The following is a 57,671-nucleotide window of genomic DNA, read 5'->3' on the forward strand; positions in this document are numbered from 1 at the left end:
TCGGCGGCCTGGGGGCACCCTGCGCGCCCCCCGGTGGGGGGGGGGCGGGCGGCGGGCACGGCGACCTGCCGTGCCCGACGACGGTTGGTCACTTCTGCAGGTCGAAGCGGTCGAGCTCCATGACCTTGACCCAGGCGGAGACGAAGTCGGCGCCGAACTTCTCCTTGGCGTCGTCCGAGGCGTACACCTCCGCGAGGGCGCGCAGCTCGGAGTTCGAGCCGAGCACGAGGTCGACGCGAGATGCGGTCCAGCGGCCGTCCGTCGTGGTGAACGTCTGCTCGTCGGCGGCAGGCTTCCACTCGAGGCCGAGCTCGAGCAGGTTGACGAAGTAGTCGTTCGTCAGGACGCCGGGGGTCTCCGTGAAGACACCCAGGCTCGAGCCGTCCCAGTTGTTGCCGAGCACCCGCAGACCGCCGACCAGCACCGTCATCTCCGGGGCGGTGAGGCCCAGCAGGTTGGCGCGGTCGACGAGCAGGTACTCGCTCGGCAGCTTGAGGAAGCCGCTGTCGTAGTTGCGGAAGCCGTCGGCGACCGGCTCGAGCCAGGCGAACTGCTCCGGGTCGGTCTGCTCCTGCGTGGCGTCCACGCGGCCCGGGGTGAACGGGACCGTGACGTCGAGGCCGCCGGCCCTCGCCGCCTGCTCCACGCCCACGCCGCCGGCGAGGACGAGCACATCCGCGAACGACACCTCGACGGCGCTCGTCGCGTTGAAGGCCTCGACGATGCCCTCGAGCGTCGCGATGACCGGCTCGAGCTCCTCCGGACGGTTGACCTTCCACGAGCGCTGCGGCTCGAGGCGGATACGGCCGCCGTTGGCGCCGCCGCGCTTGTCGGAGGTGCGGTGGGACGCCGCGGCCTTCCATGCGGTCGACACGAGCTGGGTGGCGGTCAGACCGGAGCCCGCGATCATCTGCTTGAGGAGCGCGATCTCGGCGTCGCCGACCACCTGCTCGGGCGCGGCGGGCAGCGGGTCCTGCCAGACGAGGTCCTCGGCCGGGACCTCCGGGCCGAGGTAGCGGGTCTTCGGGCCCATGTCGCGGTGCGTCAGCTTGAACCAGGCGCGGGCGAACGCGTCGGCGAACTGGTCCGGGTTCTCCAGGAACCGGCGCGAGATCTGCTCGTACGCCGGGTCGAGCCGCAGCGACAGGTCGGTCGTGAGCATGGTGGGACGACGCAGCGCGCCGCCCTCGTCCGGGGCGGGGATGACCGCCTCGGCGTCCTTCGCGACCCACTGCTTCGCGCCGGCCGGGGACCGCTCCAGCTCCCACTCGTGCGCGAACAGGTTCTCGAAGAAGGCGTTGCTCCATCGGACCGGCGTCTGGGTCCAGGTCACCTCGAGGCCGGACGTGAGCGCATCGGCGCCGACGCCGGTGCCGTAGCCGTTCTTCCAGCCGAAGCCCTGCGCCTCGAGCGGCGCGGCCTCCGGGTCCGGGCCGAGCTGGTCGTCCGGGTGCGCGCCGTGGGTCTTGCCGAACGAGTGGCCACCGGCGATCAGCGCGACGGTCTCCTCGTCGTTCATGCCCATGCGGCGGAACGTCTCGCGGATGTCGTGCGCCGCGGCGACCGGGTCTCCCGCGCCGTCGATGCCCTCGGGGTTGACGTAGATCAGGCCCATCTGGACCGCGGCGAGCGGCGCCTCCAGCTCACGGTCGCCCTTGTACCGCTCGGCGTCCAGCCACACCTTCTCCGGGCCCCAGTAGACGTCGTCGTCGGCCTCCCACACGTCGGGGCGGCCGCCGGCGAAGCCGAACGTCTTGAAGCCCATGGTCTCGAGTGCGACGTTGCCGGCGAGGATCATCAGGTCGGCCCAGGAGATCTTCTGGCCGTACTTCTTCTTGACCGGCCAGAGCAGGCGGCGGGCCTTGTCGAGGTTGCCGTTGTCGGGCCAGGAGTTGAGCGGCGCGAAGCGCTGCATGCCCGCGCCGCCCCCGCCGCGGCCGTCGTGCGAGCGGTACGTGCCTGCGGAGTGCCACGCCATGCGGACCATGAGGCCGCCGTAGTGGCCGAAGTCTGCGGGCCACCAGTCCTGCGAGTCCGTCATGACGGCCGCCAGGTCCGCCTTGACCCCGTCGAGGTCGAGCGAGGCGAACGCCTCGGCGTAGTCGAAGTCCCGGCCGAGCGGGTCGCGCTCCGCCGTGTTCTTCGCCAGGATCTTCAGGTTCAGGCGGTTCGGCCACCACTCGCTGTTGGCGGAACCCTGGGTCGGGTGCTTGCGGGCGCCGTGCCCGAACGGGCAGCCGCCCGTCGTGGCGGTCGCCTCCGTCGGGGCGACGGTCTCCGGCGCTTGCGTCTCAGACATGCAGTACCTCCATTGTTGGGGTCGGTGTTACGTGGTGGCTCGTGTCGACCGGGCGGCGGCGCAGCGGGGGCACAGGCCCCAGTACGTGACCTCCGCCTCGTCGATGGTGAAGCCGTGGTCGTCGGAGGCGGTCAGGCAGGCGGCCTCGCCGACCGCGCAGTCGACGTCGGCGATGTCCCCGCACTCGCGGCAGACGACGTGGTGGTGGTTGTCCCCGATCCGGGTCTCGTAGCGGGCCGTGGCGCCGGAGGGCTGGATGCAGCGCACCACGCCGGCGGCGGTCAGCGCGTGCAGCGAGTCGTACACGGCCTGGTGGGAGACATCGGGCAGGTCCTCGCGGACGACGGCGAGCACGGCGCCCGCGTCGGCGTGCGGGTGGGCGGTCAGGGCAGTCAGCACCGCGACGCGCGGGCGGGTCACCCGGAGCCCGGCCGCGCGCAGCGTCCGCTCGATCTGCTCGGCCGTGGTCACGCCCCAAGCGTCGCCGGTTTTCTTGAATGAGTCAAGACAAGCGGGCGGTGGGGGGTCCGAGGGTTCCCGCGTGGGACCCGGCCTCAAGGCCGTGGAAGGATAGGCCTATGAGCACCACCAGCGAGAACGCCGCACCCGAGGGCTTCGAGGCCGACGTCGTCGACGCGACGCGCGACATCGCCGACGTCGCCGCCGTCGAGGTCATCACGACCGCCGCCGTGCACCTGATGAGCGCCGCGGCCGTGAAGTGCGGCCTCGCCGAGGACGCCGACGAGCGGGGCGACCTGGACCTCGACGAGGCGCGCAAGCTGATCAACGCGCTCGCCGCGCTGGTCACGGCCAGCGCCCCCGACATCGGCAGCCAGCACGCACGGTCGCTGCGCGACGGGCTGCGCTCCCTGCAGCTCGCTTTCCGCGAGGCGTCCGTGATCCCGGACGCCCCGGGCGAGGGCCCGGGCGAGAAGTACACCGGCTCCGTCGTCTGAGTCTGATCCCAGCTTCCCGAAGGCCTCATGTCCACGAACCCAGCGTCGCCGTTGCCGCCCTCCGTCCCGCCGGCCGCCGCCCCCACGCCCCCAGGGGCCGACCAGGGGGTGGGCTCCGCGTACGGAGCTGCCCAGGTGTACGAGCCGGTCTCCGGCGTCGGACAGGAGCGCCGCCGCGGGCGGGCTACCCCCGTGCTCGCCGTGCTGCTGGCCGCCGCCGTCGCGTTGGGCACCTACCTGTGGGTGACCACGGAGCGCTGGCGGGACACGAGCGCGGAGTGGGAGGCCGAGGCCGGCGGGTACGCCCGCGAGGTCGCGGACCTTCGGCTGCAGCTCGACGGCGTGAACGCCGAGCTGACGTCGGCACGGGAACAGCTCGCGACCGCCACCGACCGGATCACGGACCTGGCGAACGAGAAGGCACAGCTCGGTGACGAGAACGTCGCGTCGCAGCAGTACCTCGAGTACCAGCGGCGCGTGAGCGAGGCCGCAGGTGTCGTGGCCACCGCGCTGGGCCAGTGCACGGACGGGCAGCAGGAGCTCATCGGCTACCTCAAGGACGCCGACTCGTACGACCCCGCCGACCTCGAACGCTTCGAGACCCAGGTCGCGGACCTGTGCACGCAGGCGAAGGACGCGAACACGGCGCTGCAGCAGGAGCTTCAGCAGTGAGACACCGGCTCGCCGCGGCCTGCGGGGCCGCCGTCGTCGTCGCGGTCACGACCGCCGGCTGCGGCGTGCTGCCGCCGTTGCCGGAGCCGGTGCCGGTCGACATCGTGCCCACCGTCGCGCCGTCGCTGGCGCCCGAAGGCGCCGAGAACCTCTCCCCCGACGGCTTCGACGCCGTCGAGCGGATGGCGGTGCGGATCCGGAACGTCGGCTGCAGCGCCCTGTCCACCGGGTCCGGGTTCGCGATCGACGAGCACACGCTCATCACGAACAAGCACGTCGTCGCGGACTCGGCGGAGCTCGAGGTCAGCACGTACGACGGCCGCGACATCGCCGTCGACACCGCGAGCACGGCCGCTCTGGCCGACCTGGCCGTGGTCCGCACGGAGGACCCGCTGCCCTCCTATCCCGACCTCGCCGAGGGCGACCCGGTCGCGGGCGACCCCGTCACGGTCGTGGGCTACCCGGAGGGCGGCGCGCTCACCGTGACGACGGGCACCGTCATCGGCACCGCGCACGACCCGCTCAACGCCAACCTGGGCGAGGTGCTGGTCACGGACGCGCCGGTCGAGCCCGGTTCGTCGGGGTCCGCCGCGCTCGACGAGGAGGGACACGTCATCGGGGTCGTCTACGCGAAGACGGCGGACGGGCAGAGCCTGCTCGTGCCGCTGTCGACGCTGCAGCAGATGCTCGACGACGACGCCTCGTTCACACCGGCCGCGACCTGCAACTGACGGCATCCGGCCGGTGATCGTCTACCGCGCGGCGCCGATCCGCAGCTCGAGCGAGTCCACGCGCTCGGAGATCACGTCCGACGCCCCGAGGCGCGCGTTGACCTGAGCGAGCACCGCGTCCAGACCGGCGCGGTCGAGGCCGGGGTCCAGCGCCAGCACCACCGCGACCTCGGCCTTGCGGCCGGGCTCGGCGTGCGCCCGCACGACGTGCTGAACGGGCGCGGCGGCCACCGTCACGGCGGAGGCCACCTCGGGATCCACGGTGGGCCCGTCGGCCCCTGGCACGAGCGCGGGGCGCCACTCGCGACCCTGCGCCAGCGCCCAGACGGCCGGGCGCGGGACGAGGACGGTGACGGGTCCGCCCGGGTCGACGACGAGCAGCGCCCAGTCCTCGCTGACGGCGGACAGCGCGGCGCGCGGCGCCTCGACGGGGACGGGCCGGGCGTCGGCGCGCCACGCGGCCATGGACGCGACCGACGTGAACACCGGCAGCGCGCGGCGGCCGTCGGGCGCCTCGAGCGCGACGACGCCGGCCGCCGCCTCCTTGTCGACGTGCAGCCCGTCCGGCGTCTCCTCGACGGCGCCGAGCTCGGCGAGCACCGGCACCAGCACGCGCGTCGCGGCGAGCCGCGCCACGACGTCGCGCAGGGGCGTGGTGCCGGCCGCGTGGCCGGCCATCAGGGCGGCGAGCTCGGGGTCGGCGGACCCGTCGTCACCGGCGAAGCTGGAGGTCGGCTGGATCGACTTCCCGCCGCCCTTGGCGAACGGGGCCGCACTCACGGCCGGCCTGCCACGTCGAGCGCCTCGGGGAGCGTGAACGCGCGCGCGTACAGGGCCTTGCCGACGACGGCGCCCTCGATCCGCGGCGTGAGGGAGCGCAGCGCCCGCAGGTCGTCGAGCGAGGAGATCCCGCCGGACGCGACCACCGCGGCGGAGGTGCGCGAGGCGACCTCGCTCAGCAGCTCGAGGTTCGGCCCGCGCAGCGTGCCGTCCTTCGTCACGTCGGTGACCACGTAGCGGGAGCAGCCCGCCTCGTCGAGACGCGCGAGCACCTCCCAGAGGTCCCCGCCCTCTTGCGTCCAGCCGCGCGCGGCCAGCGTGGTGCCCCGCACATCGAGGCCGACGGCGACGCGGTCGCCGTACTCGGCGATGACCTTCGCGGTCCATGCCGGGTCCTCGAGGGCGGCCGTGCCGATGTTGACCCGGCGGGCGCCGGTGGCCAGCGCGCGCTCGAGCGAGGCATCGTCGCGGATCCCGCCGGAGAGCTCGACCTGCACGTCGAGCCGCGTCACGACGTCGGCGAGCAGCTCCGCGTTGGAGCCCCTCCCGAACGCGGCGTCGAGGTCGACGAGGTGGATCCACTCGGCCCCGCCGGCCTGCCAGTCGAGGGCGGCGGCCAGCGGGTCGCCGTACGAGGTCTCGGAGCCGGCCTCGCCCTGGACCAGGCGTACGGCCTGGCCGTCGGCGACGTCGACGGCGGGCAGCAGCACGAGTCGGTCGGTCATGTCTCTCCTTCGTTCGGTGGTGCCCGACGCCGTCCGGGCGGCGGGGACCGGCGCCCTGAAGCTCTGGTCCGCCTGCGGACGGGACGCGTCCGCAGGGGCGACCCGTCCGCCGTCGGGCACCTGTGAAACGGTGCGCTCAGGCGAGCGAGCGCACCCAGTTCTCGAGCAGGGTGGCGCCGGCGTCGCCGGACTTCTCCGGGTGGAACTGCGTAGCGGCGAGCGGGCCGTCCTCGACGGCCGCCACGAACCGCGCGCCGTGCTCCGCCGTCCCGTGGTGCGCCCAGGTGACGAGGGGCGGCGTGAAGCGGGGGCTCGCGAGGTCGTCGTGACCCTGCGTGAACTCCTGCGCGGCGTAGGAGTGCACGAAGTAGAACCGCTCGTCGCGCACGCCCTCGAACAGGACGGAACCCTCGGGTGCCTCGACCCTGGACCAGCCCATGTTCGGCACCACGGGCGCGTCGAGCCGGGTCACGGTCCCGGCCCACTCCCCCAGCCCGGCGGCGTGCTGACCGTGCTCGACGCCCTCCGTGAACATGATCTGCATGCCCACGCAGATGCCGAGGACGGGCCGCCCGCCGGCGAGGCGGCGATCCACCACCTCGTCGCCGCGCACGGCGCGCAGGCCCTCCATGCAGGCCGCGAACGCGCCGACGCCCGGCACGAGGAGGCCGTCCGCCTCCTGGGCCGCCGAACGGTCGGCCGTGAGCTCGACCTCCGCACCGACGCGCTCGAGCGCACGGACGGCGGAGCGGACGTTGCCGAAGCCGTAGTCGAGGACGACGACGCTCGGAGAGCCCATCACTGCTTCTTCCGGGCGCGCCGCGCCGCCGAGGTGAGGAGGCGCATCGCCTTGAACCGGCTGATGTCCTTCGATGCCATGACGCCCGGCAGGTCCGCGACCGCGCGGAAGCCGGTCAGCAGGTCCTCGAGCTCCTCGGGCGCGCCGCCCAGGACGAGGCCCGGGGAAAGCTCGTCACCGCGCTCGCCGTCCGTGAACCGGATCGCGGTGAGCTGCTCACCGCGGCGCGTCACGAGGATCAGCGGCACGCCGCGGACGAGCTGCGAGATCGCGGCGGCGGCTCGCTCGGAGGCGTCCCCCGCGCGGTCGCGCAGCACGGCGAGGGCGCCGACCGCGGTCGGGACGGCGTCGACGTCGAGACCCGCGAGCGAGCAGGCCGCGGCGAGCGGCTCGGCTCCCGCGATCTGCGTGATCAGGATCGCGAGGTCGGGGTCGGTCGTGGGTTCGGTGAGCGCCGAGAGGTCATCGGGGATCTCGAACTCGAGGTCTCCGAGGTCACCCAGGTCGTCGGGGATCTCCGGCGTGCCAGGCTTCTCGTTCGGGGTGTCGGTCATGCGGTTACAGCGCACCCTTCGTGGACGGGATGCCCTCGACGCGCGGGTCGAGGGCGACGGCGGCGCGCAGCGCGCGGGCCAGCGCCTTGAACTGGGCCTCGACGATGTGGTGCGGGTCGCGGCCGGCCAGCACGCGCACGTGGAGGCAGATGCTGGCGTGGTGCGCGAGCGACTCCAGGACGTGCCGGGTCAGCGATCCCGTGAAGTGCCCGCCGATGAGGTGGTACTCCTGCCCGGCCGGCTCCCCCTCGTGCACCAGGTAGGGGCGGCCGGACACGTCCACGACCGCGAGCGCCAGCGCCTCGTCGAGCGGCACGGTCGCGTCGCCGAAGCGGGCGATCCCGGCCTTGTCGCCGAGCGCCTCGCGCAGGGCCTGGCCGATGCAGATGGCGACGTCCTCGACGGTGTGGTGGGCGTCGATGTGGGTGTCGCCCGTCGCGTGGACGGTCAGGTCGATGAGGGAGTGCTTGCCGAGCGCGGTGAGCATGTGGTCGTAGAACGGCACGCCTGTGCTGATGTCCGTGCGGCCCGTGCCGTCGAGGTCGAGCTCGACGAGGACCTTGGACTCCGACGTGGCGCGTTCGACGCGGGCCGTCCTGCTCATGCTTCCTCGCTGTCCGGTTCGATGACCTGGGTGAGGGCGTCCTTGAACGCCTGCGTCTCGGCGGGGGTGCCGACGGACACGCGCAGCCAGCCCTCCGGGCCGACCTCGCGGATGAGCACGCCCCGGTCGAGCAGGCCCTGCCAGACGGCGTGCCGGTCGCCGAACGTGCCGAAGAGCACGAAGTTCGCGTCGGACTCCGCGACCACGAACGGACGGCCGTCGGGGTGGCGCCGGGCGCGCAGCCACGCGACGAGGGCGTCGCGCTCGCCTCGCAGGGCGTCGACCTGGGCGAGCAGGGACTCGCGGTGGCGCAGCGCGGCGCGGGCCGTCGCCTGCGTGACGGCGCTCAGGTGGTACGGGAGCCGGACGACCCGCAGCGCGTCGACGAGCTCGCGGGACGCGGCGAGGTAGCCGACGCGGGCGCCGGCGAGCGCGAACGCCTTCGACATGGTGCGCGTCACCGCGAGGTGCGGGTAGCGCGCGAGCAGCTCCAGGGCCGAGGGCGTGCCGGCGCGGCGGAACTCCGCGTACGCCTCGTCGACCACGACGACGGCGGGGGCGCCCGTGCCGTCGACGTCCACCGTGAGCGCCGCCTCGCAGACGGCCTCGATCGTGGCGGTGGGCAGGGCGGTGCCCGTCGGGTTGTTGGGGCTGGCCAGCAGGATCACGGACGGACGGACCTCACGGACCGCGGCGGCGGCGGCCTGCGGGTCGAGCGTGAAGTCCGCCTCGCGCCGCCCGGCGACCCACGCGGTGTGGGTGTCGCGCGCGTACTCCGGGTACATGGAGTAGGTGGGCGCGAAGGACAGGGCGGTGCGGCCGGGGCCGCCGAAGGCCTGCAGGACGTGCAGCATGATCTCGTTCGACCCGTTCGCGGCCCAGATCTGCTCGTGCGTGAGGCGGACGCCCGACTCGAGCTCGAGGAAGTCGGCGAGATCCTGGCGCAGGGCCGGGAAGTCGCGGTCGGGGTACCGGTTCAGGCCGCGGGCAGCGCGCGTCACCTCGTCCGCGATGGTCGCCACCACGTCGTCGCCGGGCGGGTACGGGTTCTCGTTGACGTTGAGCAGCACCGGCACGTCGAGCTGCGGGGCGCCGTACGGCTCCTCGCCGGCGAGCTCGGGGCGGATCGGCAGGACGGTCCGCCGTTCCGTGCTGGGGGTGGTGGTCACGGGCCCAGTCTACGGAGGGTCCGACGGCGGGCTCACCCGGGTCCGCACAGCGAGCAGTCCCCGCCGGCCCCTCCCGGGGTTGTCCACAGGCCGCGCGCGGAGGGCGACGCGGTGTGGGTGGTCGCCCCTACGATCGAGGCGTGACCACTTCCGACCCGTTCGCCGACCTCCCTTTCGCCATGGAGGAGCCCCAGGACGAGCCCGGCTTCGAGCCGGTGCCCGAAGGAGCGCGCCTGCCGCAGCTCGTCGCGCCCGGCGCGCCGGCCGGGTCCGATGCCCCGGCCGGCGCCGGCCGGGATCCGCGGGCCGCGAAGCTCGCGATGCTGCGCGGGCTGCTCGACGGCGCGGGACACGGCGGGGCGACGCTGCGGGACGAGGCCGAGGTCGCACTGCGGGAGCTGGTGGGGCGGGACACCGCCGTCCTGCGCGAGGACCAGTGGCGCGCCATCGAGGCGCTCACCGCGTTCCGCCGCCGTGCGCTCGTGGTGCAGCGCACCGGGTGGGGCAAGTCCGCCGTGTACTTCGTGGCCACGCGGCTCCTTCGGGCACGCGGCGCGGGGCCCACGGTGATCGTGTCCCCGCTGCTGGCCCTCATGCGGGACCAGATCTCGGCCGCCGCGCGGGCCGGGATCCGCGCCGTGACGATCAACTCGGCGAACGTCACCGAGTGGGCCGAGGTGCACGCCGCGATCGCGCGCGGCGAGGTCGACGTGCTGTTGTGCTCGCCGGAGAGGCTCAACAACCCGGGCTTCCGCGACGAGGTGCTGCCGCGACTCGCGGCGGACGCCGGCCTGGTCGTCATCGACGAGGCGCACTGCATCTCGGACTGGGGGCACGACTTCCGGCCCGACTACCGTCGCATCCGGACCCTCCTCGCCGACCTGCCGCCGGGCATCCCGGTGCTGGCGACGACCGCGACGGCGAACGCACGGGTGACGGCGGACGTCGCCGAGCAGCTCGGCGTCTCCGGCGGAGCAACTGCCGAGGACGTGCTCGTGCTGCGCGGCGGGCTGGACCGGGAGTCGCTGCACCTGGCGGTGCTGGACCTGGGCGACCAGCCCACGCGCGTCGCCTGGCTGGCGGAGACGCTGCAGGACGTGGAGGGGTCGGGCATCGTCTACTGCCTCACGGTCTCCGCGGCGGAGCAGGTGGCCGAGCAGCTCCGCGGGCACGGGCTCGCCGTCTCCGCGTACACGGGCCGCACGGAGCCTGCCGAGCGCGAGCAGCTCGAGGCGGACCTGAAGGAGAACCGGGTCAAGGCCTTGGTGGCGACGTCCGCGCTCGGAATGGGCTTTGACAAGCCCGACCTCGCGTTCGTGGTGCACCTCGGGGCGCCCTCGTCCCCGATCGCGTACTACCAGCAGGTGGGCCGTGCGGGCCGTGGCGTCGACCGGGCCGTCGTGGTGCTGCTGCCGGGTCACGAGGACAAGGCGATCTGGGACTGGTTCGGCGAGCAGGCGTTCCCCGCCGAGGGGCAGGTGCGGGCCACGCTCGCCGCGCTGACCGAGGTCGGCAAGCCGTTGTCGACCGCGGCGCTCGAGACGCACGTGGACCTGCGCCGCTCCCGCCTCGAGACGATGCTCAAGGTGCTCGACGTCGACGGGGCGGTCCGCCGCGTGCAGGGCGGCTGGGAAGCCACGGGCCGGCCGTGGTCCTACGACGCCGACCGGTATGCCCGCGTCGCCGAGACCCGCGCGGCCGAGCAGCAGGCGATGGTGAACTACGTCGCCGATCCGGGCTGCCGCATGGCCTTCCTGCGCGCTCAGCTCGACGACCCGGAGCTGGAGCCCGGCTGGGAGTGCGGGCGCTGCGACCGCTGCGGCGGCGTCGACCTGCCCGAGGCGCCCGACGCCGAGGCGATCGCCGAGGCCCGGGCCGAGATGGACCGGCCGGGCGTCGAGATCGAGGCGCGACGCATGTGGCCCACGGGGCTCGCCACGCTCGGCCTCGACCTGCGCGGGCGTATCCCGGCCGAGGAGCAGGCCGAGCCCGGCCGGGCCGTGGCGCGTCTTGACGGGCTCGGCTGGTCCGGCCCGCTGCGCGACCTGTTCGCCCCCACCACGCCCGACGGTGAGCTGCCCGTGCCGTTGCGCCGCGCCGCTGCGCGCGTGCTCGACGAGTGGGCGGCGCTGCGGGAGGCTCCCGAGATCCCGGCGGTCGTGGACGGCGGGGGCGGTGCCGATGCGGACGGTGGGGCGCCCGAGCCCGGGCGGCTGCTGGTTCAGGGCGTCGTGGCCGTGCGCTCTGTGACGCGGCCGCAGCTCACGTTCCACCTGGCGTCCGGCCTGGCGAGGTACCTGGGCGTGCCGCTGATCGGCGCGATCGGACCGGTGCCGGGCCAGGAGCAGCCAGGGCGGCACGACGTGAACTCCGCGATGCGGCTCGCGGGCGTGACCCGCCGGCTGCAGCTGGAGCTCGGCGAGGGCGCGCTGCGCGGGCTGCCGGGACGGGCCGTGCTGCTCGTGGACGACTACACCGACTCCGGCTGGACCGTTACGGTCGCGTCCCGCCTGCTGCGCCAGGCCGGTGCGACTGCGGTGCACCCGTTCGTGCTGGGGGTGCGGTAGCGGGCGGAGCAGCGGTCGTCGTCACCGACCGGGCGGGCGTCGCCGACGGCGTGCCTCGCGGCCGGTGGGCGCACCGACCGGCAAGCGTCGCAGCCAGCGACGCGAGCGACGCGAGCGACGCCCCCGGTGGATTCACTCTCGCTTATATACGCGCATAGCGATACAGTCGCTTCCGTGAGCCTCTCCGCCGCCCGCACGCTCGACGCGCTCGGCGACCCCGTCCGGCGCCGGGTCGTCGAGCTCCTCGCCGACGGCCCCCGGCCCGCGGGCGAGATCGTGGAGGCGCTCCGGGACGAGCGGGGGCTCTCCCAGCCCGGCACCTCCCGCCACCTGCGGGTGCTGCGGGAGGCCGGTCTCGTCACGAGCACGGCCGACGCGCAGCGGCGCGTCTACTCCCTCGCGCCCGGCGCCCTGCGCGACGCCCAGGACTGGCTCGATCAGGTGTCGGCCTTCTGGACGCAGCGGCTCGACGCCCTCGGCACGGAGGTCGCCCGCGGCAGGCGCGGGCGGCAGGACATCCAGGAGGCACCATGACCGGCACACCGAACCTCGGCGTCCTGCGCCGCCTCGGAGTCACCCCGGCCGGAGCGCCGGCCGGAGCATCCGACGGTGGCACCGCGCCGCGCGGGGCGTCCGACGGTGGCGCTGCGCCGCACGCCGTGCGCTTCGAGCGCACGTACCCCACCTCGGCGGCCGACCTCTGGGACGCCCTCACGACCCCCGAGCGGGTCGGCCGCTGGCTCGGCACGCTCACCGGCGACCTGCGCGCCGGCGGCGACTTCCACCTCGACATGTCGGACGCGAGCAACGGCTCCGAGGGCGACGCAGCCGGCACCTCAGCCGGCCCCTCGGCGGCCGACCAGACCGCGGACGAGGACGCACGCAACTGGGGCCGCGTCCTGGAGTGCGAACCGGGGCGGCGGCTTCTGCTGACCTGGGAGGCCACGGGGCAGGCGACGTCGCAGGTCGAGGTGACCACGTCCGCCGTCGGGCAGCGGGCGCTGCTGACCCTCGAGCACCGCGGCCTGCCTGAGGCCTCGGCGCGCGGCTACGGAGCGGGCTGGCACGACTTCCTCGACCGCCTCGAGGGCGACCTGACCGGGCGGCCGCAGGCTGACTGGGCCACCGAGTTCGCGCGCTACCTCGCGGTCTACCGCGGCCTGCCGGTCGACTGAGCCGTAGGTGCAGCGCAGGGTGGGGGCCGAGGAACGAGGCACCCGCCCGGAGCGGAACCGCAGGCTCAGGCGAACAAGGAAGTCGCCTGAGCCGCCGACGCCGGACGGCCCGCACCGCCCGCGCGGGGCGGGCGGACCTAGACTCGGTCCTCGTGATCCGCCTGAACCCCGAGCAGCTCGTCTTCGTGACCGAGCGCCACCTCGCCACCCTCACCACGCTGCGCGAGGACGGGTCGCCGCACGTGGTGCCGGTGGCGTTCACGTGGGACTCCGAGCAGGGCATCGTGCGGATCACGACGAACCGCGACTCCGTCAAGGCGCGCAACGCGATCTCGCGCGTCGGCGTACCGGCACGCGCGGCCCTGTGCCAGGTCGAGGGCGGCCGCTGGATCACGATCGAGGGCACGATCGAGGTCGTCGACGATCCCGCGGAGGTCGCCGTCGCCGTCGAGCGCTATGCCCGGCGGTACCGGCCGCTGCCAGAGAACCCGCAGCGCGTGGTGCTCCGCCTCACGCCCGACCGGGTCATGGCGTCGACGTACATGTCGTCCTGACCCGTTCCCGCGGGCCTGCTGCGACCGGCTCAGGGGTCAGGCGACGACGGCGCGCTGGTCGCCCTGCGGCGTCGCGACCGCCACGAGGTCGCCCTTTACGAGCTGGCGCCCGCGACGCGTCTCGACCTCGCCGTTAACCCGCACCTCGCCGTCGGCGACGAGGTCGCGAGCCTGGGTGCCGGACTCCGCGAGGTCGGCGAGCTTGAGGAACTGGCCGAGCCGGATCACGTCGTCACGGATCGGTACGGGGACGGGCTGCTGGGACATGCCCCCATTGTCCCGCACCCCGTGGGGGGCGTCGGGTGCCCGGCGCGCGGACCGCCGTCGTCCGTCGAGCCCGGTGCTGTGAGACGCGACCCGCCTCGCGCCGGAGCCGGAAATAGACTGGCGGGGTGATCCAGCGCATCGACCTCCGTGGCCGCCGCCTGACCAGGCGCGACCTGCTCGCCGTCCTCCCGCGCGCCGAGGTGGGCGTGGACGACGCGGTGCGGGCCGTCGAGCCGATCCTGCGCGAGGTGCGCACGGGCGGCGCCGCGGCTCTGCGCGCCATCGCGGAGCGCTTCGACGGCGTGCGCCCCGAGCACCTGCGCGTGCCGGCCGTGGCCCTCGCAGACGCCTTGGCCGACCTCGACCCCGCCGTGCGGGCGGGCCTCGAGGAGGCGATCCGCCGGGTCCGCACGGTGCACGCCGCCCAGGTCCCGGCGGACCACGTCACCGAGCTCGCGCCGGGCGCCGTCGTCGGCCAGCGCTGGATCCCGGTACAGCGCGTCGGACTGTACGCACCGGGTGGCCTGGCGGTGTACCCCTCGTCGGTGATCATGAACGTCGTCGCCGCGCAGGAGGCGGGTGTGCCCGAGCTCGCCGTCGCGTCGCCGCCGCAGAAGGACAACGGCGGCCTGCCGCACCCGACGATCCTCGCGGCGTGCGAGCTGCTCGGCGTGGCCGAGGTGTACGCCGTCGGCGGGGCGCAGGCCATCGCGATGTTCGCGTACGGGGCCGAGGGCAGCGAGCCGCAGGACGGCGAGGTGCTGTGCGAGCCGGTGGACGTCGTCACCGGGCCGGGCAACGTGTACGTCGCCGCCGCCAAGCGCCTCGTGCGCGGCACGGTCGGCATCGACGCCGAGGCCGGGCCTACCGAGATCGCCGTGCTCGCTGACGCCACCGCCGACCCGGGGCACGTCGCCCTCGACCTCATCAGCCAGGCCGAGCACGACACGATGGCCGCGTCCGTGCTGGTGACGCCATCTGTCGAGCTCGCGAACGCGGTCGAGGCGCGGGCCATGGACCTCGCTTCCGGGACCAAGCACGCAGCCCGCGTCGCGCAGGCGCTCGACGGCCCGCAGTCGGCGATCGTGCTGGTCGACGACATCGAGGCGGGCCTCGTGGTCGTCGACGCCTACGGCGCGGAGCACCTCGAGGTGCAGACCGAGGACGCTGCGGGCGTGGCCGCCCGGGTGCGCAGCGCGGGCGCGATCTTCGTGGGCCCGTGGTCGCCGGTCTCGCTCGGCGACTACATGGCGGGTTCCAACCACGTCCTGCCCACCGGCGGCTCTGCCCACTTCGCGAGCGGGCTCGGCGTGCACAGCTTCCTCCGGTCCGTGCAGGTCATCGACTACACGCGCGAGGCCCTCGGCGAGCTCGCCGACCGCATCGTCGCCGTCGCCAACGACGAGGACCTGCCCGCGCACGGCGAGGCGGTGCGCGGCCGGTTCCACTGATCGGCGCTGTGGAGCGCGGGCATCCGGTGCCGGATGCCCGCCACCGGGACCCCGGACCCCGGACAACGGGTCAGAAGCCGAACGTCATCACCGGCGGGACGTGGCCGTCGTGGATCGCGCGCAGGACCGCCAGCTCGTGCGGCACTATCGGGTCGGGCAGGGCGACGAACGAGAACCAGCGCAGGTCGGCCGCCTTGTCCGCCTCCTGCAGCACGGGCGTGCCCGACCAGCGGGTGGTCTCGAAGAAGAAGTCGACGCGCTGCTCGATCGCCGGCCCGCCCCGCTCGCCCCGGTGCATCGCGGTGAGCGGCACCAGGTCCGCCGGGTCGACCTCGATCCCCAGCTCCTCGCGCACCTCCCGGACCGCCGCCTCGAGCACGGACTCGTCGCGCTCGACGTGTCCGGCCGCCGCGGCTGCCCAGTGCCCGTCGCGGTAGCCCGTGTTCTGCCGGAGCTGCAGCAGCACCTGAGGCACGCCTCCCGAAGGGTCCAGGCCGGACGACGCGGGGCGGAAGCCGGAAGGACTCGGCCCCTCGCGACGGAGCAGGACGTATACGGCCGGAACCACGCGGAAGCGAATGTCGGCGGACGTGTCGCGCGCCTCCTGGCCGGGAGCCGCCTCGGACTCCTGACCGGGAGCCGTCCCGGACTCCTGACCGGGTGCCGCCTCCTGGCCCTCAACGCCGACGACGGCGGCCGCGCCCGCCTCCGTGCCGCCGATCACGACAGGCAGTTCTGGCCGAGCAGCGCCTTGAGGTCTCCGAAGAGCGCGGGCGTCTTGTCCACCCGCAGCGTGTCCGCGGCCCGGACCACCGTCCGCTTCCCCGGCTCGGCGACCGCAACGTGCACCTCTGCCGAGCCCGGGTGGGTGGCGAGCACCTCGCGCAGCCGCACCATCACGGGCTCGACGCACCGCGTGTGCGGCACGGTCACGGCCAGCGGCGAGTCGGCCACCGTCGTCACGTCGGGCAGCGCGACCTCCATGGCCTGCAGCTGCATCGTCTCGTCGCGGCGGCGCACCTTGCCACGTAGCACCACGACCTGGTCCTCGGCGAGGACCGTCGAGTAGGCCAGGTAGGTCTCGCCGAAGAACATGACCTCGACCGCGCCCTCCAGGTCCTCGATCGTCACCGCGGCCCAGGGGTTGCCGTTCTTGCTCATCTTGCGCTGGACGGACGTGAGCAGGCCGGCGACGGTCACCACCGAGTTGTCCGGCCTGTGCTCGTCCGCCATGAGGGCCGCGATCGACGTGTCCGCGGCGCGGGACAGCACGTGCTCCAGGCCGGACAGCGGGTGGTCCGAGACGTAGAGGCCGAGCATCTCGCGCTCGAACGCCAGCTTCTGCTTCTTGTCCCAGTCCGGCAGCTCCGGCACGTCGATCGAGAAGCCGAGCCCGGGTTCGTCGTCGCCCCCGCCGAAGTCGGCGAACAGGTCGAACTGGCCCTCCGCCTCCTTGCGCTTGACGCTGATCACCGCGTCGACCGCCTGCTCGTGGATGACGAGGAGCGACCGGCGCGTGTGGCCGAGCGAGTCGAACGCGCCCGCCTTGATCAGGGACTCGATGGTCCGCTTGTTGCAGACCACCGCGGGAACCTTGTCGAGGAAGTCCTGGAATGACGTGAAGTCGCCCTTCTCCTCGCGGCTCGCCACGATCGCGTCCACGACGTTGCGTCCCACGTTCCGCACGGCGGTCAGGCCGAAGCGGATGTCCTTCCCCACGGCCGTGAAGTTGGCCGACGACGAGTTCACGTCCGGCGGGAGCACCGTGATGCCCATGCGGCGGCACTCGTTGAGGTAGAGGGCCGACTTGTCCTTGTCGTCCCGCACGCTCGTGAGGAGGCCGGCCATGTACTCGCCCGGGTAGTGCGCCTTGAGGTACGCGGTCCAGTAGGACACGAGGCCGTAGGCGGCGGTGTGCGCCTTGTTGAACGCGTAGTCCGCGAACGACTCGAGGACGTTCCACAGCTGGCGCTGGGCCTCCTTGGAGAAGCCCCGCTCCGTCATGCCGCCGAAGAAGATCTCCTGCTGCTTGTCCAGCTCGGACTTCTTCTTCTTGCCCATGGCGCGGCGCAGCAGGTCGGCCTGGCCGAGCGTGTATCCGGCGACCCGCTGAGCCGTGGCCATGACCTGCTCCTGGTACACGATGAGGCCGTACGTCGTGTCCAGGATGTCCGCCAGCGGCTCGGCGAGCTCCGGGTGGATCGGGGTGTTCTCCTGCTGGCCGTTCTTGCGCAGCGCGTAGTTCGTGTGCGAGTTCACGCCCATCGGACCCGGGCGGTACAGCGCCAGGACGGCGGAGATGTCCTCGAAGTTGTCAGGCTTCATGAGCCGCAGCAGGGACCGCATGGGGCCGCCGTCGAGCTGGAACACGCCGAGGGTGTCACCGCGGGCGAGCAGTTGGTACGTCTCGACGTCGTCCAGGGCGAGCGCCTCGAGGTCGAGCGGCGTCTTGCCGTTCATCACGATGTTCTCGAGCGCGTCGTCGAGGATCGTGAGGTTGCGCAACCCCAGGAAGTCCATCTTGATGAGGCCGAGGCCCTCGGACGTGGGGTAGTCGAACTGCGTGATCACCGCGCCGTCCTGCGGGCGCCGCATGATGGGGATGATGTCGATCAGCGGGTCGCTCGACATGATGACGCCGGCGGCGTGCACGCCCCACTGGCGCTTCAGGCCCTCGATACCGCGGGCCAGCTCGACGACCCGCTGCGCCTCCGGGTCGGTGTTGTGGACCTGCCGGAACTCCTCGGCCTCGTTGTACCGCTTGTCCTCAGGGTTGAAGATCCCGCCGAGCGAGATGTCCTTGCCCATGATGGCCGGCGGCATCGCCTTGGTGAGCTTCTCGCCCATCGCGTACGGCATCCCGAGCAGGCGCGCGGAGTCCTTCAGGGCCTGCTTGGCCTTGATGGTCCCGTAGGTCACGATCTGCGCGACGCGGTCCTCGCCGTACTTCTCGGTGACGTACCTGATGACCTCCCCGCGCCGGCGCTCGTCGAAGTCGACGTCGAAGTCGGGCATCGACACGCGGTCAGGGTTGAGGAACCGCTCGAAGATCAGGCCGTGCGGGATCGGGTCCAGGTCGGTGATCCGCATCGCGTACGCGGCCATGGACCCGGCGCCGGACCCACGCCCGGGCCCCACGCGGATCCCGTTGTCCTTGGCCCAGTTGATGAAGTCGGCGACCACGAGGAAGTACCCCGGGAAGCCCATCTGGACGATGATCTGGGTCTCGTAGTTCGCGCGCTCGCGCACCTGGTCGGGGATGCCGCCCGGGTAGCGCGCGTGCAGGCCACGCTCGACCTCCTTGACGAACCAGCTGGTCTCGTCCTCGCCCTCGGGGACGGGATACCGCGGCATGTAGTTCGCGGAGGTGTTGAACTCCACCTCGCACTGCTCGGCGATGAGGAGCGTGTTGTCGCACGCCTCCGGAAGCTCCGCGAACACCCGGCGCATCTCTTCGGCCGACTTGACGTAATAACCGGTTCCGTCGAACTTGAACCGGTCCGGGTCGTCCAATGTCGAGCCCGAGTTGATCGCCAGCAGGGCCTCCTGCGACGACGCGTCCTCCTCGCGCACGTAGTGCAGGTCGTTCGTCGCCACCAGCGGCGCGCCGATCGTCTTCGAGAGCTCCAGGAGCTGCTTGGTCACCCGGGTCTCGATGTCGAGCCCGTGATCCATCAGCTCGATGTAGAAGTACTCCTTGCCGAAGATGTCCTGCAGCTCGCCGGCGGCCCGCACGGTCTCGTCCCACTGGCCCAGGCGCAGCCGCGTCTGGATCTCGCCCGACGGGCACCCGCTCGTGGCGGTCAGCCCCTTGCCGTACCGCTCGAGCAGGTCGCGGTCCATGCGCGGCCACTTGCCCATCTGCCCCTCGAGCGAGGCGAGCGACGACGCCCGGAACAGGTTGTGCATGCCCTCGGTGTTCCGGGCCAGCAGCGTCATGTGCGTGTAGGCGCCGCGCGCCGAGACGTCGTCGCCCTCCTGGCCCGGCTGGCCCCAGCGCACGCGCGTCTGGTCGAACCGGCTCGTGCCCGGGGTGACGTATGCCTCGACGCCGATGATCGGCTTGATGCCCGCCGCCTTCGCCTTCGACCAGAACTCGAACGCGCCGAAGACGTACCCGTGGTCCGTCGTCGCGATCGCCGTCTGCCCGAGGCGCTGAACCTCCTTGAACAGGTCGCCGATCCGCGCCGCACCGTCGAGCATCGAGTACTCGGTGTGGACGTGGAGGTGGACGAAGTCCTGTGCTGCGGTCGGCATGTCAGCGAGTCTAGGACGGGTCACCGACACTGCCGCGGCCCCCCGCCGAGGGCCTTCTCACACCGGCGATCCCGCGGCGGGCTCGTCAGCGATAGGCCCCGCCGACCACGTCCAGAGCGTGAGCCAGGTCCGCCGGGTACTCGCTCGACACCTCGATCCAGCGGCCCGTCATCGGGTGCTCGAAACCGAGCCGCATCGCGTGCAGCCACTGCCGCGTCAGCCCCGTACGGGACGCGAGCACGGGGTCCGCGCCGTACGTGAGGTCGCCCACGAGGGGGTGGCGCAGCGCCGCGAAGTGCACCCGGATCTGGTGGGTGCGTCCCGTCTCGAGGTGCACCTCGACGAGCGACGCCGCGGGCAGCATCTCGAGCGTCTCGTAGTGCGTCACCGACGGCTTCCCGGCGGCGGTGACCGCGAACTTCCAGTCCGACGTGGGATGACGACCGATCGGCGCGTCGATCGTCCCGGTCGTCGGGTCCGGGTGCCCCTGCACGAGCGCGTGGTAGACCTTGTCGACCGTGCGCTCCTTGAACGCCCGCTTGAGCCCGGAGTACGCGGCCTCGCTCTTCGCGACCACCATCAACCCCGACGTGCCGACGTCGAGCCGGTGCACGATGCCCTGGCGCTCCGCCGCGCCCGACGTCGAGACGCGGTACCCGGCCGCGGCCAGCGCACCGACCACCGTCGGCCCCGTCCAGCCAGGTGACGGGTGAGCCGCCACGCCCACCGGCTTGTCGATCACCACGAGGTCGTCGTCGTCGTAGACGATGCCCATCCCGGGCACCGGCTCGGGCTCGACCTGCACGGCGGCGGCCGGGTCGGGAATGTCGACCTCGAGCCACCCGCCCGCGGCTACTCGGTCGGACTTGCCGACCTCCTTGCCGTCCAGGCGCACCGCGCCGGACTCGGCCAGCTCGGCCGCTCGCGTGCGGGAGAACCCGAGCATCCGCGCCAGCACGGCGTCGACCCGGTCGCCGGCGAGGCCTTCGGGGACGGGGAGTGTCCGCAGCGGCATCAGCGCGCGGTTCCGTCGCCGGCGTCGCCGGCAGCGTCAGTACGGTCGTCGGCCGCGCCGTCGTCGGACGCGCCGTCGTCGGACGCACCCGGCTGCTCGACGCCGGTCCCGTCGCCTCCCGATGTCGCCTCGCCGTCGGCATGGCGTCGCCCGTCGACGCCGATGCCGACCAGGGACAGCACGCCGATGAGCACGGCCGCGGCGACGATGGCGATGTCGGCGACGTTCCCGACGAAGAACCCGGCGTAGTCGATGAAGTCCACGACGTAGCCGCGCGCGAAACCTGGCTCGCGCGCCAGGCGGTCCACGAGGTTGCCCACCGCCCCACCGAGGAGCAGGCCGAGCGCCACAGCCCAGCCGCGCGACCCGATCCGCCCGATCATCCGCACGATCACGACCACGACCACGACCACGATGATCGTCAGCAGCCACGTCATGCCCGTGGCGATCGACAGCGCCGCTCCAGGGTTGTAGATCAGCCGGAGCTGCAGCAGCTCGCCGAGCACCGGCACCGGGTCGCCACCGACGGTCAACGCCGACTCGGCCCACCACTTGGTGAGCTGGTCGGCCGCGAGGACCACGGCGGCCAGCACGCCCGTCGCCGCGACGAGCGAGCGGCGCCTGGCGGGCGTGACGGCGGCCTGCACGGGCGCGCCGGCGGGAGAGGACTCAGCTGAAGTGGACATCGCCGCACAGTCTCTCACGCGGGGCGGGCCACGACCGGGCCCGCGAGTCGCATGCGAAGCACGGCGGAGGCCGGTGGCCGACGAACGTGGCCCTCGCCGGGAGCGGAGCGAGGCGCCGAGCCGGGCGGCTCAGCCTCAGCGACGCTCCTCGCGCGCCTTCGCCTCGACCGAGAGCGTGGCGCGCGGGAAGGCCTGCAGGCGCGCCTTGCCGATGGGCAGCCCCGTAACCTCGCACGTGGCGTAGGCGCCGTTGCGGATTCGCTCGATCGCGTGGGCCGTCTGGCCCAGCAGGTCGCGCATGTTGTTGACCAGCGTCAGCTCCTGCTCGCGCTCGAGCGCGCTCGATCCGGAGTCCGCCTGATCGTCGCCGGCACCGTCGCCAGAGTTGCGCAGCAGGTCGCTCAGCTCACGGTCCGCCGCCTTGAGCTCGCCCTCGAGACGCTCCTTCTCCTCGAGGAGCAGCGCCGCCTGCTCTTCCATCTCGTGCAGCGTCCACGGCTCTTCGCCGTCACGTACCGGGAACGTCTTCACGTCACGGGCAAGGTTCGGGAAGGCTTGCTTCAAGGCGGCCCGCGTGGTCGTCGAGAGCTTGGTCATGGTTCCCCTCTTCCTGGCCCGTCCCCTGGCCTGAATCCCGGCCACGTCGGGTCGAGTCCCCGAAGCGTAAGCACACATGGAGGCCCGCACAACGGGACGCGCCGATGGAGGCGCTCCTGCCGTCGTGCGGGCCGGGCGAAACGGGCGCCGGACCGGACCTGACCGCGAGGTGAGGGCGCGGCCGGTCCGGTCCGGCGTCGGTCGGGTCAGATGCCCTGAGCCATCTCCGCAGGCCGTCCTGGCTGCGCGTTCGAGCGCGGCGGGAGCGCGGAGCCGCGAGCGTCGAGGTCACCGAGCAGGTTCTGCAGGAAGCTCTTCAGGCGGGTGCGGTAGTCCCGCTCGAACAGGCGCAGCTCGTCGATCTTGCGCTCGAGGAGCGAGCGCTCCTGCTCGAGCTGCGACAGCGTGCGGTGCGAGGTCTCCTCGGCGTCGCGCACGATCCGGGCGCCCTCGGACTTGGCCTCGGCAATGAGCCGGTCGCCCTCCTCCTGGCCCGAGCGCACGTAGTCGTCGTGCAGCTTCTGTGCGAGCTGGAGCATGCCCGTGGCCGATTCCGGCTCGGGACCGCCGGCCTTGACGGGCGCGACCGCGGGCTGGGGGCGCGCGGGCTGGCTCGGAGCGGCACCGACCACGTCCCCGCGCGACAGCTCGGCGATGCGGCGCTCGGCGGCAGCGAGCTTGGTGCGCAGGCCCTCGTTCTCCTCCTGGGTCGCGCTCAACGTCCTGACGACCTCGTCAAGGAAGTCGTCAACCTCCTCCACGTCGTAGCCCTCGCGGAACTTTGTCGCCGAGAACTTCTTGTTGAGGATGTCCTCTGCCGTCAGCAGTGCCATCGTGTCACCTCAATGCCTTGGAGCGTTTCGGAACGGGTTGACCGGAAGCGTCGGCGCTGCACAGCCGCGCGTCCGCCGTCGAGATCCCACGGTAGCGGACCCATCCGGATGCGGACACCGGGAGCCGCGACGGTCACGATTTCATCACAGGACGTTGATCACAAACCCCCGGCAGGTCACCCATCTGGTCAGTAGCGCACTGCCGAGACGAAGGTCCGGGCGAGCGAGACCAGCAGGAACAGGACGAAGAACGCCAGGTCGATGCGGACCTGGCCGATCGACAGCGGCGGGATCACGCGGCGCAGAGCCCGCAGCGGCGGGTCGGTCACCGAGTAGATCGCCTCGGCCACGACGAGCAGGATGCCGCGCGGGCGCCAGTCACGGGCGAAGACCTGCACCCAGTCGAAGACCAGGCGGCCGATCAGGAAGACGAGGAACAGGAAGAGGAGGAGATCGAGAAGGCCCCAGATAAAGGTCACGGTGACAAAACTACGCGAGAACGCCAAGGGTTCCCGGCACCCGACGCGTGCCGGCCGTCACGCCACGGAGACACCTCATGGAGACACAACGAGGGCGCCCGCCGTGGCGGACGCCCTCGTGAGCCAGGGCCGCGGCCGGAGAGCGGCAGCCCCGGACGTCGGTCAGCTCTGGTTGTAGAAGCCGCCGCGCGCGGCGGGCTTCTCGGCGACCTTCTCCTCGCCCGTGATCTCGACGTGCTCGGGCGAGAGCAGGAAGACCTTGTTGGTCACCCGCTCGATCGAGCCGTGCAGGCCGAAGATCAGGCCGGCGGAGAAGTCGACGAGCCGCTTGGCGTCGGCGTCGTTCATGTCCGAGAGGTTCATGATCACCGGCGTGCCCGCGCGGAACGCCTCGCCGATGACCCGCGCGTCGTTGTACGAGCGCGGGTGCACCGTCGTGATGCGGCGCAGCTCCGACGTGCTGAGCGGCGCCTCACGCTGGACGCCGTCGCGGTGCAGCGGTGTGACCTGAGCGTGGCGGTGATCCTGCATGTTCTCCTCCACGTCGTCGTACTCGTCGAAGTACTCGTCCTGCTCGCCCTGGTCGTCGGCGAGGCCCAGGTACAGCATGGTCTTGCGAAGCGCTCCGGCCATCGCTCCAACTCCGTTCGTTGCCCGGCCCCTCTCGGGACCACGGTCTCAGGGTCATACTCACGGTCTCGGTCACCCGGGGAACCGGGCGGCTTGACAAAAGTAGCCTGACGCGATCCGACATCCGGATGCGACACGCCGAGCCGTGACCAACTTTGCCAAACTTGTTCACCACATGCCCGCTGAAATGACAGAGGTGTGATTCTGCAGTTCAGGACATCAAAGTTCAGGACAATAAGGTGACGACACCCGCCTGGCGCCCGGTGGTGGTGCCCGCCTCGGTGGCGCGGCGGTGCGAGAACAGTTCACCGTCCGTGCGCGTGCAGCGCTCCACGTGAACCGCCTCGACGCCGCGCGCGGCGAGCTGGGCGAGCACGCCCGCGGGCAGGTCGAGCCCGGGCGTCCCCGCGTCGGTCGTCGCCCACGACTCCGGCACCGCCGCGGCCACCTCGGCGCGCATGGCCTCCGGGACCTCGTAGCACCGCCCGCAGACCGCCGGGCCCACCGCGGCGCGCACGCGGCTGAGCTCCGCGCCGCGCGCCGTCATCGCGTCCAGCGCCCGGTGCACCACTCCCGCGGCGAGCCCCTTGCGTCCCGCGTGCACGACGCCGACCACCCCAGCCACCGGGTCCGCCAGCAGCACCGGGACGCAGTCCGCGACGAGCACCCCGAGCCCGAGGCCCGCCTGGTCCGTCACCAGCGCGTCGGCATCGCCCGCGGATCCGGGTGGCTCGGTGGCCGCCCACGCCGCACGCTCGGCCGCGCCGAGCACGAGAACCGCGTCGCCGTGCACCTGGTTCGCGAAGGCGACCGGGGCGCCGAGGCGCTCGCTCACGCGGGCCCGGTTCTCGCGTACCCGCGCCTCGTCGTCGGCCACGTTGAGCCCGAGGTTCAACCCGCCGCCCGTCTCGGGCGCCCACGGCGCGGGCGAGACCCCGCCGCTGCTGAGGGTAAAGAAAGCGCGCACGCCCTCACCCAGGTCCACGGGGTGTACGCGCAGGTCGCGGCCTACATCTGACCGGGTTGTGGGGTTCTCGTTCACACCCGCGAGCCTAACCGTGGTCACTGACACGACCCTGGACGCCAAGGTCCGACCACGACATCGGGGCCCCTACCGCTCCCGGTAGGGGCCCCGATGTCGTGGTCGGCGGTGCTTACTTCAGGAAGTCCGGCACGTCGAGGTCCTCGACGACCGGGCGGCGCTCCTCGTAAAGCGGCGGCACCTCGACGCGGTTCGACTCGCCCTCGCCGAACTGGCCGCGTACCACCACGGCCGGCTCGTCCAGGCTCACCGGCACGTCGTCCGGCTCGGCCGGGATCACGCGCGGCAGCGTCGAGACGCCGCCGCTGCCGGGCCCGGGCGGGTACGAACCGGGCCGGCCGTCCGGGCCGGGCACGGGCGGCACGGCAGTGCGCGCCGCGTCGCGGACCGCCGGGATCTGCGTGGTCGGCGGACGCGACGCCCCCGCGACCTGGCCGAGCGCCCGGGAGTCCTTGCGGATCTGGGGCGCGCCGCCGTCGAACCCGGCCGCGATGACCGTGACCCGCACCTCGTCGCCGAGGGCGTCGTCGATGACCGTGCCGAAGATGATGTTCGCCTCGGGGTGCGCGGCCTCCTGGACCAGCCGCGCGGCCTCGTGCACCTCGAAGAGGCCGAGGTCGGAGCCACCCTGGATGGACAGCAGCACGCCGTGGGCACCGTCGATCGACGCCTCGAGCAGCGGCGACGAGATCGCGAGCTCGGCCGCCTGCACCGCGCGGTCCTCGCCGCGGGCGGAGCCGATGCCCATGAGCGCGGAGCCGGCGCCCTGCATGACCGACTTCACGTCGGCGAAGTCGAGGTTGATCAGGCCGGGCGTGGTGATGAGGTCGGTGATGCCCTGGACGCCGGAGTGCAGCACCTGGTCGGCCGAGTGGAACGCGGCGATCGCGGAGACGTTTCGGTCGGACATCGACAGCAGACGGTCGTTGGGGATGACGATCAGCGTGTCGACCTCGTTGCGGAGGTTCTCGATGCCCTGGTCGGCCTGCACGGCGCGGCGGCGGCCCTCGAACGTGAAGGGGCGCGTGACCACGCCGACGGTCAGCGCGCCGAGCGAACGTGCGATGCGCGCCACGACGGGCGCGCCGCCCGTGCCGGTGCCGCCGCCCTCGCCCGCCGTGACGAAGACCATGTCGGCCCCGCGGAGCACGTCCTCGATCTCCTCGGCATGGTCCTCGGCGGCCTTCTTGCCGACCTCGGGATCGGCGCCGGCGCCGAGGCCGCGCGTGAGCTCGCGGCCGACGTCGAGCTTGACGTCGGCGTCCGACATGAGCAGCGCCTGGGCGTCCGTGTTGATGGCGATGAACTCGACACCCTTGAGGCCGACCTCGATCATGCGGTTCACGGCGTTGACACCACCGCCACCGATGCCGACCACCTTGATCACTGCCAGGTAGTTCTGCGGAGTTGCCACGTCGTTGCCTTTCGATCAGGTCGCTCGATCAGGACCGGTCCCGCCCGCGCAAACCCTCACCTTGAGGTAGAGGGTTAGAGTTATGTCAGGTTGCTGCTGGGTTTGACGGTAGGTGCGCCGACGCGGTGTGTCGAAGACATCGTCGCGCGTGTCGCGGTCCCGTGCACGCGAGAATCACAACAGTGTGATTCGCGGTTCCACCAGGCGCGCCCTCACCGCGTGATCGGCAGCTCCGGGGAGGACACGTCGAGGATCCGCGCGCCGGGGTCCGCCGCGCGGAGCGCCTGCACCACGCGCACCTTGAGGGCGATGCGGTCGCCGTTGCCCCAGTGGATCAGCGCGCCGTCGTGAAGCCTCGTCTGCACGTCGTCCTGCGTGTCGGCACTCACCTCGGCGACCTGAGAGGACAGGTCGGGCGGCAGCGCGCCGAGCACGCGCAGGGCTGCGGCAAGTGCCAGCGCCCCGGTCGCGGGCTCGGCGTCGAGGGGCACGGACACGATCGGCAGCCCGTCCGGCGCCGGGTCCGCGACGCCCACCTGCACGCCCTCGGGGTCGAGCAGGGCGTAGCCGTCCTCGCCGGGCGCGGCGGCCACGGGCTCGCGCGCGGTGAGCACGACGTCGAGCCCGTCAGGCCACGCGCGGGTGATCCGGACGTCCTTGACGGCGTTCAGCGCGAGCACCCGCTCGCGCATCGCCACGGTGTCGAGGCGCGGGAGCGGCACGCCGGCGTCGTCGTCGAGCACGTCCCGTACCTGGGCGACGTCGACGGTGCTCCCCTCCCCCGTCACGACGACCCGCTCGGGGACCAGCGCGAGCAGCGGGGAGAAGAAGGCGGCCCACCCGAGCGCGACCGCGGCGGCCACGCCGCCCACCACCCAGCCGGCCCGCACCCAGAACCGGTGCCGCGCCATCGCCGCGCGCTCCGCGTCGCGCTCGGCGAGGCGGTCGGCCATGCGCGTGCTCACCACCTCGGGCAGGGCCGGCACCACGTGGCCGCGCGCCTCGCCATGGTCCGCGCTGCCCGACGCCGGTCGCGCACCCGGGTGCACCACGTCGTCCCGTCGGCGGGTCGCCTCGGGCGGCGCAGCGCGCTCCGCCGGCACCCCTGTGCCGGGCGTGGCGCCGGGCGAAGTCCCAGCCGAGGTGTCGGGCGAAGTCCCGGGCGAGGTGCCGGGCGAAGTCCCGGGCGAGGCGCCACCCGCAGTGCCCGGTGCCGTCCGCGACCAGGCACGCGGCTCTGCCGAGACCCCCTCCCGGGGCGAACGGCCGGCGTCGGGCTCCCGGGCAGGGTCCTCCGCCTCCCGGGAGCGCGCCGGCGGACCCGCCACCCGGGGCCGCGCCGGCGGACGCATCAGCGGCTCCCGGCCTGCGCGCGGGCGGCGAGGTCGGCGAGGATCACCGGTCCCAGCTCGGTGACGTCGCCGGCTCCGACGGTGAGCACGAGGTCGCCGGGCCGGGCGAGGTCCGCCACGACGTGCGCGGCCTCGAGCCGGTCCTCCACGGAACGCGCGCCGGGCAGGAGGTCGGTGATCGTCCGGGACGACACGTCGGGGTCCACGTCCTCCCGCGCCCGGTAGACGCCCGTGACCACGACCTCGTCCGCGAGGGACAGCGCCTCGGCGAAGCGGTCGGCGAAGATCCGCGTCCGCGAGTACAGGTGCGGCTGGAAGAGCACGACGATCCGGCCGTCACCCGCGACGGGCCGGGCGCCGCGCAGCACGACCTCGATCTCGGTGGGGTGGTGGCCGTAGTCGTCGACGACGCGCACGCCGCCCGCCTCGCCCCGCAGCTCGAAGCGCCGGCCGGTTCCCAGGAAGGCCTCCGCACCCGCGACGGCCGTTACGGGCTCGACGCCGAGCAGCACGGCCGTGACCACGGCCGCGGTCGCGTTGAGCACGTTGTGGGCGCCCGGCACCGAGAGCCGCAGAGCGATGCCGGGCCCGCCGTCCCTGGCGTCCTGACCGAGGAGGTCTCCGCGCAGCATGGCGGACGCGCCGGTCTCCGTCGTCACGACGTGGCTGACCCGCACCTGGGCGGTCTCGGCGGTGCCGTAGGTGATCACCTGGCCGCCGGTGTCGCCGATGGTGGCGGCCACGGACACCGAGCCCGGGTCGTCGGCGCAGGCGACGAGCCGGCCGCCCGGCACCACGCGGCGCGCGAACTGCACGAACGCGTCGGTGAACGCCTCCTGGGTGCCCCAGTGGTCGAGGTGGTCGGGCTCCACGTTGGTGACCACGGCGATCGTGGGCGCGTAGTTGAGGAACGAACCGTCCGACTCGTCCGCCTCGGCGACGAGCACGTCGGCCGCGCCGAGGTGGCCGCCGGGCACGCTGCCGGTCGCGGTGCGCACCGAGCTGCCGATCGCGTACGACGCGTCGACGCCCGCCTCGCGCAGGATCGTCGCGATCATCGCCGACGTCGTCGTCTTGCCGTGCGCACCCGCGACGGCGACGCCGCGCGTGCCGAGCATGAGCGCCGCCAGCGCCTGCGAGCGGTGCAGCACGCGCAGCCCGGCTGCCCGCGCCGCGGCCAGCTCGGGGTTGGTCTCCCGCACGGCGCTCGACACGACCACGGTGTCCGCCCCCGCGACGTGCGCCGCGTCGTGGCCCGCCCACACGGTCACGCCCGCCTCGCGCAGCGTCGCGAGCGTCTCCGAGTCGGCCGCGTCCGAGCCCTGCACCGCGACGCCGCGGGCCGCGAGCAGGCGCGCGATCACCGACATCCCGGCGCCCCCCACCCCGATCATGTGCACCCGGCCGAGCTGCTCGACCGGCACCGGGGGCGTCGAGCCGTGCGCGGTCATGCCCGGGCCCCCGCCTGCGCGGCCTCGGCGACCGCGTCCTGGATGAGGTCGACCACGCGGGCCGCGCCGTCGCGCACGCCGGCGGCGCGAGCGGCCTTCGCCATGATTGCGAGCCGTTCGCGGTCCGCGAGGAGGGCGGGCACGTACGTGGACACCCACGCCGGCGTGAGGTCGGCGTCGTCGACGATCAGGCCGCCGCCCGCCTCGACCAGCGGCGCGGCGTTGAGCCGCTGCTCCCCGTTGCCGATCGGCAGCGGGACGTACACGGCCGGGAGGCCGAGCGCCGCCAGCTCGCAGACCGAGCCGGCACCTGCGCGGCACACCACGAGGTCCGCCACGGCGTACGCCAGGTGCATCTCGGAGAGGTACTCGCGCACCTGGTAGCGGGACACGTCCTGGCCGGCGGCCTCGAGCGCGCCGAGCGCGTCCCGGACGACGCCGTCCTTGCCGCGCCCGGTCAGGTGCAGCACCTGGACGCCGGTCGCCAGGACGGCGCCGGCCGCCCCCGCGACCGCCGTGTTGAGCGAGAGCGCACCGGACGAGCCGCCGGTCACGACGAGGGTCGGAAGGGCCGGGTCGAGGCCGAGGAGCGCGGCCGCCTCCGCCCGCACCTGCTGTGGCGCCGCCTCGGTCCGGTCGACGAGCCCGGCGATCTCGCGGCGCAGCGGCAGGCCGGTGACGACGCCGCCACGCAGCTCCGTGCCGGGGAAGGTGAGGCCCACGCGCGCTGCCCAGCGGGCGCCGAGCTTGTTGGCCAGGCCGGGGCGGGCATTCTGCTCGTGGATCACGACCGGCACGCCGCGATGGCGGGCGGCCAGGTAGGCAGGCGTCGAGACGTACCCCCCGAACCCGACGACGGCCTGCGCCCCGATCTCGTCGATCGCGGCCTCCGCGGCGCGGACGGCCTCACGCAGCTTGCCGGGCAGCCTCAGCAGGTCGGTGCTGGGACGCCGCGGGAGCGGCACGCGCGGCACCGGGCGCAGCTCGTAGCCGCGCGCGGGCACGAGGTCGGCCTCGAGACCGGTCGTCGTGCCGAGCGCGAGGACGCGCGCGCCGGGCTCCCGGCGTCGGACCTCGTCCGCCACCGCGAGCAGGGGGTTCACGTGTCCGGCCGTGCCGCCTCCAGCGAGCACCACCGACACCACTGCTGAGCTCATCGTCACCTTCTCGTCGATTCTTCCTGCGTACGGCCGGCCCTGCGCACCGCCCGGCCCAGGACCGCCACGGACCTGCGCACGACGCTACCGCGTGCGGCGAGGGCCTCTGCCGCACCGGGCTCCGTCCGGGCGAAGGAGATCACCATGCCGAGGGCTGCCATCGTCGTGACGAGGGCGGACCCGCCGGCGGACACCAGGGGCAGCGGGACGCCGATGACCGGCAGCACGCCGATCACCACGCCGATGTTCACGAAAGCCTGTCCCACGATCCAGCACGCCACCGCCGTCGTCGTGACCTTCACGAACGGGTCGGGGTGGCGGCGGACCGTCCGGCTCATCGCGAGCCCGAGCAGCGCGAAGAGCGCGAGCACGAGCAGCGTGCCGAACAGGCCGAGCTCCTCGCCGATCACGGCGAAGATGAAGTCGTTGTGGGCCTCGGGCAGGTAGCTCCACTTCTCACGGCCGGCGCCGAGGCCGACGCCCCACAGCCCGCCCGTGCCCAGGCCGAACAGCCCGTGCAGCGACTGGTAGCACTCCGACGCGGCGTCGCACTCGGACCCGTAGGTCGCGAGGATGCGCTCCATCCGGTCGCTGCCGTCCTGCAGGAAGATGAAGAAGTACCCCACGACGAAGGCCGCGAGCACGCCGGCCGTGCCCAGCAGACCGAGCGGCGCACCCGCAACGAGGAAGGCGCCGGCGACGAGCAGCCCCATGACGAGCGCCGTGCCGAGGTCGCGGCCCGCCATGACCAGCCCGAGCACCACGAGCACGCCGGGGGCTGCCGGCAGCAGCGCCTGCCCCCAGCTCCCGAGCAGGTGCTGCTTGCGGCCCAGCACGGCGCCGAGCCACACGGCGAGGGCGAACTTGGCCAGCTCGGAGGGCTGGAAGCGCAGCGCGCCGAACTCGAGCCAGTTCGTCTGGCCGTTCGTCTCCTCACCCAGGAAGATGACCGCGACGAGCAGGGCGACCGCCACGAGCAGCGCGGGCCAGGCCAGGCGCTTGTACCAGCGCAGCGGCAGCCGCGCGGCGACGAGGAGGAGCGGTAGACCCATCAGGGCGTACCGCGCCTGGACCAGGAACGCCGCGTAGGGCGAGTCCCCCGCCGCGATGGACGTCACGGCGGAGCTGGACAGCACCATGACGAGCCCGATGACCGTGAGCAGCCCCGTCGCGCCGACGAGCAGGTAGTAGCTCGTCACGGTCGAGTTCCACTGGCCCAGCCAGGGCCGCGGCGAGCGGCGCACGGGGATCCGGTCGGAGCGGCGGCCGTCCGTCGCCGACGACGTCCCGGTCGCCCTCCGTGGCGGCGTCGCCGTCCCAGTTCCCGCCATGCGTGCCCCTCCCCGGCCGTCCGTCCTGCCCGGCACCCTCACGACCGGCACGGTCACGCGAGGTCGCGGACCGCCTCGGCGAACACCTCGCCGCGGTGCGCGTACGAGCGGAACTGGTCCTGCGACGCACCGGCGGGGGCCAGGAGCACGGTGTCGCCCGGCTGCGCCAGGTCGCGCGCACGGTCCACCGCACGGCGCATCACGGACTCAGTGTCCCCGGGATCGACCACCACGACGGGGACCTGCGGGGCGTGTCGGGCCAGCGTGTCGGCGAGCGGTCCGGGGTCGGCGCCGATGACCACGGCCGCGCGCAGCCGGTCCGCTCGCGACCGCACGAGGTCGTCGAACGTCGCGCCCTTGGCCAGGCCGCCCGCCACCCACACGACGGTGCCGTGGGCGTACGCCGCGAGCGAGGCGGCCGCGGCGTGGGCGTTGGTGGCCTTCGAGTCGTCGACGTACGCGACGCCGTCGAGCACCCGCACCTGCTGGATGCGGTGGTCGCCGGGGCGGAAGGCGCGCAGGCCGTCGCGGACCGCGCGGGCGCTCACGCCGTGCGCCCGGGCGAGCGCCGCGGCCGCGAGGGCGTCCGCCACCACGTGCCCGGCGACGACGCGCCGCCGGCCGGCCTGGCCTCGCTCGTCCGGCTCGTCCGCCGGACCCGCGAGGTGCTCCAGGTCGGCGAGGGTCGCGAGCTCGGCCGCGTGGCTGCGCCGGTCCGGGTCGTCGGCCGGGGCGTGGAACGCGCGGTCGACGAGGACGTCCTCGATCAGCCCGAGGTCGCCGGGTCCGGGGACGCCGACGACGAAGCCGACCGCCCGCGCCCCCTCCTGGACGTCCGCCTCCCGGACGAGCTCCTCGGTGCGCGCGTCGGCCACGCTGTAGACGCACGCGACCTGCGCACGCTCGTAGATGCGGCCCTTGTCGGCGGCATAGGCGTCGAGGGTGCCGTGCCAGTCGAGGTGGTCGGGTGCGATGTTGAGGACCGCACCAGCCTCCACCGACATCGTGTGCGTGAAGTGCAGCTGGAAGCTCGACAGCTCGACCGCGAGCACGTCCAGCCCGGGGTCGAGGGCGGCCTCCACCAGGGAACGGCCGACGTTGCCGACGGCGGCCGAGCGCAGACCCGCCGCGCGCAGGATCGAGTCGAGCATCTCGACCGTGGTGGTCTTGCCGTTCGTGCCGGTGACCGCGAGCCACGGCGCGGGCCCGCGCCCTTCGCCGGGAGCGCCCGAGCCCTGCCCGCCGTCGGGCGCCGGCGTACGACCGACCCGCAGGCGCCACGCCAGCTCGACCTCGCTCCACACGGGCACGCCCGCAGCGAGCGCGGCGGCGACGACCGGGTGGTGCGGCGCGAACCCCGGGGACGCGACGAGCAGGTCGGCCTCCGCGAGCAGCGCGGCGGCCTCCTGCGCGCCGGGGGCGACGTGGTCGGCGTCCTCCGCGCGGTCGTCCACGGTCACGACCGACGCGACGCGCGGGCCGAGCACCCGCTGGAGCGATCGGCCGGTCACCCCGAGCCCGGCCAGGACGACCCGGGCGTCCGCCAGGGCGACCCGGGGCTCGACCGGAGCGTCCGGCAGGATCACGAGACGACCCACTCCGCGTAGAAGATGCCCATGCCGAGGGCGGCGAACAGACCCGCGATGAGCCAGAACCGGATCACGATCGTGACCTCGCCCCAGCCGGACAGCTCGAAGTGGTGGTGCAGCGGCGCCATCTTGAAGACACGCTTGCGCGTCATCTTGAAGAAGCCGATCTGGATGACGTCCGAGGCGACGACGATGACGAACAGGCCGCCGATGATCGCGGCGAGGATCTCCGTACGGGTGAGGATCGACAGGCCGGCCAGCGCGCCACCCAGGGCGAGGGCGCCGGTGTCGCCCATGAAGATCTTTGCGGGGTTCGCGTTCCACCACAGGAAGCCGAAGCAGGCGCCCATCACGGCGGCGGCCACGATCGCGAGGTCGCCCGGGTCGCGCACCTCGTAGCAGCCGGGCCCCGCCGAGCTGATGAGCTGGCAGGACTGGTTGAGCTGCCAGATGCTGACCAGCACGTACGCGCCGAACGTGATGAGGGAGACGCCCGTGGCGAGGCCGTCGAGCCCGTCCGTCAGGTTCACCGCGTTCGACCACGCCGCCACGAGCAGGTTCGCCCAGAGGATGAAGAGGATCAGGCCGACGGTGGTGCCCGCGAACGCGAGGTCGAGGTCGGTGTCGCGCAGGAACGAGATCTTCGTCGAGGCGGGCGTCCGAGAGTTCCCGTTGGGGAACTGCAGCGCGAGCGCGGCGAACGTGATGCCGACCGCCCCCTGGCCGATGAGCTTCGCGCGGGGCGTGAGGCCGAGGGACCGCTGCCTGCGGATCTTCGTGAAGTCGTCGAGGAACCCGACCAGGCCGAGGCCGGTCATGAGGAACAGGCAGAGCACCGCGGACACGCTCGGGACGCGCCCGGAGACCACCATCGACATCGCGTACCCGACGAGGGTCGCCGCGATGATGACGACGCCGCCCATCGTCGGGGTGCCGCGCTTGGTGAAGTGACCGGTGGGTCCGTCCTGGCGGACGAACTGGCCGTAGTTCTTGTGCACCAGGAACCGGATGAACAGTGGCGTGCCGAACAGGGCGGCGATCAGCGAGACGCCGGCCCCCACGAGGATCGCGATCACTGCGCGGCCTCCGCAGGGGTCGCGGGCACGACGGCGGCCGCGGCGGCCAGCCGGTCACCGAGGCGCCACAGGCCGGAGCCGTTGGACGCCTTGACGAGGACCACGTCACCAGGGCGCAGGGCTTCGTCCAGGAGCCGCTCGGCGGCCTCGACGTCGGGCACGAACACCGTCTCCTCTCCCCAGGATCCCTCCTGGGTCGCTCCTTCGTGGATGTGGTACGCGCCGTCGCCGACGACGACGAGCAGCTTGATGTTCAGCCGCACGGCCAGGCGGCCGACGGCGTCGTGCGCCGTCCGGCTCTCGTCGCCCAGCTCGAGCATCTCCCCCAGCACGGCCACCGACCGGCGGTCCCGCCCGGCCATCACCGCGAGCGCCTTGAGCGCCGCCCGCATGGAGTCGGGGTTGGCGTTGTACGAGTCGTCGATGACGGTGACGCCGTCCGGGCGCTCGACGACGGCCATGCGGTGCGGGCTGATCGCCGTCGCCTCGCCGAGGCGGGCGGCGACATCCGCGAGCGGGACCCCGACGCGCAGGGCTGCGGCCGCCGCCGCGAGCGCGTTGGTGACGTGGTGCTCGCCGACGAGCCGCAGCGTCACGGTAGCCCGGAGGTCGCCGGCCGCGCCGAGGACGCCCGCCCGCACGCGCAGCGTGAAGGACGCGCGGCCCGAGCGGTCGATCGTCACGTCCTCGGCCCGCACGTCCGCCGACGGGATGGTGCCGAACGTGACCACGGTGGTGTCCGGCCCTGCCAGGGGGGCCATCGCCGAGACGCGCAGGTCGTCCGCGTTGAGCACGGCCGTACCGCCCGCCTGCACGCCGGTGACCAGCTCGGACTTGGCCTGCGCGATCGCCTCGACGCCGCCGAACTCGCCCAGGTGCGCGGTGCCGACCGCCAGGACGACCCCCACCTCCGGCGGCGCGATGCGGGTCAGGTAGTCCAGGTGCCCGACGCCGGTCGCCCCCATCTCGAGGACGAGGTACCTCGTCGCGGGGGTCACCTCGAGCACGGTCAGCGGGAGCCCGACCTCGTTGTTGAAGGAGCCTCGCGGCACGACCGTCGCGCCCTGCGGCGCGAGGAGCTGGCCGACGACGTCCTTGGTGGTCGTCTTGCCGACCGAGCCGGTGACCGCGACCACGCGCAGCTCGTCGCCGGCGGCGCGCACGGCCCCGCGGACCTCTGCGAGGACGTGCCGTGCGAGCTCGCCGAGGGCCGTCTGGGGGTCGTCCACCACGACGGTGGGCACGCCGTCGAGCTCTCGCGCGGCGAGGACGAGCGCGGCACCGGCGGCGACGGCGCCTGCGGCGTAGTCGTGGCCGTCGACGTTCTCCCCGGGCAGCGCCACGAAGAGGGCGCCCGGCGCGACCAGGCGCGAGTCGACCACCACCGGTCCCGTCACCACGACCGACCCGTCGGCGTGCAGCCGCCCGCCCGTCGCGGCGGCGACCTGCGCCGCCGTCAGCTCGATCATGCTGTCGTCCTCTCGTGCTGCTTACCGGTGACCTGCGCGGGGACCATGACCGCGTCGCCGCGTGCGGCGAGCGCCGCGCGCGCCTCGACGCGGTCGTCGAGCGCGTGGTCCACCCCGGCGATCTCCTGGATCGTCTCGTGCCCGCGGCCGGCGACGAGCACCGTGTCCGCGGGTGCCGCATCGCGTACCGCGGCGCGGATCGCTTCTTCGCGCGGCGCGACCTCGTGCAGGGTCACGTCGCGGTCGCCGAGCACCAGCTCGGCGCGGGCCCCGTCGAGGACGGCGGCGCGCACGGCCGCCGGGTCCTCGTCGTGCGGGTCGTCGTCCGTCACGTAGACGACGTCGGCGCCCGCGACCGCCGCCGCGCCCATGAGGGGCCGCTTGCCGGGATCCCGGTCGCCCGTCGCCCCGAAGACCACGGCGAGCCGGCCGGCCGTCGTCGGGCGCAGCGCGTCCAGGGCGAGCGCGAGGGCCTCCGTGTTGTGCGCGAAGTCGACGACGACGCGGGGGCTGGTGGCGACGACCTCCATGCGGCCGGGCACGGTGGCCGCCAGCCCGCCCGAGGCGTCGAGCGCCTCGGCGACGTCGCGGACGTCCGCGCCGCCCTCCAGCACCATGACCAGGGCGAGGGCCGCGTTGGCGACGTTGTAGGCGCCCGGGAGCGACGTCGACGTGCGCAGGGTGCGACCGTCGCGGTGGGTGACCGTGAAGGCGGAGCCCGTGCCGGAGGGGGCCACGTCGGTGACGACCCAGTCGGCGGCGTCCGTGGTGGTGGCGGTGCCCGTCGTGCTCAGCGTCGCCACCGGCACCTCGCTCTCCTGCGCCAGCCGCACTCCCCACGGGTCGTCGGCGGTGACGACGCCGCGGCGTGCGTGGGCGGGCGTGAAGAGCTGCTTCTTGGTGGCGAAGTACGACTCGAGGTCGCCGTGGAAGTCGAGGTGGTCCTGGCTGAGGTTGGTGAAGCCGGCCACGCCGAAGACGATGCCGTCCGCACGGTGCTGGGCGAGGGCGTGCGAGGAGACCTCCATCGCGAGCGTGCGCACCTCGTCCTCGAGCATCGCGGCGAGGACCGCCTGCAGGTCAGCGGCCTCGGGCGTGGTGAGGCGGCTCGGGAGCACGCGGTCGCCGGACCGCGTCTCGACCGTGCCGACCAGGCCGCCCTTCCAGCCCAGCGCCCGCAGCAGGTGGGCGAGCTGGTACGTGGTGGTGGTCTTGCCGTTCGTGCCCGTGACGCCGAAGGTCATGAGGCGGTCCGCGGGGTTGCCGACCACCCAGGCGGCGACCCTGCCCAGGATCGACCGCGGGTCCGGCGCGACGAGCACGGGGACCCCGAGGCCGGTACCGGGCGCGGCGCGGGACTCGTCGCCGGCGCGGGACTCGTCGCCGGCGTCGCCGGCCGGGCCGGCGAGGAGGGCCGCGCCCTCGGCGTCGGTGAGCACCGCGGTGGCGCCCCGCGCGACGGCGTCGGCGGCGAAGCGTGCACCGTGCGCCCGCGTACCCGGCAGGGCCACGAAGAGGTCGCCGTCGGCCACCACCCGGTTGTCGGAAGCGACGCAGGTGACGGTGGCGTCGGAACCCGGGACGGCCAGCCCGAAGGCCAGTGCGAGGTCGGTGACCTGGCGTGGCGTCACGGCGGCCGGACGGATCCGGTCGAACGGGGATGTCACGGAGTAGAACCTACCGTCTGCGCGGACCGGAACCGTGCCGCCCGGCGCGCGGCCCGCCAGTCTTCACAAGGGCATCACCGTCGCTCCGACGCGTGTGCGGCTGCCTGCGCGCCAGGCTGCGTGGCCGGTCATATCCAGGAGATATGACCAAGTCGTATGGGTCGCTTTTGGAACTTTTCCTGTTGTTTGTCATTGTTCGCCCCATACACTCCCAGCATCCATCGATCCGCTCTGCTCGGCGTCAGGGACAGGTCACGGTGCCGTGCACGAGCGCTGCTACTGGGAGGCACAGTTGAGTCAGCGCACAACCGCCCGCCGACGCTTGTCGGCGACAGCCGCCGGGCTCGCGGTCGTACTCACCGCAGTGGTTGCACCCGCCGCAGCCGCGGCCCCGCCCACGGGCGAGATCCTGCACGCGAACGAGGCCGCATCGGTCAAGGACTCGTACATCGTCGTCCTCAAGGACGCCGTCCCCGCCGCGGACGTCGAGGGTAAGGCCCACGGGCTGGCCGGGCAGTACGGCGGCGCCGTCTCGAGCACGTACGACACGGCGCTCAAGGGCTTCGCCGTCACGCTGTCCGAGGGGCAGGCGAAGAAGCTGGCCACCGACCCCTCCGTCGCCTACGTCGAGCAGAACCGGGTCCTGACGGCCTCGGCCACGCAGGCACCGACGCCGTCGTGGGGCCTGGACCGCATCGACCAGCGGAACCTCCCGGCCAACAACAGCTACACCTACCCGAACAACGGGTCAGGCATCACCGCGTACATCATCGACACCGGCATCCTCACCACGCACACCGACTTCGGCGGTCGCGCCGTGTCCGGCTACGACTTCGTCGACAACGACTCCAACGCCACCGACTGCAACGGCCACGGCACGCACGTCGCCGGCACCGTCGGCGGCACCGCCTACGGCGTGGCCAAGGGCGTCAGCCTCGTCGGCGTCCGCGTCCTCGACTGCGAGGGCTCCGGCACCTACGAGGGCGTCATCGCCGGTATCGACTGGGTCACCGCCGACCACGACGCGGGTGAGCGGGCCGTCGCCAACATGAGCCTCGGCGGACCGTCGGACACGGCGGTCAACGCGGCCGTGGCGGCATCGATCGCCGACGGCGTCGTGTACGCCGTCGCAGGCGGCAACGAGACCACCGACGCCTGCACGAAGTCGCCGGCCAGCACGCCGACGGCGATCACCGTGGGCGCCACGACGAGCACCGACGCCAAGGCGTCGTACTCGAACTACGGCACCTGCCTCGACATCTTCGCGCCCGGCTCGGACATCACGTCGGCCTGGTACACCTCGACGTCCGCGACGAACACCATCTCGGGCACCTCGATGGCCAGCCCGCACGTCGCCGGAGCGGCGGCGCTCGTCCTGAGCGCGTTCCCGGCGTACACGCCGCAGCAGGTCCGCGACAAGCTCGTCGCCGACGGGACGTCCGGCCTGGTCACCAGCCCCGGCACCGGCTCGCCGAACCGGCTGCTCTACGTCGGCAGCATCACGCCGCCCACGCAGGACTTCTCGATCACGGTGTCGCCGGCCTCGGGCGCGGTGAACCCCGGCGCCTCCGTCACGACCACGGTCACGACCGCCACGACCGCGGGCGCGGCCCAGTCCGTCGCGCTGTCCGCCTCGGGCCTGCCCGCCGGCGTCACGGCGTCGTTCTCCCCCGCGACGGTCACCTCGGGCGGCACGTCGACGCTCACCCTGACGGCGACGGCCTCGGCAGCGGTCGGCACCGCCCCGATCACGATCACGGGCGCCGGCTCGGTCACGACGAACACCACGTCGTACAGCCTCACGGTCAACGGGGCGCCAGGCTGCAGCCAGACCAACGGCACCGACTACGCGATCGCCGACAACTCCACCGTGGAGTCGCCGATCACGATCTCCGGCTGCGCCGGCACCGCGTCCTCGACGGCCACCGTCGACGTGGACATCACGCACACCTACCGGGGCGACCTGGTCGTCAGCCTGGTGGCGCCCGACAGCACCGTCTACACGCTGCTCAACCGCAGCGGCGGCAGCGCCGACAACGTCGACCAGACGTTCACGGTCAACCTCTCGAGCGAGACCGCGAACGGCACCTGGAAGCTCCGCGTCCAGGACGCCGCCTCGGGTGACACAGGCACCATCACGGCCTGGGCGCTGAACCTGGGTGGCGGTGGCGGCGGCACACCGTCGTGCACCGGCACCAACGCGACCGACTTCACGATCGCCGACAACGCCACTGTGGAGTCGCCGATCACCCTGTCGGGCTGCACCGGCACCGCCTCGTCGACCAGCACGGTCTACGTCAACGCGGTCCACACCTACCGGGGTGACCTCGTCGTGAGCCTGATCGCTCCCGACGGCTCCGCCTACACGCTCCTCAACCGCAGCGGCGGCAGCGCCGACAACATCGACCAGACGTTCACGGTCAACCTCTCGAGCGAGACCCGCAACGGCGCCTGGAAGCTCCGCGTCCAGGACGCCGCCTCCGGCGACGTGGGCTACATCAACACCTGGACCCTGACGCTCTGACGGCTGCCCGACGCCGGTGGGTCACCTCGCGCACGGGGGGATCCACCGGCGTCGGGCACCCCGGGCATACCGCGCCGGTATGGAAAGTTCATATGGTCGCCGTAACCCGGAGGAAATTTTCGCCCTCATAGACTGCCCACAATCCCGCCCGTGGGCGGCATCTGTGCTGCTCAGAAGCCCTCCCGGGCCGCTCTCCCTGAAGGAGGAAGAGTTGCCGAACCGCACCATGCTCCGTCGCGCGTCCGCCGCCCTGGCCGGCGCCGCCGCGCTCCTCGCCCCGCTCGCCGTCGCTCCCGCGACGGCCGCGGAGCCCGAGGCCACGATCCTGGGCGCCGCCGCCCCCAATGCGATCGCGGGCTCGTACATCGTGGTCCTCAAGGACCCCACCGTGTCCACGGCCGGCGTGAAGAGCACGGCCGCCGGCCTCGCCGCGAAGTTCGGCGGCGACGTCGCGCAGACGTGGTCCGCCGGCGTGAAGGGCTTCGAGGTCGAGCTCTCCGCGGGCCAGGCGAAGAAGCTCGCCGCCGACCCTGCCGTCGCCTACGTGGAGCAGAACGCCACCGTCTCGATCGCCGCCACCCAGGCACCGACCCCGTCGTGGGGCCTGGACCGCATCGACCAGCGCGCCCTGCCGCTGAACAGCAGCTACACCTACCCGAACACCGGGTCAGGCGTCACCGCCTACATCGTCGACACGGGCATCCTCACCACCCACACCGACTTCGGCGGTCGCGCGGTCTCCGGCTACGACTTCGTCGACAACGACTCCAACGCCACCGACTGCAACGGCCACGGCACGCACGTCGCCGGCACCGTCGGCGGGTCCTCCTACGGCGTCGCCAAGGGCGTCAGCCTCGTCGGCGTCCGCGTCCTCGACTGCGCCGGCTCCGGCACCTGGGCCGGGGTCGTCGCCGGCATCAACTGGGTCGCGTCCGACCACGCCGCCGGCGAGGCGGCCGTCGCCAACATGTCGCTCGGCGGCGGCACCTCTGCGGCCGTGAACGACGCGGTCGCCGCGGCGATCGCGGACGGCGTGACCTTCGCGGTGGCTGCGGGCAACGACAACCGCGACGCGTGCCGCTTCTCCCCGGCCAGCACTCCGACGGCCATCACCGTGGGCGCCACGACGAGCACCGACGCCCGCGCGTCGTACTCGAACTTCGGGACGTGCGTCGACATCTTCGCGCCGGGCTCGTCCATCACGTCCGCCTGGTACACGTCGACGACCGCGACGAACACCATCTCGGGCACCTCGATGGCCACCCCGCACGTCGCCGGCGCCGCCGCCCTCGTGCTCGCCGCCCACCCCGGCTACACGCCTGCCCAGGTCCGGGACACGCTCGTGAGCACCGCCACGGCCGGCGTCGTCACGAACCCAGGCCGCAACTCGCCGAACGTCCTGCTGTACGTCGGCGCGCTCTGACCTCTTTCACAGACTGCGGGGGCCGTCGGCCGGGCTTGTGCCCGGTCGGCGGCCCTCGCTGTTTGCTGCACGAAGGTGTTCGGGCGCCCCGGTTCCATAAGGCGAGAGTATGAAAAAGTCATATGCACGGTTTAACCCATATGAAATTTTTGTCCAAATAAACTTTCGGAAACACCGTCCGTGGCAGGGCTTGTCCAGGTCAGGCCCCACGTCCCGGGCGCTTCCGAAGGAGAAGAGTTGACGAACCGCATCACGCTCCGCCGTGGGTCCGCCGCCATGGCCGGCCTCGCGCTGCTCCTCACCCCGCTCGTCGCCGCCCCCGCGGCCGCCGCTGCGCAGCCCGACGGCGTCATCGCCGGCGCGGGTGCGCCGGAGGCCGTCGAGGGCTCGTACATCGTCGTCCTGCAGGCCTCGGCCGTGAGCAAGGCCGAGGTCAAGGGCAAGGCGGACGGCCTCGTGCGGAAGTTCGGCGGCCAGGTCGAGCAGACCTGGGGCGACGCGCTGCGTGGCTTCGAGGTCACCATGTCGGAGCAGCAGGCCAAGCAGCTGGCCGCCGACCCGGCGGTGGCCCTGGTCGAGCAGAACGCCGAGGTGACCATCTCGGCCACCCAGGCACCGACCCCGTCGTGGGGCCTGGACCGCATCGACCAGCGCGCCCTGCCGCTGAACAGCAGCTACACCTACCCGAACTCGGGCTCGGGCGTGAAGGCCTACATCATCGACACGGGCATCCTCACGACCCACTCGGACTTCGGCGGCCGGGCGATCCACGGCTACGACTTCGTCAGCAACGACTCCAACGCGACCGACTGCAACGGTCACGGCACGCACGTCGCCGGAACCGTCGGGGGCACCACCTACGGCGTCGCCAAGAGCGTCACGCTCGTCGGCGTCCGCGTCCTGGACTGCGCCGGCTCGGGCACCACCGCCGGCGTGATCAACGGCATCAACTGGGTGACGTCGAACCACCTCGCCGGCCAGAAGGCCGTCGCCAACATGTCGCTCGGCGGCGGCTTCTCGTCGTCCATCAACAACGCGGTCGCCGCCGCGATCGCCGACGGCGTCGTCTTCGCCGTCGCCGCGGGCAACGAGAACACCAACGCCTGCACCAAGTCGCCCGCCAGCACGACCGCCGCGATCACGGTCGGCGCCACGACGAGCACCGACGCCCGTGCGTCGTACTCGAACTACGGCTCGTGCCTCGACATCTTCGCCCCCGGCTCGTCGATCAAGTCCGCCTGGTACACCTCGACGACCGCGACGAACACCATCTCGGGCACCTCGATGGCCACCCCGCACGTCGCCGGCGCCGCGGCGCTCGTGCTCGCTGCCCACCCGACCTACACCCCGGCCCAGGTCCGGGACGCCCTCGTGAACAACTCGACCACCGGGCGCGTCACGAGCCCGGGGACCAGCTCGCCGAACCGGCTGCTGTACGTCGCCGCGTACTGACCTGAGGCGCGAGCTGATCTGATCGGCGAGGGCCTCCGGACCGTGCAGACCGCGGGCGGCGGCACGGTGCCGAGGCCCTCGGGCTGCCGCCCGGGGGCGCCGGCTCAGCGGTAGAGGCGCACGTCCTCGACCGAGCGGCGAGCGCCGTCATCGGCGCCATGGACGGCCTGCAGGTGCAGTGGCTGCTCGACCCCGCCGCCGTGGACCTCGCGGACTCCACGGCGTTCGCGATCGAGGCGATCCTGGCGGCGACGCCGGCGGGATCCAGACGAGACCGGCCGCTGGCCTGACCACCTGCACCGCTCAGCGGCGTCGCCTCACCAGGTCGTCGGCAGGGCCACGTACGGCTCGCGCGACGGCGGGACGTCCATCTTCTGCAGCGTGAAGCCCATGACGTCCTTGAAGACCGGAGCCGCGATGTCGCCGCCGTAGATCGAGCTGTGCGGCGACTTGAGGAACACCGACACCGTGTAGCGCGGGTCGTCGGCCGGGGCGACCCCGATGAACGACGACATATACGTGTAGGCCGACGAGCTGACCCACATCTGGGCCGTACCGGTCTTGCCGGCGACCCGGTAGCCCGGGATGCTCGCCGCGTTACCGGTGCCCTCGTCGACCACGGACTCCAGCATCTGCATCACGGTGTCGGCGGTCTTCTCGGAGATGACCCGCTCCCCCGCCGGCCGGTCCGCCGGGGTGAACGCGCCGTCGTCGGCCACCGAGCCCGCGAGCAGCGAGGGCGTCGTCCGCACGCCGCCGTTCGCGATGGTGGAGAACACCGACGTTGCCTGCATCGCGCTGACCGAGACACCCTGCCCGAACAGGACCGCGTACCGCGTACGCCCGTCCCACGCGTCCGCGCTGTCCACGATGATGCCGGGCGACTCGCCCGGCAGGCCGAGCCCCGTCCGCTCGCCGAACCCGAACTTGCGCAGGTAGTCGTACCGCACCTGGACCGGGATCTTCTCCCCGACCTGCACGGTGCCCGTGTTGGACGACTGCGCCAGCACGCCCGTCAGGGTCAGGCGCTCCGTGGGGTGCTCGTGCGAGTCGTGGAAGGTCTGCCCGTTGGGCGTCGTGTACGTGAACGGCACCGTGAACTGGCTGTCAGGCGTCCAGGCACCCGTCTCGAGGGCGGCCGCCATCGTGATGACCTTGCCGGTCGAGCCCGGCTCGAACACGACCGACACTGCCCGCGACCCGTCCGCGACGGCCGCGGTGGACCGGTCGTTCGGGTCGGCCGCACCGGAGTCCGCGAGCGCCAGCAGCTCGCCCGTGCGCACGTCCTGGACCAGGACCATGCCGTACTCCGCGCCCGTCGAGCTCACTGCCGCGTCGATCGCGTCCTGCGCCTTCCACTGCACGTCGTGCACCAGCGTGAGGCGCACGTCCTGACCGGGAACCGCCGGGACGGACTGCTGCTCACCCGTCGGGATGTTCAGGCCGTCGCGGCTGCGCTCGAACGTCACCGAGCCGGCCGTGCCGGCCAGCAGGTCGTCGTACGCCCCCTCCACGCCGCCCTGGCCCACCTGGTCCGAGTTCACGAACCCCACGACCGTGCCGCCCACCGACCCCGACGGATAGGTCCGCTTCGACGTCAGGTCCGTGCGGACGTACGCGCGGATCGACAGATCGGCGATGGCGCGCTGCACCTCCGGCACCACGTCCCGCGCGAGCACCACGTATCCCCTGTCGCCGGTGAGCTCGGCGGCGAGCACCGCCTTCTCCGTCCCGAGGACCGGCGCCAGGAGCTGCGCGATCCCCAGCGCCCCGTCCTCCACCGGCAGCCCCTCGGCGTCGACGCGGCTGCCGCCGTCGAACTCCTGGATCGACGCCTGGTCTGCGACCACCGTGTACCGGTCCACCGACGTCGCGAGCACCACGCCGTCGGCGTCAGTGATGTCGCCGCGGTGCGCGGGCGTCACGGACGTCAGCAGGCGCGCGTCCTGCGCGTCCTGGGCCAGGCCCGGGCCGTCGATCACCTGCACCTGCACCAGCCGCACGACAAAGATGAGCACCACGATCGCCGCCAGCCCGACGAGCCAGCGCTGCCGCAGCTCGGGGTTGCCCGGACGGCGCCGCGGCGCCGGGCGCGCGACACGCCGGCGCGACGGCGCGGAGCGGCGCGGCGGCGCCTGCAGCGCGGTGGCGGTGCGGGTGGTCCGGTTCGCTCCGGTCCGGGTGGCCTTTCCGGCTCCGGCCTTGGCGCCCGCTGCCCGACGCCGGTCGCCCGCCCCGGGTGCACCCGTCGCCTTGGCGGTGCCCGTCCGGGCGGCGGGTGCCGCTCCCCGGGGCGACCGGACCGGCTTGGCCGCATCCCGCGCGGGGGCGCCGGACTGCCGCGCCGGGGCGCCGGAACGGGGGGCGGGCGCGCCCGAGCGGGGCGCCGGGGCGGCGGAACGGGGCGCGGGCGCGCCGGAGCGGGGAGTGCCGCCGGACCGGGGCGCCGCGCCGGAGCGCGGGGCGTCCGCGCGCGGCGCGCCCGAACGTGGCGTGCCGGTACGGCCACCACCGGGAGCCGGCTTGCCCGAGGAACCGCCCGCGCGCGGTGCCCCGGAGCGCGGCTCACCCCCGCGCGGGGTACCGCCCTGCCGCCCCCCCGAGGGGGTGGCACGACCGCGCGAGGCGCGCTCCGGCGTCGGACGGGTCATGGGGTGGCCCCCGTCACCACCTGCCCGGTGAGGACGCTGATCATCGTCGGGTTCTCCGCCGGGACCATGCCCAGGCGCCGGGCCTTGTCGTCGAGCTGGGCCTCCGCCTGGCGGACGCCCTCCTGCAGACCCTGCACGTCCTGTGCGGTGCGGCCCACGTCGCGCTGGAGCTGCGACATCTCGTACGAGCCGCGGGCGAGCGTCGTGTTCAGCACGAGCACGGCGAGCAGCGCGCCGAGCAGGATCGTCGCGCACAGGACGAGGAACGGCACACCCGAGGTCGAGTGGAGGGGCGCGCGCACGGCGTCGAACCGGCCGCGGCGGTAGGCCGCACCACCGGTGATCGCGGTCAGCGGTGTGCGGCGGCGCCGCTGCTCGGCCGGGCCCTCGTGCTCACGACGCGCCGGGGCGAGCGGGCGGGTGCGCTCTGCGCTCATCGTCGGTCCTCCTTCGTCGTGGTCCTCATGTGGTCGGGGGTGGGGCGGATGCGCCGGGCCGCCCGCAGCCGGACCGACGCCGAGCGCGGGTTGCGCTCCAGCTCCTCCGCGTCCGCCTCCTCGGCGCCCCGGGTCAGGGCCTCCAGGTACGGCTTGTGCGTCTCGGGCTCGACCGGCAGGCCCGCGGGCGCGGACGACGTGATGCCCCGCGTGATCTCGCGCTTGACGATCCGGTCCTCGAGCGAGTGGTACGACTCGACGACGATCCGGCCCCCCACCGCCAGGACGTCGATCGCGGCCGGGACCGCGCGCTCCAGTGCCTGCAGCTCGCTGTTCACCTCGATGCGCAGCGCCTGGAACGTCCGCTTGCCCGGGTGGCCGCCCGTCTTGCGGGTGGCAGCCGGGATCGTTGCGCGCAGGAGGTCGACCAGGTCGCCGCTACGCTCCCAGGGCCGCTGCGCTCGCCGCCGCACGATCGCTCGCGCGATCTTCGGCGCGAACCGCTCCTCGCCGTACACGCGCAGGATCCGCGTCAGGTCGCGCTCGTCGTACGTGTTGAGCACGTCCGCCGCCGTGAGCCCGCGTGTCGGGTCCATGCGCATGTCGAGCGGCGCGTCCTGCGCGTACGCGAAGCCCCGCTCCGTCTCGTCGAGCTGGAGCGAGCTGACGCCAAGGTCCATGAGGACGCCCTGCACGCCGCCAGGGGCGTGCTCGGCCACGACCTCGCCGATCTCGTCGTACACGGCGTGCACCGGCGTGAACCGGCCGCCGAACCGCTCCAGCCGTGCGCCGGCGAGGCGCAGCGCCTGCGGGTCGCGGTCGATGCCGACGACGCGGGCGTTCGGGAGCTGCGCCAGGACGGCCTCGGTGTGGCCGCCCATGCCGAGCGTGCAGTCCACCAGGACCGCGCCGGGCTCGGCGAAGGCCGGCGCGAGGAGGTCGACGCAGCGCTGGAGGAGGACCGGCAGGTGGCGGTCGCGGGTGTCGCGCTCGTCGGTCATCATGCGTCCTCCTCTCGGCTCGCTCGTGCTCACGGTGGTGGTTCGGTCCTGCGGTGTCGGCACCCGGGGACCCTACGGCCAGCCACCGACATTCATGGCAACGAGTCCGAGAGCCAGAGCCGGCCCGTCCGGTCAGGTCTCCCTCCGCTCCTTTCCGGCACCGGGGAAGTGTGCCGGACCCTTGCGGGAGGAGGCCTCACCGGGCGAACCGGCGGGCGAATCTGGTCAGAAGCCGACACCCGGGAAGATCTCCTCGGCGGTCTCGGCGTAGTCGGACTCCTGCTCTTGCTGGTAGGTGGCCCAGGCGCTCGCGTCCCAGACCTCCACTCGCGTGCCGACCCCGATCACGGCGACGTCGCGATCGAGCCCGGCGTAGTCCCGCAGCGGGGCCGGGATGCCGATCCGGCCCTGCTTGTCGGGCACCTCGTCGCTCGCGCCCGACAGGAACATCCGCAGGTAGTCCCGCGCCTGCCGGCTCGTGACCGGCGCTTGACTGATCTGCTCGTACATGCGGTTGAACTGGTCTATCGGCAGCAGGAACAAGCACCTCTCCTGCCCTCGGGTCATGACGAGCCCGGACGCCAGACGACCCCGGAACTTGGCGGGAAGGATGAGCCTGCCCTTCTCGTCGAGCCTCGGGGTGTAGGTGCCGAGAAGCAGGCCCGAACCGTTGAACACCCCTGATGTTGCTGTGTCCACGGCACGCACCTCCCCTCGGGCTCCCGCGCGCTCCACGGTACTCCACTTCCCTCCACTTCACTCGGGAAAACGGACGAGGGGCGCGCGGGGTTCCGGTCAAGATGCAGGTCAGGAACGCAAAGGATTGGTGGAGGGAAAGAGAGGCCCCGGCGCGTCGTGTCGCATGCCTGGCCCGAGCGGTGCCGCGCACACGGGTTCGGGGGGGGGGGGGGGGGGGGGGGGGGGGGGGGGGGGGGGGGGGGGGGGGGGGGGGCGGGCCCGCACCCCCCCCCCAACGACCCCCCCCCCCCCCCCCCCCCACCGCCCGCACCGAACTACCGATCACCCGGTTGTCAGGTCCGCGAACACCTTCCGGAACGCTGTGCGGCGGGGCGCGCCCGGAGCCGGGTCCCACACTGCGAGGACGACGTGCTCGAACCGCCCGGCGAACGCAGCTCCGGGCCGCAGCGGTGCGGCGAAGGCGCTGGCGACCTCCTCGGGGTCGTTGCGGAACACCCCGCACCCCCAGGCGCCCAGCACGACCCGCCGGTGGCCGTGCGCGTGCGCCGCCGCGAGCACCTTCCGGGCGCGGACCGCGAGGGCCGCCGGGACCTGCTCGGCCGTGCGCGGGTCGTCGATCGCGCCGCGGTTCGGCGCCGCCGAGGTCAGGAACGCCACGGGGTACGGCTCCTCGAGCAGGCGGCCGTCGTCGGCCCGGAAGACGGGAACCCGCGGGGACCAGATCATGTGGTCGGTGTAGAGCGGGTCACGCTGCTTGCGGTGCACGTCGTAGAACGCCGGCGCAGCGTGCAACGACGCGGACAGGCCGGACGACCGCGCGAGCCCCTCCTCCTGAGCCTGCGCGCCGGTCAGGAAGCCGCCGCCAGGGTTCTTCGCGGAGGCGAAGCTCAGCGCGAGCGGCACGACGTCGTCCGTGCCGAGCCGTCGAGCCGCAGTCAGCGTGGTCTCGTCCGTCACCTCGATTCGGCTACCGGCAGCGGGGCCACGTGAGCGTTCGGCGGGGAGCCCTCGCAGGAGGTCGTCCAGCTCGGCCGGCGTGTGCAGGACCGTGCCGCGGACCGAGCGTGCCACCTCCTCGCCGATGCGCACGATGCGCCCTGAGGGCGCCCGGTACTCGCCGCGCCCGAGGATCTCCACGGTCTCCTGCGCGACCGTGCGCAACGCCTGCCTGTTCACGAGCCGGATCCTGCCAGAGACGACGGACGCCCGGCGCGGGTGCGCCGGGCGTCCGTCGTGGGGCGACGGTCAGGGTGCTGTGCAGGCCTGTCCGTTCAGGGCGAAGCCGCTCGCCGTCGGCGTGGCGGTGTTCGCGCCGATGAACCCGATCGTGGCGGACGCGCCGGGCGCGAGGTTCTGCGCCCAGGACGGCGCCTTGGCGAGGACCGACGTTCCCGACTGGGTGACGTCGGCGCCCCAGGCGCTCTGCACCGTGGTGCCCGCGTTGAAGGCCCAGGCGAGCTGCCACGCGGTGACCGCCGCGGTGCCCGTGTTCCTCACGGTCACCTCACCCTGGAAGCCGCCCGGCCACGAGCCCACCTGACGGTAGGCCGCGGTGCAGGACGCCGGGCCTGAGGTCGGGCTCGGGGTCGGGGTCGGCGACACCGTCGGGGTCGGAGTCGGCGACACCGTCGGGGTCGGAGTCGGCGACACCGTCGGGGTAGGAGTCGGCGTCGGGGTGGGCGTCGGCGTCGGCGTCGGCGCGGTGCCCGTGAACTCTCCCACCACGATCCCGCGCCCGTTCGTCCCGACGTAGACCCGCCCGTAGACGTCGGGGTCGCCCGTGATCGTCGAGCCGGTCCAGGCGTACTGGTGCTCGTCGTCGTTCACCCGGACCCAGGTGGCGCCTGCGTCGTCTGACCGGAAGATGCCCCGGACGCCGCCGATCTTCGACGACGTGTACACCGCCGGGTAGGAACGGCCCGGCGCCGCCTTGCCGAACCCGATCGCGTCACCCTGGTCGACCGCAGCGATCCGCGTGAACGTCGCGCCCCGGTCGGTGGAACGCCACATCCCGTAGGTGCCGGTGCTCGTGCCACCTGCGAGCCAGACGTCTCCGGCGTGGCCCGGGACGGCCGCGAACCGCACGTTGCCCGAGGCGGGCAGGCCGGACGCCGCGGACGCCGTGAACGTCGCGCCGCCGTCGGTGGACCGGTAGAAGGTGCCCTGGTGGAACGCGTAGAACGTCTGCGGGTCCTGGCGGTCCGCCTCGACGCGCGCGCCGGCCGGGACGCCGGTGGACGCCGTCCACGACGACCCGAGGTTCGTCGACACGTGGACGCCCGTGCCGTCCGGGCTCCACACGATGCGCGAGCCGTTCGCGTTGACCGCGACCGTCCCCGCGCCGGTGACCCCGCCCGGCTGCTGCGCGGCCCACCACGAGCTGCCGCCCGAGGTCGAGACGCCGAGGTGCGAGTCGGTGTCCCCGCCGTTGCCGGCGCGCACCATCGTGGCGGGCGCGAGCTCGGCGACGTCCACGCTGAGCACGCCGCCGTGGTTCGGCTGCGAGTAGTGGTATCTGCTGGGCACCACGTCGATGTCGTCGTGCACGAAGCCGCCGATGTCCAGCATCCCCGAGACCAGGTCGACTGCGCCGGGGGGAGCGGCGAGGTCCTGGACCGCCGTCTCCTCGATGCCCTGGGACTTGACGGAGATGTTCACGGTGCCGCCGGTGTCCCACGCGGTGAGATTGCTGCCGCCCCAGACGGTCCCGCCCGTGTAGAGGAACTTGTCCGAGTTGAACGGGTCGATCTCGAAGGACTCGGTCATCCAGCCCAGCTTGACGGCTGGCTCGGGCGGCGACGGCTGCTTGCCGAAGTCCAGCCATGGGGCGCCGGAGCTGTCCAGGGAGTAGCGCAGGGTGCGGTTGGGGTAACCCGCCCAGTCCCAGATCTGGGTCCACGTCGCACCGCGGTCGGTGCTGCGGAAGACCTGGATGTCCGGCCACCACGAGATCTGGCTGACGACCATGATCGTGTCCGGGTCCTGCCGGTCGATCGTCAGGCCCGAGTAGCCGAAGTACGCGTCGCTGCTCGACGACGGCACCGGGCTGATCTGCGTCCACGTGCCCGTTGCGGTGTCGAGCCGCCAGACGTCACCCTTCGCGCCGTCGTACGGGCCGCCCGTGTCCGACGTCGCGACGTAGAACTGTCCGCCCTCGTGGTCAAGGACCGCCTTGTGCGGGACGAAGCCCGTGGGCTGGTCGGGCACGCGCTGCCAGGTGGTGCCGCCGTCGGTGGAGCGGTAGACGTTGTTCTCCTTGTCGGCCACGCCCACGTAGATGGTCTGCGTGCGGGAGCCGGCGCTGCCCGTGGTCGGGTCGAAAACCACCCACACCACGCCCTGGTTGGTGGTGAGGTAGTCGTTGGGGTCCGCCGGGTCCTGCACGTAGTTGCCCGGGTTCGGGAAGCTCGCCACCTTCGACCACGTGACGCCGCGGTCGGTGCTGCGCCACAGGCCGTTGCCGTCCTCGGTGCCGAAGTACAAGACGCGGTTGTCGTTGGGGTCAACTATGAGGCGCTCGCCCATGCCACGGCCCGGCATGTTGCCGCCCACCTTGAACGGCAGGTCGGTCTGCTGCCAGGTCTCACCGCGGTCGGACGAACGCAGGATCGCGCCGTTGCCCGGGTCCCACGAGTTCGTGTACGAGCCGACGGCGACGTAGACGTTGTCGGGGTCCACGGGGTCGGTCGCGAGGCTGAGCACGCCGCTGTGGCCCCACTCGTCCCAGCCGACGTGGTCGAGGAGCGGGACCCACCGCTGCGTGGCGGTATCCAGGCGGTAGGCGCCGCCGACGTCGGTGCGGGCGAACACGAGGCCCGGCTCCGACCGGTTGTAGACGATCGCGGGGACGAAGCCGCCGCCGACGATCTCGACGTTGCCCCACTCGTAGTCGGTCGCGGCCGCGGTGACCGCAGCCGCGACGGGCGCGCCCGCGAGGCTGGGGGTGGCCGCGGCCGCCCCCAACCCGGAGGCGACGAGCCCGATCCCGGCGAGGGTTGCGAGCGCTGGACGGAATCTCATCCGGGTCACTCCTTCGTGCAGTGGGCGGAGCACGATGGCCCCGCCGGGCACGTCCCTGTACCCGGCGCCGAGACTCTAGTGAAGCGCTTCGACGAAGTGGAGGGTCCTAATCGATTAAGGCCCGTCGTCCGGTCAGCCGGTCGCCTGCTCATTCAGCGCGGCCGGACCGGCCGCTGAGCGCCCGGGCGACCCGTCCGCCGTCGGGCAGAGCACGTGACGTACGTAACAGGTAGGGGGCAGACTCTATTAGGCTGCGATGATGCGCCACCGGCGCACAGACTCAGCACAGGCACGAGGCCGACGGAGGTCACATGCTCCCCGATCCATCCACGTCCGGCCTGGTCCAGCCACGTGCGCAGGCGTACCCGGAGCCCGGGAAGGACGCGCTCGGCGAGCTCGTGGAGATCACCGCGCGCGTGCGCACGGCCATCGAGTCGGTCGTGACCGGCCGGCCCGGCCTGGCCGAGCTGACCGTCGCGATCCTCCTCGCCGAGGGCCACCTGCTCATCGAGGACGTGCCCGGCGTCGGCAAGACGACCCTCGCCAAGGCCCTGGCCAAGAGCATCGACTGCCAGGTGGGCCGGATCCAGTTCACGCCGGACCTGCTGCCCAGCGACCTGACCGGCGTCAACATCTTCCGTACCGGCACCCACGAGTTCGAGTTCCGCGCGGGACCGGTGTTCTCCAACATCGTCATCGGCGACGAGATCAACCGTGCCTCACCCAAGACGCAGTCCGCGCTGCTGGAGTGCATGGAGGAGGGCCAGACCACGGTCGACGGCACCACCCACACGCTGCCGCACCCCTTCCTCGTCGTCGCGACACAGAACCCCGTCGAGATGGAGGGCACGTACCCGCTGCCCGAGGCGCAGCGGGACCGCTTCATGGCCCGCATCACCGTGGGTTACCCCGACCTCGACGCCGAGCTGCTCATGCTCGAGCGGCAGGAGGCGGTCTCGCCGCTCGCGCACCTGACCCCCGTGACGAACGGCGCCACGATCCTGCGCCTCGCCGGCCTCGTACGGTCCCTCTACGCCTCGCCGTCCGTGAAGCGTTACGTCCTCCTCCTGGTCGCGGCCACGCGCGAGCACCAGGGGCTGCGCCTGGGTGCCTCGCCGCGCGCGTCGCTGCAGCTCCTGCGGGCGGCGAAGGCCATGGCCGCGATGTCCGGCCGGGACCACGTCCTGCCCGACGACGTCCAGCGCCTCGCCCGCCCCGTCCTGGCGCACCGCCTCATCCTGACGACGGAGTCCCGCCTGGGCGCCGTCACCGCCGAGGCGATCGTCGACGAGATCGTCGAGCGCACGCCCGTCCCGCCCCTCGACCCGGCTGACCGGCGGCGCTGATGCGGCAGGTCCTCGCCCGACTGGCCCGGGTGCGGCTCACGTCACGCGGGCTGGGCGTGGTGTGCGTGGGCGGGGTCCTGTGGGTACTCGGCCTCGTCCTGTCGCTGCCCGACGTCGTAGCGCTCGGCTCGGCCTGCCTCTTCGCCGTGGGTGCGGCGTGGGTCGTGACCGGCGTGCAGCGCCTCGACGAGGGGCGCGGCGCGCTGCGCGTCGTGCGCCACGTGGACCCCAGCCCGGTGGTGCGCGGCCGCACCGCCGACGCGTCGCTGGTCGTCGCCGCCGTGAACCCGACCGGCGCGGCCTACGAGCGGCTCTCGCGGCTGCGGCTGTCGGAGCAGGCGGCGCACGAGCTCGCCGGCCACGAGGGCATCCGGGCCCGCGTCTCCGCGCAACCCGACCGGATCTCCGTGCGCTACCAGCTCACCCCGACCCGCCGCGGGCGCTGGCCCCTCGGACCCCTGCTCACCACCCGCACCGACGTGTTCGGCCTGGTGCGCGCCACCCAGCCGCTCGGCGACGCGACCGCCGTGGCCGTGTGGCCGCGCACCGTCGAGCTGGCGGTCCGCACCCGCGCCCTGGGCGACGTCGACCGCTCCGCGACCGGGGCGCGCCTGCAGTCCACCGACGACTCGGTGCTGCGTGACTACGTCGCCGGCGACGACCCCCGCCGCGTCCACTGGGCCAGCGCCGCCCGACGCGGCCAGCTCATGGTCCGCGCCGACGAGAGCGCCGGCGTGCGACCCGTGACCGTCCTGATGGACCGTTCCCTCCTGCCGCACTGGAGCGAGGGCTCCACGGTGCCTCGCAACCCCGCCGCGATCGACGACGGCGAGTGGGCGGTCGAGCTCGCGGCCTCTGTCGCGGTGTCCTTCCTGGAGTCCGGTCACCCGGCGCGGCTGATCGCCACCGGAGTGGTGCCCGACCTCGACTCCGCGCGCTTCGCCACGACCCGCGCCGGGCGCCCCGGCCTCCTCGACGCGACCGTCGACCTGCGCGGCCACCGCGGCGCGGCCGAGTCCGAGCGGGCCGTCGCCAACACGGCCAAGGCGCTGCGGATGACGCGTTCCGCCGGTGAGATCGTCGTCGCCGTCCTGGCACCCGTGCCTGCCGCGGCCCGCGCCGAGGTCGCCGCGCTCGCCGCCGACGGCACCTGCTGGGCCGTGCTCGTCGCGCCCCGGCAGACGGGCTTCCGGCACGAGGTCGACGAGACCGCGGCCGAGCTGCGCGCCACCGGGTGGCACGTCGCCCTGACCGAGCCGCGCACCGACCCCGAGCGCGCCTGGGCAGTCCTCGCGGAGCGTGCGCCGTGATCCCCGCGCACCGCGGACCGCTCGCGCGGACGATCGCCACGAGCGCGCTCGTCGCCGTCGCCGTGCTGGCCTCCATGTACGCGCTGACGGTCGTCATCGTGGCCGGCGCCTGGACCGTCGCCGGGGTGCAGGGCGTCGTGCTCGTCGCCGGGACGACCGGCGTCGTCCGGTACCTCGTCGGGCGGAGCACCCTCGCCCGGGCGGAACGCGCCCGTGCCGCGGCCCGCGCCCAGGGCCTGGCAGCCCCTTCCGCCGCGGACAACGGCCCGGCCGTGTTCTGGAGCACTGCCGCAGGCGTCGCCGTGGCCACGTGGTTCGTCCTCGCCCGCTTCGGCGCGCCCACGCAGCGCGCCGAGCTCTTCGCAGGGCCGGCGGCCATGGACCGGGTCGTCGCTCGGTTCCGCCAGGCCGCCCAGATCATGCGCGACGAGGTCGCGCCGGTCGACGACTCGCTCCAGATCGGCCTGGTCGCCGTGGGCAGCACCCTCCTGGTGCTGCTCGTCGCGGACTCGCTCGCCGGGGCGCGCATGCCGGGGCTCGCGGTGCTGCCCCTGCTCCTGCTCTGGCTGCCCGCGCTCACGCTGCTCGGTGACGTGCCGGCCTGGGTGTTCGTCGTGGTCGTGACCGCGGCCCTCCTGCTGCTCACCGTCGACCCGATCGGCGTCACGCCCGGCCGTCGCATCGACAGCCGCAACCCGGCCGTCCTGCGCGCCCAGCGGCGGCGTGCCGGGATCACCGCCGTCACGTCGCTGCTCGTGGCCGTGCTGGCGCTCGGCGCCGGGTCCGCTGTCAGCGCCATCCCGTCCGTCGCCGGCTCGTTCTCGCAGCTCATCGCCACCCAGGCCCGGGCCGTGCAGCTCGCCGAGGAGCTCGACATGACCCGGCCGCTCGGGGAGCGGTCCTCCGACGTGGTGTTCACCTACCGGACCGACGACGGCACGGACGTGGGCCCGCTGCGGCTGCGTACCATCACGTCGTTCGACGGCTTCCGCACCCAGCGCGCGATCGTGGCCGGCGGCGGCCGAGAGTTCGACGACGGCGACATGCTCTGGCCGGGCGGGTTCCCCCGCGACGGCGCGAAGCAGGAGGTCACCGTCACCATGCGCGCCCTGTCGACGGAGGAGCTGCCGCTGCCCGTCGACCCCCGGTCCGTAGCCGCCGACGGCGACTGGGAGTACTACAACGTGAGGGACGAGGTCCGCTCGGAGGATGCGACGCGCGACGGCGACGTCTACACGCTCACCGTCCACGACCGCGGGCTCGACGCCGAGGTGCTGCGCGGCGCCACCGGACAAGACCCGGGGACCGAGGGCTACGTCGAGGTCGCGGCCACACCGCACCGCGACGACATCGCCGCGCTCGCCGATCGGGTCGCCGGGTCCGCTCCGACACGTTACGACCAGGCGGTCGCGCTGCAGCAGTTCCTGCGTGACCCGGTCAACTTCACCTACGACCCCGCCGCGGAGTACCTCGACTCGGAGGACCCCGTGTGGGACTTCCTCGAGGAGGGCGACGGGTACTGCGTCCAGTACGCGGCCGCCATGATGGTGATGGCCCGGTCGCTCGGGATCCCGACCCGCCTCGGCGTGGGCTATCTGCCGGGCGAGCGAGGGCAGGGCGACGTCTGGCGCGTCACCGGGCAGCAGTCGCACACCTGGCCCGAGGTCTTCTTCCCCGGCACCGGATGGGTGCGGTTCGAGCCGACGCCCGCCGTCCAGACCGGGCCCCTGCCCGCCTACGCGGACCCCGCCCTCGCAGCGCCGGCACCGGCGCCGTCCGACGACCCGCAGGAAGTGCCGAGTGCCGCACCCTCGGCCGACCCGACGACCGGCCCGTCGGCCACGGCCGGCGCTCCTGGGGCCGGCGCCGGGGCCGGCGCAGGCAGCGAACCGCTGCCTGCGTGGGCCTGGGTCCTCGCGGCCCTCGTGGCGGCGCTCACCCTCGGGGGCGGTGCCTGGTGGCTCGTGCGGCGACGTTCCGAGGTCGAGGTCCTCGACCCCGAGCGGGCGTGGTCCCGCGTCCTCCAGGTCCTCGCCGAGCGGGACGTCGTACTGCCGCCGTCGACCACGCTGCGGCGGGCCCCCGAGGCGATCGGCGCCCAGGTGCGCGCCCGCACGGGCGCCCCGCTCACCGACGACCTCGCCGAGCTGCTGGTCGCCCTGGCCGACGCCGCCGAACGGGAGCGCTACGCCCGCGGGTACACGGCGCCGGCGCCCGAGCAGCTCGAGGAGCTCACGACCACCGTGTCGGAGGCGCTGGCCGGCGCGCTGGCCCGCAAGCCCTGATCACCGGCGGCCCCGGTGCACCGGCGGTCCCTGTTCACCAGCGGTCCCGTGGACGGCAACGACCGGCACCAACGGCGAAGGCCCCGCACCTTGCTGGTGCGGGGCCTTCGCCGTTGGTGCCGGTGCTGGTGCGTGTCAGCGACCGTCCTGATGCCGTCGCCGGTCCCAGCGCTCCTCGAGCCGCGTAATGAGGCCCGCATACCCACCGCCGCCACGACGCTTGCCTGGCGCCGAGCCCTTGCCCGGGCGCACGGTGCCGTCCGGGTTGACCACCCCGGCGGGTCCGGTCTCCCGCTTGCGCGGGGATGCGAACGCGAACGCCACGCCGGCGAACATGAGCACGAAGCCGATCACCCCGAGCCAGGTGCGCGACGTCGCGGCACCCAGCACCAGGAGCAGCAGCCCCACGACCACGCCGAGGCCTACCAGGACGTAGCGGAGCGGCGACCGCCGACCAGACGACTGAAGTGTGTTTGCGAGCCGCGGGTCGTCGGAGGTCAGAGCACGCTCCATCTGCTCCAGCACCCGCTGCTCGTACTCGGACAGAGGCATCGAGTCCCCCGGATCTCGCAAAGGAACAGTGTCATGCTCAGGATAGGCCGGTCCAGCCCCGCGTGGTAGTCGACATCCGGGGCATAACCGGGTCTTTCTGCGCAGTTCCCCCGATGGTACGTGCAACGTCACCCTCGCGGCGCACCGAGCCCGATCGCGGCACGGCCGAACCGCTCTCGTACGGCGTCGAGCGCGACCTCTGCGTCCCGCTGCGCGCCGGCCCGCGGGTCGACAGCCTCGTCCAAGGTCAGCTGCGCGGCCGCGCCCTCGCGCTGGCGCAGATTCTCCGCCCGGACCCCCACGAGCCGCACCGGAAGCCCGCCCAGGTCCACCCCTGCGACGAGCTCACGAGCCGTGAGGAAGATCTCTCGCGCCACATCCGTGGGGGCGCCCAGCGTGCGGGACCGGTTCAGCGTGCGGAAGTCGCTCGTGCGGACCTTCACCGAGACGGTGCGCGCGACCACGCCCTGGTGCCGCATCCGGGCGGCCACCCGGTCCGCGAGCTCGAGCACCCGGCGCTCCACCACCAGCGGGTCGTGCTGGTCCGTCGCGAACGTCGTCTCCGCGCCGATGCTGCGCTCCTCGCGACCCGGGACGACCGGTCGCAGGTCCCGTCCCCAGGC

Annotated in this window: 49 protein-coding genes and 1 pseudogene (1 of these 50 running past the window's edge); 15 read left to right on the forward strand and 35 right to left on the reverse strand. The window is 73.3% G+C overall.

Annotated elements, in window-relative coordinates; genetic code table 11:
• Positions 1–88: 88 nt before the first annotated feature.
• Positions 89–2,299: a catalase/peroxidase HPI gene (gene katG, locus L1785_RS20145; protein WP_236091098.1), complete on the reverse strand. Its 2,211-nt coding sequence runs from the start codon at positions 2,297–2,299 to the stop codon at positions 89–91.
• 27 nt (positions 2,300–2,326) lie between these two features.
• On the reverse strand, positions 2,327–2,770 hold the full coding sequence (locus L1785_RS20150) for a Fur family transcriptional regulator (RefSeq protein WP_236091099.1): 444 nt from the start codon (positions 2,768–2,770) through the stop codon (positions 2,327–2,329).
• Positions 2,771–2,877: 107 nt separating this feature from the next.
• Here L1785_RS20150 and L1785_RS20155 point away from each other — a divergent pair, with 107 nt between their 5' ends.
• Genes L1785_RS20155 through L1785_RS20165 form a run of 3 tightly spaced genes read left to right on the forward strand, consistent with a single transcriptional unit; the run spans position 2,878 to position 4,658 of the window.
• Positions 2,878–3,255, forward strand: a complete 378-nt coding sequence (locus tag L1785_RS20155; protein WP_236091100.1) for a DUF1844 domain-containing protein — start codon at positions 2,878–2,880, stop codon at positions 3,253–3,255.
• Positions 3,256–3,282: 27 nt separating this feature from the next.
• The gene (locus L1785_RS20160; protein WP_236091101.1) at positions 3,283–3,927 is read left to right on the forward strand and encodes a hypothetical protein; all 645 of its coding nucleotides are present in this window, start codon (positions 3,283–3,285) and stop codon (positions 3,925–3,927) included.
• Positions 3,924–4,658, forward strand: a complete 735-nt coding sequence (locus L1785_RS20165; RefSeq protein WP_236091102.1) for a S1 family peptidase — start codon at positions 3,924–3,926, stop codon at positions 4,656–4,658. Before L1785_RS20160 ends, L1785_RS20165 begins: the two co-directional genes overlap by 4 nt.
• 21 nt (positions 4,659–4,679) lie before the next feature.
• Here the strand turns inward: L1785_RS20165 and L1785_RS20170 are convergent, their stop codons facing one another.
• The 6 genes from L1785_RS20170 to L1785_RS20195 form a co-directional block, all read right to left on the reverse strand.
• Positions 4,680–5,438, reverse strand: coding sequence for an SseB family protein (locus L1785_RS20170; protein ID WP_236091103.1), 759 nt, complete (start codon positions 5,436–5,438; stop codon positions 4,680–4,682).
• The gene (gene priA, locus L1785_RS20175; RefSeq protein ID WP_236091104.1) at positions 5,435–6,163 is read right to left on the reverse strand and encodes a bifunctional 1-(5-phosphoribosyl)-5-((5-phosphoribosylamino)methylideneamino)imidazole-4-carboxamide isomerase/phosphoribosylanthranilate isomerase PriA; all 729 of its coding nucleotides are present in this window, start codon (positions 6,161–6,163) and stop codon (positions 5,435–5,437) included. The genes L1785_RS20170 and priA overlap by 4 nt, the downstream gene beginning before the upstream one ends.
• Positions 6,164–6,299: 136 nt before the next feature.
• Positions 6,300–6,962 carry an imidazole glycerol phosphate synthase subunit HisH gene (gene hisH, locus L1785_RS20180; RefSeq protein WP_236091105.1) on the reverse strand — a complete coding sequence of 221 codons (663 nt, stop codon included), beginning with the start codon at positions 6,960–6,962 and terminating at the stop codon, positions 6,300–6,302.
• The gene (locus tag L1785_RS20185; RefSeq protein WP_236091106.1) at positions 6,962–7,516 is read right to left on the reverse strand and encodes a hypothetical protein; all 555 of its coding nucleotides are present in this window, start codon (positions 7,514–7,516) and stop codon (positions 6,962–6,964) included. The genes hisH and L1785_RS20185 overlap by 1 nt, the downstream gene beginning before the upstream one ends.
• Positions 7,517–7,520: 4 nt before the next feature.
• The gene (gene hisB, locus L1785_RS20190) at positions 7,521–8,120 is read right to left on the reverse strand and encodes an imidazoleglycerol-phosphate dehydratase HisB (protein ID WP_236091107.1); all 600 of its coding nucleotides are present in this window, start codon (positions 8,118–8,120) and stop codon (positions 7,521–7,523) included.
• Positions 8,117–9,289, reverse strand: coding sequence for a histidinol-phosphate transaminase (locus tag L1785_RS20195; RefSeq protein WP_236091108.1), 1,173 nt, complete (start codon positions 9,287–9,289; stop codon positions 8,117–8,119). The genes hisB and L1785_RS20195 overlap by 4 nt, the downstream gene beginning before the upstream one ends.
• Before the next feature lie 320 nt (positions 9,290–9,609).
• On the opposite strand from L1785_RS20195, the gene L1785_RS20200 reads away from it, so the two are divergent.
• The 4 genes from L1785_RS20200 to L1785_RS20215 all read left to right on the forward strand — a co-directional run bounded on the left by L1785_RS20200 (position 9,610) and on the right by L1785_RS20215 (position 13,585).
• The gene (locus L1785_RS20200; protein WP_236091152.1) at positions 9,610–11,856 is read left to right on the forward strand and encodes a RecQ family ATP-dependent DNA helicase; all 2,247 of its coding nucleotides are present in this window, start codon (positions 9,610–9,612) and stop codon (positions 11,854–11,856) included.
• Between the two features lie 174 nt (positions 11,857–12,030).
• Positions 12,031–12,390, forward strand: a complete 360-nt coding sequence (locus tag L1785_RS20205; protein WP_236091109.1) for an ArsR/SmtB family transcription factor — start codon at positions 12,031–12,033, stop codon at positions 12,388–12,390.
• Positions 12,387–13,031 carry an SRPBCC family protein gene (locus L1785_RS20210; protein ID WP_236091110.1) on the forward strand — a complete coding sequence of 215 codons (645 nt, stop codon included), beginning with the start codon at positions 12,387–12,389 and terminating at the stop codon, positions 13,029–13,031. Before L1785_RS20205 ends, L1785_RS20210 begins: the two co-directional genes overlap by 4 nt.
• A gap of 152 nt (positions 13,032–13,183) precedes the next feature.
• The gene (locus L1785_RS20215) at positions 13,184–13,585 is read left to right on the forward strand and encodes a pyridoxamine 5'-phosphate oxidase family protein (RefSeq protein ID WP_236091111.1); all 402 of its coding nucleotides are present in this window, start codon (positions 13,184–13,186) and stop codon (positions 13,583–13,585) included.
• Positions 13,586–13,621: 36 nt separating this feature from the next.
• Here L1785_RS20215 and L1785_RS20220 read toward each other — a convergent pair whose 3' ends face one another.
• Positions 13,622–13,852 carry an RNA-binding S4 domain-containing protein gene (locus L1785_RS20220; protein ID WP_236091112.1) on the reverse strand — a complete coding sequence of 77 codons (231 nt, stop codon included), beginning with the start codon at positions 13,850–13,852 and terminating at the stop codon, positions 13,622–13,624.
• Positions 13,853–13,977: 125 nt separating this feature from the next.
• Between L1785_RS20220 and hisD the strand changes: the two genes are divergently transcribed.
• On the forward strand, positions 13,978–15,303 hold the full coding sequence (gene hisD, locus L1785_RS20225) for a histidinol dehydrogenase (protein WP_236091113.1): 1,326 nt from the start codon (positions 13,978–13,980) through the stop codon (positions 15,301–15,303).
• A 70-nt stretch (positions 15,304–15,373) separates the two neighbouring features.
• On the opposite strand, the gene L1785_RS20230 is transcribed toward hisD, so the two are convergent.
• The 18 genes from L1785_RS20230 to L1785_RS20315 form a co-directional block, all read right to left on the reverse strand.
• Positions 15,374–16,027 carry an NUDIX hydrolase gene (locus L1785_RS20230; protein ID WP_308113392.1) on the reverse strand — a complete coding sequence of 218 codons (654 nt, stop codon included), beginning with the start codon at positions 16,025–16,027 and terminating at the stop codon, positions 15,374–15,376.
• A complete protein-coding gene (dnaE, locus tag L1785_RS20235) occupies positions 16,024–19,560 on the reverse strand; it encodes a DNA polymerase III subunit alpha (RefSeq protein ID WP_236091114.1) in 3,537 nt (1,178 codons plus the stop codon). Before dnaE ends, L1785_RS20230 begins: the two co-directional genes overlap by 4 nt.
• Before the next feature lie 85 nt (positions 19,561–19,645).
• Entirely contained in the window at positions 19,646–20,575 is a 930-nt protein-coding gene (locus L1785_RS20240) for an RluA family pseudouridine synthase (protein ID WP_236091115.1), read from the reverse strand.
• Positions 20,575–21,261, reverse strand: coding sequence for a signal peptidase II (locus L1785_RS20245; RefSeq protein ID WP_236091116.1), 687 nt, complete (start codon positions 21,259–21,261; stop codon positions 20,575–20,577). The genes L1785_RS20240 and L1785_RS20245 overlap by 1 nt, the downstream gene beginning before the upstream one ends.
• Before the next feature lie 135 nt (positions 21,262–21,396).
• A complete protein-coding gene (locus tag L1785_RS20250) occupies positions 21,397–21,858 on the reverse strand; it encodes a TraR/DksA family transcriptional regulator (RefSeq protein ID WP_236091117.1) in 462 nt (153 codons plus the stop codon).
• A 206-nt stretch (positions 21,859–22,064) separates the two neighbouring features.
• Complete coding sequence (locus tag L1785_RS20255; RefSeq protein ID WP_236091118.1) at positions 22,065–22,691, reverse strand: DivIVA domain-containing protein; 627 nt, start codon at positions 22,689–22,691, stop codon at positions 22,065–22,067.
• A 188-nt stretch (positions 22,692–22,879) separates the two neighbouring features.
• Complete coding sequence (locus L1785_RS20260; RefSeq protein WP_236091119.1) at positions 22,880–23,170, reverse strand: YggT family protein; 291 nt, start codon at positions 23,168–23,170, stop codon at positions 22,880–22,882.
• Between the two features lie 162 nt (positions 23,171–23,332).
• Complete coding sequence (locus tag L1785_RS20265; protein ID WP_236091120.1) at positions 23,333–23,803, reverse strand: cell division protein SepF; 471 nt, start codon at positions 23,801–23,803, stop codon at positions 23,333–23,335.
• A 223-nt stretch (positions 23,804–24,026) separates the two neighbouring features.
• Positions 24,027–24,767 (reverse strand): peptidoglycan editing factor PgeF, encoded by a 741-nt coding sequence (gene pgeF, locus L1785_RS20270; protein WP_308113393.1) that lies wholly within the window; start codon positions 24,765–24,767, stop codon positions 24,027–24,029.
• Positions 24,768–24,954: 187 nt separating this feature from the next.
• Positions 24,955–26,256, reverse strand: coding sequence for a cell division protein FtsZ (gene ftsZ / locus L1785_RS20275; RefSeq protein WP_236091121.1), 1,302 nt, complete (start codon positions 26,254–26,256; stop codon positions 24,955–24,957).
• A gap of 212 nt (positions 26,257–26,468) precedes the next feature.
• On the reverse strand, positions 26,469–27,359 hold the full coding sequence (locus L1785_RS20280; protein WP_236091122.1) for a cell division protein FtsQ/DivIB: 891 nt from the start codon (positions 27,357–27,359) through the stop codon (positions 26,469–26,471).
• A gap of 248 nt (positions 27,360–27,607) precedes the next feature.
• Positions 27,608–29,059, reverse strand: coding sequence for a UDP-N-acetylmuramate--L-alanine ligase (murC, locus tag L1785_RS20285; RefSeq protein ID WP_236091123.1), 1,452 nt, complete (start codon positions 29,057–29,059; stop codon positions 27,608–27,610).
• Positions 29,056–30,216 carry an undecaprenyldiphospho-muramoylpentapeptide beta-N-acetylglucosaminyltransferase gene (murG, locus tag L1785_RS20290; RefSeq protein WP_236091124.1) on the reverse strand — a complete coding sequence of 387 codons (1,161 nt, stop codon included), beginning with the start codon at positions 30,214–30,216 and terminating at the stop codon, positions 29,056–29,058. Before murG ends, murC begins: the two co-directional genes overlap by 4 nt.
• Positions 30,217–30,218: 2 nt before the next feature.
• Complete coding sequence (gene ftsW, locus L1785_RS20295) at positions 30,219–31,547, reverse strand: putative lipid II flippase FtsW (protein ID WP_236091125.1); 1,329 nt, start codon at positions 31,545–31,547, stop codon at positions 30,219–30,221.
• A gap of 53 nt (positions 31,548–31,600) precedes the next feature.
• On the reverse strand, positions 31,601–33,133 hold the full coding sequence (gene murD, locus L1785_RS20300) for a UDP-N-acetylmuramoyl-L-alanine--D-glutamate ligase (RefSeq protein ID WP_236091126.1): 1,533 nt from the start codon (positions 33,131–33,133) through the stop codon (positions 31,601–31,603).
• Positions 33,130–34,212 (reverse strand): phospho-N-acetylmuramoyl-pentapeptide-transferase, encoded by a 1,083-nt coding sequence (gene mraY, locus L1785_RS20305; protein WP_236091127.1) that lies wholly within the window; start codon positions 34,210–34,212, stop codon positions 33,130–33,132. Before mraY ends, murD begins: the two co-directional genes overlap by 4 nt.
• Complete coding sequence (locus tag L1785_RS20310; RefSeq protein ID WP_236091128.1) at positions 34,209–35,681, reverse strand: UDP-N-acetylmuramoyl-tripeptide--D-alanyl-D-alanine ligase; 1,473 nt, start codon at positions 35,679–35,681, stop codon at positions 34,209–34,211. The genes mraY and L1785_RS20310 overlap by 4 nt, the downstream gene beginning before the upstream one ends.
• Entirely contained in the window at positions 35,678–37,348 is a 1,671-nt protein-coding gene (locus L1785_RS20315) for a UDP-N-acetylmuramoyl-L-alanyl-D-glutamate--2,6-diaminopimelate ligase (protein WP_236091129.1), read from the reverse strand. Before L1785_RS20315 ends, L1785_RS20310 begins: the two co-directional genes overlap by 4 nt.
• Positions 37,349–37,640: 292 nt before the next feature.
• Between L1785_RS20315 and L1785_RS23075 the strand changes: the two genes are divergently transcribed.
• The 4 genes and pseudogenes from L1785_RS23075 to L1785_RS20340 all read left to right on the forward strand — a co-directional run.
• Entirely contained in the window at positions 37,641–39,872 is a 2,232-nt protein-coding gene (locus tag L1785_RS23075; RefSeq protein WP_283250204.1) for a S8 family peptidase, read from the forward strand.
• Positions 39,873–40,083: 211 nt separating this feature from the next.
• Positions 40,084–41,295: a S8 family peptidase gene (locus L1785_RS20330; RefSeq protein WP_236091130.1), complete on the forward strand. Its 1,212-nt coding sequence runs from the start codon at positions 40,084–40,086 to the stop codon at positions 41,293–41,295.
• 237 nt (positions 41,296–41,532) lie between these two features.
• Entirely contained in the window at positions 41,533–42,747 is a 1,215-nt protein-coding gene (locus L1785_RS20335) for a S8 family peptidase (protein WP_236091131.1), read from the forward strand.
• A gap of 131 nt (positions 42,748–42,878) precedes the next feature.
• A pseudogene (locus L1785_RS20340) lies at positions 42,879–43,037 on the forward strand (TetR family transcriptional regulator); the annotation flags it as partial.
• 27 nt (positions 43,038–43,064) lie between these two features.
• On the opposite strand, the gene L1785_RS20345 reads toward L1785_RS20340, so the two are convergent.
• From L1785_RS20345 to L1785_RS20370, 6 genes are all read right to left on the reverse strand, one after another.
• The gene (locus tag L1785_RS20345) at positions 43,065–45,398 is read right to left on the reverse strand and encodes a peptidoglycan D,D-transpeptidase FtsI family protein (RefSeq protein ID WP_236091132.1); all 2,334 of its coding nucleotides are present in this window, start codon (positions 45,396–45,398) and stop codon (positions 43,065–43,067) included.
• Positions 45,395–45,835 (reverse strand): cell division protein FtsL, encoded by a 441-nt coding sequence (gene ftsL / locus L1785_RS20350; protein WP_236091133.1) that lies wholly within the window; start codon positions 45,833–45,835, stop codon positions 45,395–45,397. Before ftsL ends, L1785_RS20345 begins: the two co-directional genes overlap by 4 nt.
• The gene (rsmH, locus tag L1785_RS20355) at positions 45,832–46,839 is read right to left on the reverse strand and encodes a 16S rRNA (cytosine(1402)-N(4))-methyltransferase RsmH (RefSeq protein ID WP_236091134.1); all 1,008 of its coding nucleotides are present in this window, start codon (positions 46,837–46,839) and stop codon (positions 45,832–45,834) included. Before rsmH ends, ftsL begins: the two co-directional genes overlap by 4 nt.
• Before the next feature lie 222 nt (positions 46,840–47,061).
• A complete protein-coding gene (gene mraZ, locus L1785_RS20360; protein ID WP_236091156.1) occupies positions 47,062–47,496 on the reverse strand; it encodes a division/cell wall cluster transcriptional repressor MraZ in 435 nt (144 codons plus the stop codon).
• 360 nt (positions 47,497–47,856) lie between these two features.
• Positions 47,857–48,711, reverse strand: a complete 855-nt coding sequence (locus L1785_RS20365; protein ID WP_236091135.1) for a TIGR02452 family protein — start codon at positions 48,709–48,711, stop codon at positions 47,857–47,859.
• 69 nt (positions 48,712–48,780) lie between these two features.
• Positions 48,781–51,555, reverse strand: coding sequence for a cellulose binding domain-containing protein (locus L1785_RS20370; protein WP_236091136.1), 2,775 nt, complete (start codon positions 51,553–51,555; stop codon positions 48,781–48,783).
• Between the two features lie 311 nt (positions 51,556–51,866).
• Between L1785_RS20370 and L1785_RS20375 the strand changes: the two genes are divergently transcribed.
• Genes L1785_RS20375 through L1785_RS20385 form a run of 3 tightly spaced genes read left to right on the forward strand, consistent with a single transcriptional unit; the run spans position 51,867 to position 56,496 of the window.
• Positions 51,867–52,901 carry an AAA family ATPase gene (locus tag L1785_RS20375; protein WP_236091137.1) on the forward strand — a complete coding sequence of 345 codons (1,035 nt, stop codon included), beginning with the start codon at positions 51,867–51,869 and terminating at the stop codon, positions 52,899–52,901.
• Positions 52,901–54,211, forward strand: coding sequence for a DUF58 domain-containing protein (locus tag L1785_RS20380; protein ID WP_236091138.1), 1,311 nt, complete (start codon positions 52,901–52,903; stop codon positions 54,209–54,211). Before L1785_RS20375 ends, L1785_RS20380 begins: the two co-directional genes overlap by 1 nt.
• A complete protein-coding gene (locus L1785_RS20385; RefSeq protein ID WP_308113394.1) occupies positions 54,208–56,496 on the forward strand; it encodes a transglutaminase TgpA family protein in 2,289 nt (762 codons plus the stop codon). The genes L1785_RS20380 and L1785_RS20385 overlap by 4 nt, the downstream gene beginning before the upstream one ends.
• Positions 56,497–56,631: 135 nt before the next feature.
• Here L1785_RS20385 and L1785_RS20390 read toward each other — a convergent pair whose 3' ends face one another.
• Together L1785_RS20390 and dinB are read right to left on the reverse strand one after the other, a co-directional pair.
• Positions 56,632–57,048, reverse strand: a complete 417-nt coding sequence (locus L1785_RS20390; protein ID WP_236091139.1) for an SCO2097 family morphological protein — start codon at positions 57,046–57,048, stop codon at positions 56,632–56,634.
• Positions 57,049–57,176: 128 nt separating this feature from the next.
• Positions 57,177–57,671 carry the end of a DNA polymerase IV gene (gene dinB, locus L1785_RS20395; protein ID WP_236091140.1) on the reverse strand. Its footprint extends 729 nt past the window's final position, so the window shows 495 of its 1,224 coding nt (coding positions 730–1,224); its start codon lies beyond the right edge, outside the window; the stop codon is at positions 57,177–57,179.

The organism is Antribacter soli (assembly GCF_021568775.1).
Taxonomy (GTDB): domain Bacteria; phylum Actinomycetota; class Actinomycetes; order Actinomycetales; family Cellulomonadaceae; genus Antribacter; species Antribacter soli.

Coding starts and splice junctions, on each gene's coding strand:
- katG (WP_236091098.1), bottom strand. CDS start 2,299: ATGTCTGAGACGCAAGCGCCGGAGACCGTCGCCCCGACGGAGGCGACC.
- L1785_RS20155 (WP_236091100.1), top strand. CDS start 2,878: ATGAGCACCACCAGCGAGAACGCCGCACCCGAGGGCTTCGAGGCCGAC.
- L1785_RS20160 (WP_236091101.1), top strand. CDS start 3,283: ATGTCCACGAACCCAGCGTCGCCGTTGCCGCCCTCCGTCCCGCCGGCC.
- priA (WP_236091104.1), bottom strand. CDS start 6,163: ATGACCGACCGACTCGTGCTGCTGCCCGCCGTCGACGTCGCCGACGGC.
- hisH (WP_236091105.1), bottom strand. CDS start 6,962: ATGGGCTCTCCGAGCGTCGTCGTCCTCGACTACGGCTTCGGCAACGTC.
- L1785_RS20185 (WP_236091106.1), bottom strand. CDS start 7,516: ATGACCGACACCCCGAACGAGAAGCCTGGCACGCCGGAGATCCCCGAC.
- hisB (WP_236091107.1), bottom strand. CDS start 8,120: ATGAGCAGGACGGCCCGCGTCGAACGCGCCACGTCGGAGTCCAAGGTC.
- L1785_RS20200 (WP_236091152.1), top strand. CDS start 9,610: ATGCTGCGCGGGCTGCTCGACGGCGCGGGACACGGCGGGGCGACGCTG.
- L1785_RS20210 (WP_236091110.1), top strand. CDS start 12,387: ATGACCGGCACACCGAACCTCGGCGTCCTGCGCCGCCTCGGAGTCACC.
- L1785_RS20220 (WP_236091112.1), bottom strand. CDS start 13,852: ATGTCCCAGCAGCCCGTCCCCGTACCGATCCGTGACGACGTGATCCGG.
- dnaE (WP_236091114.1), bottom strand. CDS start 19,560: ATGCCGACCGCAGCACAGGACTTCGTCCACCTCCACGTCCACACCGAG.
- L1785_RS20240 (WP_236091115.1), bottom strand. CDS start 20,575: ATGCCGCTGCGGACACTCCCCGTCCCCGAAGGCCTCGCCGGCGACCGG.
- L1785_RS20245 (WP_236091116.1), bottom strand. CDS start 21,261: ATGTCCACTTCAGCTGAGTCCTCTCCCGCCGGCGCGCCCGTGCAGGCC.
- L1785_RS20250 (WP_236091117.1), bottom strand. CDS start 21,858: ATGACCAAGCTCTCGACGACCACGCGGGCCGCCTTGAAGCAAGCCTTC.
- L1785_RS20255 (WP_236091118.1), bottom strand. CDS start 22,691: ATGGCACTGCTGACGGCAGAGGACATCCTCAACAAGAAGTTCTCGGCG.
- L1785_RS20265 (WP_236091120.1), bottom strand. CDS start 23,803: ATGGCCGGAGCGCTTCGCAAGACCATGCTGTACCTGGGCCTCGCCGAC.
- murC (WP_236091123.1), bottom strand. CDS start 29,059: ATGACCGCGCACGGCTCGACGCCCCCGGTGCCGGTCGAGCAGCTCGGC.
- murG (WP_236091124.1), bottom strand. CDS start 30,216: ATGAGCTCAGCAGTGGTGTCGGTGGTGCTCGCTGGAGGCGGCACGGCC.
- ftsW (WP_236091125.1), bottom strand. CDS start 31,547: ATGGCGGGAACTGGGACGGCGACGCCGCCACGGAGGGCGACCGGGACG.
- L1785_RS20310 (WP_236091128.1), bottom strand. CDS start 35,681: ATGATCGAGCTGACGGCGGCGCAGGTCGCCGCCGCGACGGGCGGGCGG.
- L1785_RS20345 (WP_236091132.1), bottom strand. CDS start 45,398: ATGACCCGTCCGACGCCGGAGCGCGCCTCGCGCGGTCGTGCCACCCCC.
- ftsL (WP_236091133.1), bottom strand. CDS start 45,835: ATGAGCGCAGAGCGCACCCGCCCGCTCGCCCCGGCGCGTCGTGAGCAC.
- rsmH (WP_236091134.1), bottom strand. CDS start 46,839: ATGATGACCGACGAGCGCGACACCCGCGACCGCCACCTGCCGGTCCTC.
- L1785_RS20370 (WP_236091136.1), bottom strand. CDS start 51,555: ATGAGATTCCGTCCAGCGCTCGCAACCCTCGCCGGGATCGGGCTCGTC.
- L1785_RS20375 (WP_236091137.1), top strand. CDS start 51,867: ATGCTCCCCGATCCATCCACGTCCGGCCTGGTCCAGCCACGTGCGCAG.
- L1785_RS20380 (WP_236091138.1), top strand. CDS start 52,901: ATGCGGCAGGTCCTCGCCCGACTGGCCCGGGTGCGGCTCACGTCACGC.
- L1785_RS20390 (WP_236091139.1), bottom strand. CDS start 57,048: ATGCCTCTGTCCGAGTACGAGCAGCGGGTGCTGGAGCAGATGGAGCGT.